Consider the following 55,065-nt stretch of genomic DNA (forward strand, 5'->3'; position numbering starts at 1 on the left):
GGCTGATCACCGAGGCCGCGAATGGCGAGAGAATTCCCGGTGTGGCCGAGTCGTGGGAGATATCCGAGGACGGCACGGTCTACATCTTCCGGCTGCGCGAAAACGCCCGCTGGTCCGACGGCGAGCCGGTCACCGCCGAGGACTTCGTCTTCGCCTTCCGGCGCATCCTCGACCCGGCCACGGCCGCAGACTACGCCTACCTGCTCTACCCAGTGAAGAACGCCGAGGTGGTCTACGGCGGCGACGCGGAGCCCGAGACCCTGGGCATCGAGGCGCTGGACAATCATACCTTGCGGATCACCCTGGAGCGCTCGACCCCCTATTTCCTCGACCAGCTATCCCACTACACCGCCTATCCGGTACCCCGGCACGTGGTGAAGGAGCACGGCGATCGCTGGTCGCGGCCGGCCAATTTGGTCTCCAACGGTCCGTTCAAGATCCAGCGCTGGCAGTCACAGACCCGCATCGAGGTAGTACGCAACGAGCACTTCCACGATGCCGACAACGTCGCGCTCGACCAGGTGATCTACTTCCCCATCGAGGAGCGCAATACCGCACTCAACCGCTTTCGTGCCGGCGAGATCGATGTCGCTCGCGACTTTCCCACCCAGCAGTATGGCTGGCTGCGCGACAACCTGCCCGAGGCTACCCACACGGCGCCTTTCCTGGGCATCTACTACTACACGCTGAATACCCGCGAAGGACACCCCACCGCCGACCCCCGTGTACGCGAGGCCCTCAGCCTGGCCGTGCGCCGCGAGGTGATCACCGACCGGATTCTGGGCACCGGAGAGGTGCCGGCCTACAGCTTCGTGCCTCCGGGTATCAGCCACTACGAACCTGCGATGCTGGAGTTTTCCGAGCTGTCACAGGATGAACGCATGGAGCGTGCCCGGGAGCTGATGAGCGAGGCTGGCTACGGCCCCGACAACCCGCTGCAACTGCGCCTGCGCTACAACACCAGCGAGGACCACCGCCAGGTGGCCATTGCCATCGGCGCCATGTGGGAGCCGCTGGGCGTTCAGGTAGACCTGTTCAACTCCGAGGTCGCCGTGCACTACACCGACCTGAGACAGGGCGACTTCGACGTCGGCCGCGCCGGCTGGATCGGCGACTACAACGATGCCCAGAACTTCCTCAGCCTGCTCGAGAGCGGCGTGGGCAACAACTACGGCGCCTACAGCAACGAGCAGTTCGATGCGCTGATGCGCGAGGCTGCCGAGACCCAGGACCTCGAACGCCGCGGCGAGATCATGGCCGAGGCCGAGCGCATCGCCCTGGCCGACAGCGCCACCCTGCCCATCTACTACTACGTGTCACGCAATCTGGTGAACCCCGCCCTGCAAGGCTGGGAGAACAACATCGAGGACATCCACCGCTCGCGCTGGGTCTCCTTCGAAGAGTGATCTCGCCATCCGCCTGACGAGGCCCCGGGCAACCGGGGCCGGGGAATGCCATGCTGATCTACGTTTCCAAGCGCCTGTTACAGGCGATTCCGACCCTGTTGATCGTCATCACGCTGTCGTTCTTCCTGATGCATCTGGCGCCGGGTGGCCCGTTCGACGGCGAGCGTCAGCTGCCGGCCGAGATCGAGGCCAACCTGCGTGCCGCCTATCATCTCGACCAGCCGGTGTGGCGACAGTATTTCATCTACCTGGGCAATCTACTGCAGGGCGACTTCGGCCCCTCTTTTCGCTACAAGGACTTCACCGTCACCGAGCTGATCGCCCAGGGCTTCCCGGTCAGCCTCGAGCTGGGCCTGTGGGCCATCGCCCTGGCCATCGCCGTGGGCCTGCCGCTGGGTATCCTGGCCGCACTGCATCGCAACTCGAGCATCGACTATCTGGTGATGGGCACCGCGCTGGCCGGGGTCGCCATTCCCAATTTCGTCATTGCACCGGTTCTGGCGCTGGTGTTCGGCGTGCTGCTGGCCTGGCTACCGGTGGGGGGCTGGAACGACGGGCATTGGCGCAACATGGTGCTGCCGGTGATAGCGCTGTCGATCCAGCAGGTGGCCTATATCGCCCGCATGAGCCGCGCCAGCATGATCGAGGTACTTGGTAGCCACTACATTCGTACGGCCCGCGCCAAGGGGCTCTCCGAACGCGAGGTGATCTGGCGCCACGCACTGCGCCCCTCCCTGCTGCCGGTGGTGTCCTACCTGGGGCCGGCCATTGCCGGCATCATCACCGGCTCGGTGGTGATCGAGCAGATCTTCGGCATTCCCGGCATCGGCCGCTATTTCGTCCAGGCCGCGCTGAATCGCGACTACACCCTGGTGATGGGCACGGTGGTGTTCTACGGCATCCTCATCGTGCTGCTCAACCTGATCGTCGACCTTCTCTATTCCGCCCTCGACCCGCAGATCCGCTATGACGACTGATACCACGACCCTTACCTCCGATACCGGCGACCTGTCGGCGGGCGACAGCCTGGGCCGCGATGCCTGGCGGCGCCTCAAGCGAAACCGTGCCGCCATGGTCAGCCTTGTGCTGCTGATCTTCATCGCCGCCGCCTGCGTAGCGGGCCCCTGGCTGACGCCCTGGGGCCTCAATGAAGTCAACTGGGACGCCTTCCGTTCACCCCCCAGCCTGGAGGACGGTCATCTGGCCGGCACCGATGCCAACGGTCGCGATCTGCTGACCCGTACGCTTTACGGCGGCCAGATTTCACTGTCGGTTGCCCTGGTAGCCACCTTCGTCTCGCTGGTGATCGGCGTGCTCTACGGCGCCGTGGCCGGCTACCTGGGCGGACGCGTGGACAACCTGATGATGCGCTTCGTCGACATCATGTATTCGCTGCCCTTCATGTTTCTGGTGATCCTGCTGATGGTGGTGTTCGGCCGCAACATCCTGCTGATCTATGCCGCCATCGGCGCGGTGGAGTGGCTGGACATGTCACGCATCGTGCGCGGCCAGACGCTGGCGCTGAAGCGCCGCGAGTTCGTCGAAGCCGCCCGCGCCCTGGGGGTCAGATCACGCACCATCGTCATGCGCCACCTGATTCCCAACACCCTGGGGCCGGTGATCGTCTACGTCACCCTCACCGTGCCCAAGGTGATCCTACTGGAGAGTTTCCTGTCGTTTCTCGGGCTAGGGGTGCAGGAGCCGATGACCAGCTGGGGCGTACTGATCAGCGAGGGCGTCGACACGATGCAGAGCGCCCCCTGGATGCTGCTGGTGCCGTCGACGTTCCTCGCCGCCACCCTGCTGTGCCTGAATTTCCTCGGTGACGGGCTGCGCGACGCCCTCGACCCCCGTACCCATTGATGGAGGCCCACATGCCCAAACCGCTGCTGGAAATCGAACGCCTTCAGGTCGACTTCGAACTGCACAATAGCCGGGTGAACGCGGTCAAGGACGTCAGTTTCACTCTCGGCGAGGGAGAGACGCTGGCTCTGGTAGGGGAGTCCGGCTCGGGCAAGTCGGTCTCCTCCACGGCCATCTTGCGCCTGCTGCCGGAGTTCGCCTCGACCCAGGGCGCCATTCACTGGCACGGCAGCCAGGGCCGGGAGGAGCTGCTAAGCGTCAGTTCCCGGCGCATGCGCCGCATTCGCGGCAACGAGATCTCGATGATCTTCCAGGAGCCGATGACCTCGCTAAACCCGCTGCAGCGCATCGGCCGTCAGGTACGCGAAGTGCTCGACAAGCACACCACGCTGCGTGGCCAGGCGGCCAGGCAGCGTGTGGTCGAGCTGTTCGAGCAGGTCGGCATCCCCGACCCGCACAGACGGGTGTCGAGCTACCCTTACGAGCTTTCCGGCGGCCAGCGCCAGCGGGTGATGATCGCCATGGCGCTGGCCTGCGAGCCGCGACTGCTGATCGCCGACGAGCCCACCACGGCGCTGGACGTGACCGTGCAGGCGCAGATCCTGAGCCTGCTCAAGAGGCTCCAGCGCCAGTACGGCATGGCCATCCTGTTTATCACACACGACCTGGGTATCGTGCGCCACTTCGCCGACCGGGTCTGCGTGATGCGTCACGGCGAGGTGGTCGAGAGTGCCACTACCCGGGAGCTGTTTGCCTCGCCCAGGCACGATTATACGCGCATGCTGATCGACGCCGAGCCCCATGGACGCAAGGCGCCGATAGCGGAAAGCGCGCCGGTGATCATGCAGGCGCGCGATCTCAAGGTTCGTTTTGCCATCAAGAAACGCCTGTTTCGCCCCACCGACTACTTCGATGCCGTGCGCGGTATCGACCTGACCATCCGCCAGGGCCAGACGGTAGGCATCGTCGGTGAATCGGGATCCGGCAAGTCGACCCTGGGTCGCGCGCTGCTCAGGCTTCTGGAGAGTTCGGGCGAGGTGCATTTCGAGGACACCGACCTGACCCACCTCGACAGCAGCACGCTGCGTCCGCTGCGCTCACGCATGCAGGTGGTGTTCCAGGACCCGTTCGGATCCCTGTCGCCACGCATGACCGTCGGTGAGATCGTCAGCGAGGGGCTGCGCGTGCATCATCCGGAGCTGACTCGCAAGCAGTGCATCGAGCGTGTTGCCGAAGCCCTTCAGGAGGTCTCGCTCGATCCCGCCATGCGCCAGCGCTACCCCCACGAGTTTTCCGGGGGCCAGCGTCAGCGCATCGCCATTGCCCGGGCGCTGGTACTCAAGCCCCGCTTCCTGCTGCTGGACGAGCCCACCTCGGCGCTGGATCGCTCCGTGCAGGCCACCGTGATCGAGCTGCTGCGCACGCTACAGCAGCGCCATGAACTGACCTATCTCTTCATCAGCCACGACCTTGCCGTGGTTCGCGCGCTGGCCGATACCGTCGTGGTCATGAAGGAGGGACGCGTCGTCGAACAGGGCGACACCGAGGCGCTCTTCCATTCGCCGCGAGAGGCCTACACCCGCGAGCTGATCCGGGCGGCCTTTCTCGACCAGGCGGCCTAGCCGTTTACTAACGAACTAGGCCCGACAGTCAATGAACTGCCGGGCCTTGAACGAACGCTTGGCCTTCACCAAGCGTTAGACCGACTCAGAAGCGGTAGGTCAGCTGAGCGCCGAAGCCGTGGGCTTCGTTCTTGTAGTCGGCGGTGTAGGTGGAAGTGATGGCGCCACCCTGATCTGTTCGTTCCTGGTCGACGTGAGTGCTACGCTCAGTCAGGTAGGAGTAGGCAAGATCCAGCGTCAGGTTATCCACCGGAGTCCAGCCGGCACCAACTGAGAAGATCCGACGATCATCAGAGGGGATCCGCGCGCTGCGGAACTCATCGCTGGTCGGCGTGAAATCCAGCGTCACACCCGCACGCAGCGCCAGCTGCGGGTTGAGCTGGTATTCGCCGCCCAGAGCATAGGCCCAGGCATTGGAGTAATCCTGCTGCTCAAGGGTAATCGGATCACCGCCCGGATCGTTCGGATCGATCACGCGAATTTCATCGAAACGGCTCCAGCGAACCCAAGAGGCGCCTGCCATGAGCTTCAGGCGATCGCTCATCTGCTGAGTGATGGAGAAATTGATCGTTTCTGGGGTCGTCAGATCAAGCTGGGCATCTCTAGCGCTGAGCTCAGTTCCAGCAGGAACCGGACCCGGCCCAAATACTCCAGGCGGCATGTCGTTGGTTGTTCTAGCCCGAAAGTCACCCGTCAGCGTGTAATCGACCTTGGAGCGATAGGTCAGGCCCAAGGTGGTTTCCGGGACAGGCTGGAAAATGACACCCAGGTTATAGCCCCAAGCATCGTCGTCGCCCTCAATTCGCGCATCCAGATCGGTTGCCGGATCCATGCTATTAGGTACTTGACGATGCAACTCCCCATCCACACGGTTATAGGTAACGCCCGCACCAACGGACCACTGATCATTGAAGCGATAGGAAACCGTCGGCTGAGCGCTCATGACTCTCAGCTCAGTGTAATTACCCAGGTTACGGCCAACGAAGCCGTCCTCGTACTCGGTCTTGGATCCGAACGGGACATAGACACCGAAGCCGAAGGCGAGCTGTTCGTTGACCGGATGGGCATAAAAGGCAAAGGGAATCAGCGTACCCGGAACAATATCTCCTTCCGCTGTTCCATCGGTGTGAACCGGCATTCCATTACGCGTAGCTGTGGCGTTGTCGATATCGGTATTAACGTTTAGATAGGTCCCACCGACGGTGATCTGGGCGCGGTCGAGGAATGACATGCCCGCCGGGTTGCCGAAGACGATGGTGGCGTCGTTGACGTTGGAGCTCCGCCCGGCATGGCCGTAGCCCTGGCCACTGACGCTCTGTTCGTTGATCTGGTAGCCGCCGGCATTGGCCTGGCTGGCAAAGGCGGCAGCGGCGATGGCAACGGCCCAGGTGATCCTGTTGAACTTGTTCTGCATGTCTCGACGTCCTCTTCCAGATGCGAGCTGGAGCTTGGTTATAGTTCCGCCCTCACAGCGGAGCGGTGCCTTACCTAACCAGTCTTCGACAAACATTCGTTCGGATCAAGGCCAAACGTTCGTTTTAATGCGATTATTTATAATACTTTAGTTGTGTTTTCGGCTAAGCCACTGAACTTTTCCATTGTGCGGCGCAACAGGCACCTCCACGAACACGCTTGACCTTTGTGTTACCCATAGGTTTTACACTGCTCTCCAGACTCTTTTCAGGAGGCGCTTCCCATGAAGGTGAGCGAATTGGCCCGGCGTGCCGACGTCACCGCCGAGACGGTGCGTCACTACACCCGCGAGGGGTTGCTGAGCCCGCGGCGCGACCCGGACAACGGTTACCAGCTCTTCGACCAGGCCGACCTGGAGCGACTGCGCTTCATCCAGCGCGCCCGCACGTTGGGCTTCAGCGTAGCGGAGATCGGCGACATCCTCTCCCATGCCGACCAGGGCGACTCGCCCTGCCCCATGGTGCGAGACCTGCTGGCCAGCCGGTTGCCGCAGATCCGTGCTCGGATTCGCGAGCTGGAAGCGCTGGCGGCGCGCATGGAGCAGGCACTCGATACCTGGGCCGAGATGCCCGACGGCACGCCAGATGGGCACAGCCTGTGCCGCCTGATCGAGAGCTTCCCCGAGGCGACACACTCCCACTGCTGCCGAGCCGGCGAGGAAAGGCAATGAACACTAACGAACTCGAGCGCAGCGTACCGGGCATGAACTGCCAAGGCTGCGTAAAACGCATGCGCGAGGCGATCCAGGCCATCGATCCCGAGGCCGAGGTCACCGGTTTTCCCGCCGAGAAGCGCTTGGTGGTGAACACCACCCTCGACGACGATCAGCTCGATGGTGCCCTGGAAGGGGCTGGCTATCCGCCCGGGGCCGTCTCCGACGATGAGCCCGACGCAGCAGCTGTCGAAGCGCCAGCCGGCGAGGCAGTGACCCGGGAAAGTGAAGCCGCTGTGACTTACCGCCTGTCGATCTCGGGCATGACCTGCGCCAGCTGCGTGAAGAGCGTGGAGCAGGCGCTGGCACGCACGCCGGGGGTGGCGACCGCTTCGGTGAACTTCGGCACCCGGGTCGCCCAAGTGCACGGTCGCGTCGATGCCGAGGCGCTGGTCGAGGCCGTTCAGGCGGCCGGCTACGATGCCGAGCCCATCGTCGACCTGCGTCAGGCCGAAGAGGCCCGGACCGCCAAGGATGCCGAAACCTATCGCCGCCGCCTGCGCGGCAGCTTCTGGTCGCTGGCGCTGGCGGTGCCGCTGATGGCCAGCATGTTCTTCTATCACCCCCACCCGGTCGGCACCGGCCGGCTCTTCTGGCTGGTGATCGGCCTGCTGACGCTGGCGGTCCTGGTCGTTCCGGGCCGGCACTTCTTCGTCAACGCCTGGAAAAACCTCAAGCATCACCAGGCCAACATGGACACCCTGATCGCCATGGGCACCGGCACCGCCTGGCTCTACTCCATGGCGGTGGTGGCCTTCGCTCCCTGGCTGCCCCATGTGGCCCACGGCATCTATTTCGAGGCCTCGGCCATGATCATCGGCCTGGTGCTGCTGGGCAATGCGCTCGAACTGCGTGCCCGCGGGCGCACCAGCGAAGCGCTCAAGCGCCTGCTCGACCTGCAGAGCCGCACGGCGCGGGTCATCCGCGACGGCGACGAGTGCGAACTGCCCATCGAGGAGGTGCGCGAGGGCGACCACATCCGCGTGCGCCCCGGCGAGCGCCTGCCGGTGGACGGCGTGGTCACCAGCGGCGCCAGCCACATCGACGAATCGATGCTCACCGGCGAGCCGCTGCCGGTGGCCAAGGGCGAAGGCAACGACGTCAGTGCTGGCACGGTGAACGGTCGCGGCGGCCTGGTCTACCGTGCCACCCGCGTGGGTGCCGACACGCGCCTGGGGCAGATCACCGAGCAGGTCGCCCTGGCCCAGAACTCGCGCCCGCCGATCGGCGAGCTGGCCGACAAGGTGTCGAGCATCTTCGTGCCCACGGTGATGATCATCGCCGTGCTCACGGCCCTTGCCTGGTTCAACTTCGGCGTCGAGCCGCGGCTGATCCACATGCTGGTCACCGCCACCACGGTGCTGATCATCGCCTGCCCCTGCGCCCTAGGGCTGGCCACGCCCATCTCCACCATGATCGGCGTGGGCAAGGCCGCCGAACACGGCGTGCTGGTAAGAAACGGCGAGGCACTGCAGACCGCCAGCCGCCTCACCACCCTGGTAGTGGACAAGACCGGTACCCTGACCGAAGGCAAGCCCCGGGTCACCGAGGCGCACGTTCTCTCGGGCGACGAGACGACGCTGCTGGGGCTGGTGGCAGCCCTGGAGCGTGGCTCGGAACATCCGCTGGCTGCCGCCCTGCTCGCCTACTCGGAGGAGCGCAGCGAGCAGGCCGGCGCCGGCAGCGTGCCGCAGATCAGCAACTTCGACAGCATCACCGGCGGCGGCGTGAAGGCCGTCGGGCCGCAGGGCGAAGCGCTGCTGCTGGGCAATGCACGATTGCTGCGCGAGGCGGGGCTCGACCTCTCCGCCGGTGACGAGCTGGCCGGCGGGCTGGAGCGCAAGGCACGCACCGTGGTCTACCTTGCCGTGGATGGCCGGCTGGCCGCGCTGTTCGGCATCAGCGACCCGCTGCGAGCCGACACCGTGGAAGCGGTCAAGCGGCTCCAGGCCGACGGTCTCAGGGTGGTGATGCTGACCGGCGACAACCAACACACCGCCGCGGCCATCGCCCGCGAGGTGGGCATCGACGACTTCCGCGCCGGGCTCTTGCCCGAGGACAAGCACGCCGAGATCGAGCGCCTGCAGCAGGCCGGGGAAGTCGTCGGCATGGTGGGCGACGGCATCAACGACGCCCCCGCCCTGGCCCGGGCCAACGTCGGCTTCGCCATCGGCCAGGGCACCGACGTGGCCATCGAGAGCGCCGGCATCACGCTGATGCGCAGCTCCTTGCACGGCATCGCCGATGCCATCGAGATCAGCCGCATCACCCTGCGCAATATCAAGCAGAACCTGGTGGGGGCCTTCGGCTACAACACCCTGTGCATCCCCATTGCCGCCGGGGTGCTCTACCCCTTCACCGGCATGCTGCTCTCGCCGATGATCGCCGGCGCGGCCATGTCGCTCTCCTCCATCACCGTGGTGAGCAACGCCAACCGCCTGCGCCTGCTCAAGACGAAGGGCGATATCCACGCCGGACGCGATGCGGCGCCGGCCGAATCGAAGGAGGTACTGTCATGAGCTGGATCGTCAACCTGACGGGGCTGGCGCTGATCGCCCTTATCGTGTGGTGGTTCTGGTGGCAACGCTGAGCCGGGCGGCAGAGCCATGACAGCAAGCTGCTACGCTTAAAGCAACTGAGAGCAAATGGCGGAAGGAGAGAATGCCATGCCCAGGCTCAATGGGGTTCTGGAGACTGCGCTCTACGTTGACGACATGGACCGGGCGCGGGTCTTCTTCGAAGGCATCATGGGGCTCGAGCCCTTCAACGCCGACCATCGCTTTACCGCCTACGACGCCGGCGCCGGCTCGGTGCTGCTGCTGTTCCTGCAGGGCGAGACGTTGGAAACCGTGGTGCTGCCCAACGACATGGGCACCATCCCGCCTCACGACGGCAAAGGGCGAGTACACCTCGCCTTTGCCATCGCCGCCGACGAGCTGTCCGCCTGGGAGCGCCAGCTCGACGACCACGGAGTCACCATCGAAGGGCGCACCCACTGGCCCCGCGGCGGCGAGAGCCTCTACTTCCGCGACCCCGACGGGCACCTGATCGAGCTGGCCACTCCCGGGGTCTGGCCCAACTATTAGGCTCTGCCCGAAAACTGGCTGCGCTCGACCATACGGCGTTAAAAATCGGCTCAAAGTACTCATTTACACCCCGTAAACTCCGTCTTTTCGCCGATTTTTGCCTTGTCTGGCCTTCGCTCGCCAACTTTTCGGGTAAAGCCTAAGAAACCCCCATATAGCGGCCTGGCTTGTGGTTGAGGGCAATGATCAGGTTGAGGGCGACGGCCCCCAGCACCGAGAGCCCGACCCGGTCGGCCGGTAGCACCAGGAAGGCGGCGAGCATGATCAGCCCGTCGATGCCGAGCTGCACGTAGCCGGCGCGCCAGCCGTATCGGGCCTGCAGAAACAGCGCCAGGATATTGATGCCGCCGAGGCTGGTGCGATGACGGAACAGCACCAGCATGCCGATACCGATCAGGCTGCCGCCCATCAGCGAGGCATACAGCGGGTTGAGACTGTCGATGGCGATCCATTTCCCGGTCAGTTCGGAGAACAGCGACACCAGGGCGATGGCGACGAAGGTGCGCAAGGTGAACGACCAGCCCATGCGCTTCACCGCCAGATAGTAGAACGGCAAGTTGATCAGGAAGAACCATATGCCGAAGCGCCAGCCGGTGGCGTACTGCAGCAAGAAGGCCATGCCGGCGGTGCTGCCGGTCAGCAGCAGCGCCTGGGTATAGAAGGTGACGCCGAGGGCGACGAACAGCGTGCCCACCAGCATCGCCATCACGTCCTCGTAGGGGCGATGGGGATCGGTAGGGAGATCTTGTGGATCCATTCACGTTTCCTTGGGAGACAGGCAGTGCGCCCGGAAGTGCCGGGATTCTAGCGGGTCGAGCCCGGGAAATCATTGATCTCGCTTAGGTCGCCTGACGACTCTCCGTCATCGGCTCGGCATGCTCGATCATCAGCTGCAGCGACTCCCTTCCCCGCCAGCGGTTGCGGTTGAGACGGAAGGCACAGCGCAGCCGATCCCCCAGGCCAAAGGCAGGCAGCTCCCCCGGGGTCAGGGCGCGAAACCAGATCGCCTTGAGGCTCGTCGGCCCCGTGGACAGCGTCATCGACAGGTGCGTGCCATCGGCGCCGACCGGGCGCAGCGCCTCGACCAGGAACGCACCCTCGAACAGCGGGGCATCGAACTCGCGTCCATAGGGGCCCAGCGCTTCCAGCTCGTCGAGGGTGGCAAGCTGGAACTGCTCGGGAGCTAGCGTCCCGTCGGTCAGCAGGTGGGGGAACAGCTCGATACCGCCAAGCTGCTCATCGACCGCCTGCAGGAAGGCAGCACGGAACACCTCGAGCTGCTCGACGGGCACACCAACCCCGGCGGCGCCACGGTGGCCACCGAAGCGCGGCAGCGCCTCGGGGGCCAGCTCATGGGCACGCTGCAGGGCATCGCGCATGTGCAACGCCTCGATGGAGCGCCCCGAGCCGGTGAGCATGCCGGGCGCCGCGGCCGGGGTGAGCACCAGCGCGGGCCGGCCGTAGGCCTGGACCAGCCGCGAGGCGACGATACCCTGCACTCCCGGATGGCCGCTCTCGAGGAACATCACCAGTGCCGGCTGTTCGCTGGCGAGCTGGGGCAGGGCCAGGGCACGGGCCTCCTCGACCATCTCCGCCTCGATCGCCTTGCGCGACTGGTTGTCGTCGTCCAGCGTCTGCAGGTGACGCAGCGCGGTGGCGTCGTCCGTCGCCAGCATGAAATGCAGCGCTGCGTAGGGATCGTCCAGGCGCGAGCGGGCATTGATGCGCGGTCCCATCTGGAAGCCCAGGGTCTCGGCGTTGAAGGGCACGCTGTCCTCCCCCAGGCGCGTGGCCATGGCGCGCCAGCAGGCCGCCTCCATGCGGTTGATCAAGGCCAGGCCATGGCTGACCACGGCGCGGTTGGCCGGGCTCGCCCCCAGGGAGACACAGTCGGCCACGGTGCCCAAGGCCACGTAGGAGAGCCAGGAGGCGAGCTTGGGCGTGGATGGGGGAATCACGCTCCATTCCACCAGCACGCTGCGTGTCAGCGACATGACCAGCCATGCCACCATGCAGCCGGCAATGGTGCGGTCGGGGTACCGGCAGTCGTCACGCGTGGGATTCACCACGGCATGGGCCGAGGGCGGCGGCCCTTCCACCGGAAGGGCGTGGTGGTCGCTCACCACCACGTCGATGCCTTCCGCCTTGAGCCGGGCGATGCGCGGCTCGTCGGAGCTGCCGCAGTCGGCGGTGATCACCAGCGTCGGCCGCGGCGAGAGCCCGAGCGTGCGCTCCACCAGCGGCAGGCTGATGCCGTAGCCGTCGTGGATACGATGGCCGATCAGGCTGTGCAGGCGCGCTTCGGGCACGCCGAAGAGCTCCACCAGGGTACGTCGGATGACCACGTGGGAGGTGATGCCGTCGACGTCGTAGTCGGTGAGGATGCCGATGTGCTCGCCTTCGGCCACGGCAGTGGCGATACGCTCGGCGGCGCGACGACCGTCGACCAGGCGCTCCGGGTGCTCGAGATAGCGCAGGCTGGGCCGGGTCAGCGGTGCCAGCTCGCCTTCGTAGTCGGTCAGGCGACCGGCCAGCACTCGGGCCTGGAGCTCGGTGAGCCCCTCGGCGCAGGCGCGGGCATAGAGCGCCTCGTTGCGTGGGCGCAGTAACAGCCGCGGCTTGAGTCGAGCGTGCAGGTCGGGCGGCGCGATCACGTCCAAGCGTGGCTCCTGTTGCAGAGGGGGTTACGGTCTGCCCCGATGCAAGGGGCGCAGGGCAGCGTTCACCGCTCGGGCTGCCTCGAAGCGAGGGGCGCAGGGCCTATCTTCGCCGACACTGACCATCGCTCGGGCTGCCTCGAAGCGAGGAGCGCAGGGGACAGGTCGTAGAGGAGGTTATTTGCCATGGATGGCAAATATAGCGCCCAGGGATGGGTTCACAGCGCCTCCTCGAAGACCTGTCGCCGGCATAGCTCCGAGCCAGCCAGCGACGGTCGATGAAGGTGTTTAACGCCGGTTCTCGGCCACGAACTCCTGCACCTTCGCCAGCTCCGCCGGCAGCACAGTGTAGCGCTCCTCGCGCTCCAGCAGGTCGTCCATGTGCGGCGGCAGCGGCACACCGGGGAAACCCGCCTTGACCACCGCCTCGGCGAACTTGGCCGGGTGGGCCGTGGCCAGGGTGATCATCGGCGTCTCGGCATCGGCCCGGGCGCGCTCGGCGGCACGGTAGCCGGTGGCGGTGTGCGGGTCGAGCACCTCCTTGGTACGGTGGTGCGCCTCGCGGATCACCTCGAGGATGGTAGTGTCGTCGACGCTGTGACTCGAGAAGAGCTCGCGCAGCCGAGCCAGCGGGGCGTCGGCCAGGGCGGTCGGCTCGGCCTGGAAGCGCTCGAGCAGCGCGGCCACGGCGGCACCGTCGCGCTCGTAGGCCTCGAACAGCAGCCGTTCGAAGTTGGACGACACCACGATGTCCATGGAGGGCGCCAGGGTCGCCTTGAGCTCCTGCTTGGAGAAGTCGTTGGCGGCGATGGTGCGGTGCAGGATATCGTTGGCATTGGTGGCGATGATGAACTGCTTGACCGGCAGCCCCATGCGGTAGGCCACGTAGCCGGCGAAGACGTTACCGAAGTTGGCCGAGGGCACGCAGAAGCTGACCTGACGGTGCGGCGCGCCCAGCGCCACGCCGGCAGCCACGTAGTAGACGATCTGGGCCATGATGCGCGCCCAGTTGATCGAGTTGACCGCCACCAGGCGGGTGCCGTCGAGGAACGACTGGTCGGCGAAGCTGGCCTTGACCATCGCCTGGGCGTCGTCGAAATTGCCCTCGATGGCGATGTTGAAGACGTTGTCGGCCAGCACCGAGGTCATCTGGCGACGCTGTACCTCGGAGACCCGGTTGTGCGGATGCAGGATGAAGATGTCGAGGTTGTCGCAGTGGCGGCAGCCTTCGATGGCCGCCGAGCCGGTGTCCCCGGAGGTGGCGCCCATGATCACCGCCCGCTCGCCGCGCTTGGCCAGGAAGTGATCGAGGATGCGCCCCAGCAGCTGCAGGGCCACATCCTTGAAGGCCAGGGTCGGTCCGTGGAACAGCTCCAGCAGGAAGTGATTGGCGTCGAGCTGGTTGAGCGGCACCACGGCGTCGTGACTGAAGGTGGCGTAGGCGTCGTGCACGATGCCGCGGAAGGTCTCGTCGTCGATCTCGCCGTTGACGAACGGCTTCATCACGCGGAAGGCGATTTCGGCATAGGAGAGCCCTGCCATGCCGGCAAGCGCTTCGCGGGAGAGCTGCGGGATGCTCTCCGGCACGTAGAGGCCGCCGTCGCTGGCCATGCCGGTCAGCACGACCTCCTCGAAGGAGAGCGCAGGCGCCTGCCCGCGGGTACTGATGTAGCGCATGCCCTTACTCCTGCTCGTCCAGGGACTCGACGCGAATCCGCGTGACCGGCCCGGCGATGTCGGCCATCGACTCGATCTGGCGGATCGCCTCGTTCATCTGCTTTTCGCGGCAGCTGTGCGTCAGCAGAATGATCGGCACCAGCTCGCCTTCGGTGGCCTCCTTTTGCACCAGCGCCTCGATGGAGATGCTCTGCTCGGAGAGGATCGTCGCCACCCGTGCCAGCACGCCGGGACGGTCTACCGCCAGCAGGCGCAGGTAGTAGGCGGTGACGATATCCTCCATGGGCAGGATCGGCAGGCCGCCGTCGTCCTCACCGATGCCGCTGAAGGCCAGGTAGGGCACGCGGTAATGGTGGTCGGTGGCGATGTCGCGGGCCACGTCGAGCAGGTCGGCCACCACCGCCGAGGCGGTGGGTTCGGAGCCGGCGCCGGCACCGTAATAGAGGGTCGGACCCACGGCGTCGCCCATGATGGCGATGGCGTTCTTGACGCCGTGCACATTGGCCAGCAGGCGCTCCTTGGGAATCAGCGTCGGGTGCACTCGCAGCTCCAGGCCCTGCTCGGTGCGCTTGGAGATACCCAGGTGCTTGATCACGTAGCCCAGGTTGTCGGCCTGCTCCACGTCGTCAAAGGTGACGCGCGAAATGCCCTCGGTGTAGGCCTTCTCGAACTGCAGCGGCACACCGTAGGCGATGGAAGCCAGGATGGTCAGCTTGTGGGCGGCGTCGATACCTTCGACGTCGAAGGTCGGGTCGGCTTCAGCGTAGCCCAGCGCCTGGGCCTCGGCGAGCACATCCTCGAAGGCGCGGCCCTCGCTGCGCATATGGGTGAGGATATAGTTGCCGGTGCCGTTGATGATGCCTGCCACCCACTCGATGCGGTTGGCCCCGAGGCCCTCGCGCAGCGACTTGATCACCGGGATGCCGCCGGCCACGGCCGCCTCGAAGGCGACGATCACGCCCTGCTCATGGGCGGCCTGGAAGATCTCGTTGCCATGCACCGCGATCAGCGCCTTGTTGGCCGTCACCACGTGCTTGCCGTTGGCAATGGCGGTCAGCACCAGTTCGCGGGGAACGTCGTAGCCGCCCAGCACCTCGACCAGTACGTCGATGTCCGGGTTGCGAGCCACCTCGAACACGTCGTGGGTGGTCTTGATGCCGGTGAGGTCGCACTCGGGATTGGGACTGCGCAGTGCCACCTGCTCGATAATGATCGGGCGACCGGCGCGCCGCGCAATCTCGTCGGCGTTGCGTGTCAGCACATTGAAGGTACCGCCACCGACGGTACCCAGACCACAGATTCCCACTCTCACCGGTTTCAATTTGCTGCTCCCCTGATGGTGTCAATGTCCAGCGTTCTGGTTGCGACGGCAGTCACTTGGCTGCCGCCGCTTGCTGCTCTTGAGTTACCTCTGCCAGTTACTCGGCTAGGCCAAGCATGTCGGCAAGGCGCTCTGCAGGTACATAGCCCGGCACCAGCCGGCCGTCCGGCAGTACGATGGCCGGCGTACCCTGGACGCCCACGCTCATGCCCAGATGATACTGTGCCTCGACCGGATTGTCGCAGTCCGTGCCCCCCGTCAGCGTTTCCTGCCGCTTGCCCGCATTCATCGCCTCGCTGGGGTTGTCGTCACACCAGATCTGCTCGAGAATCCCCGCGCCCTGTGAGTTCATGCCGGCACGCGGAAAGGCCAGGTAGTGGACTTCGATGCCCATGTCGTTGAGCGCGGGCACCTCCTCATGGAACTGGCGGCAGTACGGGCAAGTGGTATCGGTAAACACGACGATCTCCGCGCGAGTCTCTCCCGTCCCGCGGAATATGACCCGCTCACTCTCAGGCACCTCGGTCAGCTCCCTGGCGCGGTCGGCGTTGCGCGACTGCTCGGTGAGGTTGGTGAGACCGCCCTCTGCGTTCTCGTAGAGGTCTCCCACCAGGAAGTACTTGCCATCGGCGTCGCTGTAGAAGGCTTCGCCGGTCTCCAGCCGCACCTGATAGAAACCCTCCAGCGGTGTCTCGTGCACGCTGGCAACAGGCATCGGCTGGCCGTTGACCTCCAGCCGCTCGGCCAGGCGGGCGGCGGCATCCGCCCAGGCAGAGACAGGCGTGAGCAGGGCGACAGCAAGCAGTGAGCCGGCAATACGATGGGATAACGCAGTCATGTGTCAGCCTCGAGGATGATGATCGGCATGCAGGGCTTCGAGTCGCGCCTGCGCAATGTGTGTGTAGATCTGGGTGGTCGACAGGTCGCTGTGACCGAGCAGCAGCTGTACGACACGCAGATTGGCTCCATGATTCAACAGGTGCGTGGCAAATGCATGCCGCAGGGTGTGCGGCGACAGCGGGCGCGTGATGCCAGCCGTACGCGCGTGCGTCTTGATCCGGTGCCAGAAAGTCTGGCGGGTCATGCAGTTATCGCCACGCCCCGGAAACAGCGCCGGCCGGGTCACGTCCTTCATCAGCGCACCACGGGCACTGCGCAGATAGCGCGTCAGCCAGTGTACGGCTTCCTCCCCCAGCGGGACCAGCCGATCCTTGTCTCCCTTGCCCCGCACCCTGACCACGCCCTGGCGCAGGTTGACGGACTCCACGCTGAGCCCCACCAGCTCCGAGACGCGCAGGCCGCAGCCGTAGAGCACCTCGAGCATGGCGCGGTCGCGCAGGCCGAGGTCGGTGGCGAGGTCCGGCGCCGCCAGCAGGCGTTCCACTTCGGCCTCATCCAGGGTCCCGGGCAGGTTGGGTCTCACCCGCGGCAGGCGCACCTCCGCCAGCGGATCATGCGCAATGCGCCCCTCCGCCAGCGCCCAGCGGTAGAAGCCGCGCAGGCTGGAGAGCAGCCGGGCATTGCTGCGCAGCTGATAGCCGGCACCGCGCCGCTCGTCGAGCCAGGCGGGCAGCAAGCCAGCCTCCGGCGCAAGCAGCTCCCCGCCCGCCTCAGTGAGGTGGGCAGCCCAGGCCTCCAGATCGCGCCGGTAGGCCGCGAGCGTATGCTCGCTCGCGCCGCGCTCGAGCCACAGGGTATCAAGGAAGGCCTCGATCAGGGCAAGGGATTGGCTGTCGTGTGTCATTTCACCACCCCAAAACGAAGAAGCCCCGCCCCGCGTGAGCGGTGGCGGGGCTTCCAGCCTGCGCAACGAATCCAGCAGCGGGCCGGGCCACGGGGCTCAGCCCACGCAAGATCGTTACGACAGCTTTTCCTTGATGCGGGCAGACTTGCCGCTGCGCTCGCGGAGGTAGTACAGCTTGGCCTGGCGCACGTCACCGCGACGCTTGACGCTGATGGAGTCGACCAGCGGGCTGTAGGTCTGGAAGGTACGCTCGACACCGACACCGTGGGAGATCTTGCGCACGGTGAAGGCGGAGTTCAGGCCGCGGTTGCGCTTGCCGATCACCACGCCCTCGAAGGCCTGGAGACGCTCGCGGTTGCCTTCCTTGACCTTGACCTGCACGACGACGGTGTCGCCCGGAGCGAATTCCGGCACCTGCTTGCTCATCTGCTCGGCTTCGAGCGCCTGGATCACCTTGTTCTTGCTGCTCATGACAAAACTCCTCACTAATCGGCGCCGCCACTTCATCGGCGGCGCGTGATCCCGGCGCCCGAGCCTGGCTCGAGAGCGCGGGAGATGATGGGTGACGCAGGTCGACGATGCATGCCCCCAGGGCTCAGCGCCTCGCGTCCTGCACCTCCGCCCTGTCACCTGACAGGGCGTATTCTTCGATGAACTCTTCGAGCAGCTTCTGCTGCTCGGCGCTCAACGTCCTGCCCTCGAGCAGGTCGGGGCGCCTCAGCCAGGTCCGCCCCAGCGACTGTTTCAGCCGCCAGCGCCGGATCTCGCCGTGATGACCGCTGAGCAGCACATCCGGCACCCGCCGCCCGTCGATCTCCTCGGGGCGAGTATAGTGCGGGCAGTCCAACAGCCCCTCGTTGAAGGAGTCCTCGACCGCGGAGTCCTGATGTCCCAGTACGCCGGGAACCAGTCTTGCCGCGGCGTCGATCAGTACCATGGCCGGCAGCTCACCGCCACTCAGCACATAGTCGCCGATCGACCACTCTTCATCGATGTCGCTCTCCACGATGCGCTCATCAATGCCTTCGTAGCGCCCGGCCACCACCACCAGCGGAGAACCGCAAGCCAGCTCGCGGGCGCCCTGCTGGTCGAGCCTGCGCCCCTGGGGCGACAGGTAGATGACCCTGGGCCGCTGACCGGTGGCCTCGCTCGCCCGCTCGCGAGCGGCATGGATGGCCGCGCGCAGGGTGTCGACCTTCATCAGCATGCCGGGACCACCGCCATAGGGCCGGTCATCCACGCTGCGATGCCTGTCGGTGGCGTAGTCGCGCGGGTTCCAGAACTCCAGCGCTACACGCCCCTGGCTGACCGCTCTCCCGGTGACACCGTGCCGGGCAATGGCCTCGAACATCTCGGGAAACAGCGATACCACACCGACCCACATGTCCGGTGCTGCGCTCGCCCCGGCCTCTGACTCGAGGCTCAAAAGTCCGGGTCCCAGTCGACGGTCATGGTGCCGCCCGCCAGGTCCACCTCGACGATCACCTCGTCGGGCAGGAAAGGCAGCAGACGCTCACGATCGTCGATGGCCGGCGGCTCCCCCTGTGGGTCACCCTTGACCACCAGCACGTCGTTGGCGCCGGTTTCGAACAGGTAAGCGACACGTCCCAGCACCGCGCCGTCGCGAGTCACGACCGTGAGCCCTTCGAGCTGGTGCCAGTAGTAATCGTCGCCTTCGAGCTGGGGCAGCTCGGTCTTGGGCAGCAGGATCTCGGCACCGGCCACGCTTTCGGCGGCCTCGCGCGAATCGACGCCTTCCAGCAGGGCCACCAGGCCCTTGCCGTGACGCCGCCCCTGCAGCAGACGATGGCGACTCAGGGAGCTTCCCTGGCGCAGCACCCATTCGGAATACTCGAGGATGCCGTCCATCGGGCCGGTATGGGAGTAGACCTTGAGCCATCCCTTGACGCCGTAGGGGCTGGTCAGCTTGCCCAGCACCACATGGTCGTCGCGTTCACTGCGTTCGGCCTGCTCACTCATGACGTCACCGGAGTACGACAGGCTCAGGCCTGCTTGCGGGCTTCCTTGACCAGCTCGGCGACGCGATCGGACATCTGTGCGCCCTGCTCCTGCCAGTGGGTGACGCGATCCAGATCGACGCGCAGACGCTCTTCCTGACCGCGGGCGATCGGGTTGAAGAAGCCCAGGCGCTCGATGAAGCGGCCGTCGCGGGAGTTGCGTGAATCGGTCACGGTCAGGTGGTAGAAGGGACGCTTCTTGGCGCCACCACGTGCCAGACGAATGGTAACCATGGCGTTGACTATCCTTCGGTTGAGGTTACGTTTAATACCGATGCGCCGGACCCGGCGAACGGCCGGGGTTCTCGGCATCTGCCAGGAGAGCGGGCCCTTGGACCCGCTCTCGCGTCATTCGGTCACTATCTTTACTAGCGCTTCTTTACAAGCGTGCAGCCGGGCAGAGCCACGGTCCTGCCATGAAGACGCAGCATTCTACGGAAATCAGCCCCGCTTTGAAACCCTTTTCTCAAGCTCCGCCGACACCGCCCGCAGACCGCTTGCAAAGCCACTCCCGGCCTAGCGCCAGGGGAAGCCACCGGGACCGCCCATGCCGCCCCCCATGCCCCCGGGACCACCCGGGCCGCCCGGGCCACCGCCGCCCATCATGCCGGACATGCCGCGCATCATCTTCTGCATGCCGCCCTTCTTGCCCGCCTTCTTCATCATCTTCTGCATCTGCTTGTGCTGCTTGAGCAGGCGATTGAGGTCGGGAACCTGCAGGCCGGCGCCGGCGGCGATGCGCCGCTTGCGTGAGCCGTTGATGATCTCGGGCTTGCGCCGCTCCTGGGGGGTCATCGAGTTGATCAGCGCCTCGAGCTTGCCCAGCTCCTTCTCGGGGCCCGGCCCCTGGGCCATTTCTGCCATCTGCCCCATGCCCGGCAGCTTGCCGAGCAGGCCGCCCATGCCGCCCATCTTCTTGAGCTGCTGCAGCTGGTCGCGGAAGTCCTCGAGGTCGAAGCCCTCGCCCTTCTTGACCTTCTTGGCCAGCTTCTCCGCCTTCTTCTTGTCGACGGTGCGCTCGGCCTCCTCGATCAGCGACAGCACGTCGCCCATGCCAAGGATCCGCGAGGCCACCCGGTCCGGGTGGAAGGGCTCCAGGGCATCGACCTTCTCGCCGACACCCATGAACTTGATCGGCTTGCCGGTAATATGGCGTACCGACAGCGCGGCGCCGCCACGGGCGTCGCCGTCGGCCTTGGTCAGGATCACGCCGGTCAGCGGCAGGGCCTCGTGGAACGCCTTGGCCGTGTTGGCGGCATCCTGGCCGGTCATGGCGTCGACCACGAACAGGGTTTCCTGCGGCCGGCAGGCGCGGTGCAGCTCGGCGATCTCGGCCATCATCGCCTCATCGATCGCCAGGCGACCGGCGGTATCAACGATGACCACGTCATGGAACTGGATCTTGGCGTGCTTGATCGCCGCCTCGGCAATCGCCACCGGCTTCTGGTCGCTGCGCGAGGGAAAGAACTCGACGCCCACTTCACCGGCCAGCGTCTCGAGCTGGTCGATGGCCGCCGGGCGGTAGACGTCGGCGGAAACCACCAGCACCTTCTTCTTCTCGCGCTCACGCAGGTAGCGCGCCAGCTTGGCCACGGAGGTGGTCTTGCCCGCCCCCTGCAGGCCGGCCATCAGCACCACGGCGGGCGAGCCCTTGAGCGCAAGCCCCTCGTTGGCCTCGCCCATGATCGCCTCGAGCTCCTGCTGGACGATCTTGACGAACTGCTGGCCCGGCGAGAGGCTTTGCGATACCTCCTGCCCCACGGCACGCTCGCGCACCCGCTCGATGAAGGCCTTGATCACCGGCAGGGCAACATCGGCCTCGAGCAGCGCACGGCGAACCTCGCGCAGGGTATCCTTGATGTTGTCCTCGGTCAGGCGTGCCTGACCCTTGATGGACTTGAGCGTCTGGGACAGCCGCTCGCTGAGATTCTGGAACATGGGCCACTCCGGCTGTCAGGCTGTCGGCTCGATGCCTCGCGGGTTTCGGAGGCAGCTGCGACAAGGCGTCACACTCGTCATGACACGGTGGCGCACTTGGCGAGGAAACAGCCCTGATAAAGCAGTTTGAAGAGTCTGGGCGACATTATACGCCCTGTGGCGGCCAGTCTCCATGATGCCGCCATGCGCTCGGCTGTGCGCCGCAGCGAGGATTGGGTATAGTGGCCTCGGCAGATTCCATCCACACGAGATGCACTGACGCCGTCGACGGCGCACGGACGACACTGATGCAGGCGCTTCCTCTGGCCATCATGGCCCTCATCCTTTACCTGGGCGCTGCCTCCTGGCAAGGGCTCACGCTGCTGCGGCGCGTACCCCAGCGCCCGGCCCTGGTCCGCGTGCTGGGCCTGCTGGGGCTGCTGTTCCACCTGCCGGTAGCCTTCAAGCTGATCGATCAGAGCCCCGGCCTGATGCCCGGCCTGTCGACCGCCGCGGTGGTGCTGACCGCCATCATGGTCATCCTGCTGCTGGCCGTGAGCCTGGCCAAGCCCGTGCTCAGCGTGGCCGTCGGTCTGTTTCCCGTGTCGGGGGTGGCACTGTTGCTGGCCGTGGGCCTGCCAAGCCCGGAGCGTACCGGCGGCATGACCCCGGGCATCGCCCTGCACGCCATGAGCTCGGCGCTGGCCTTCGGGGTGCTGTTCATCGCCGCCTGCCAGGCCATGCTGCTGTGGCTGCAAAATCGCGCCCTGCGCCATCACCACACACGCGGCGTGGTGCAGGTCCTCCCCCCGCTGACCACCATGGAGCGGGTGCTGTTCGAGCTGATCTGGGCCGGCATGGCGCTGCTGACACTGTCGATCGTCAGCGGCTTCCTGTTCGTCGACAGCATGTTCGCCCAGCACCTGGCCCACAAGACCATCCTGTCGCTGGCCGCCTGGGTGATCTTTGCCATCCTGCTGATCAGCCACCATGTCCTGGGCTGGCGCGGCAAGCGTGCCGTGCACTGGACCCTGGGCGGCTACAGCGTGCTGCTGCTGGCCTATTTTGGCAGCAAGTTCGTGCTCGAGATCATCCTGAGTCGCACCTAGGAGGGAAGTCGCCTTGACAGTGCCAGGCCGAATCCCTACAAACGGGGCTGACACGCCAGCGAGGATCCAACCACCTTGAGCGACGACTTCCCATTGGGATTGCTGTTCGGCCTGCTTTTCCTGCTCGTCTGTCTTTCCGCTTTTTTCTCGAGCTCCGAGACCGGCATGATGTCGATCAACCGCTACCGCCTCAATCACGAGGCCAATAGCGGTGACAGCCGCGCTCGCCGGGTGCTGCGGCTGCTGGCGCGCCCCGACCGCCTGATCGGCGTGATCCTGATCGGCAACAACCTGGTCAACAACCTGGCGGCCGCGATCGCCACCGTGCTCGCCATCCATTTCTTCGGCGAAGTGACCGGCCCGGCAATCGCCCCCCTGCTGCTGACCATCGTGATCCTGATCTTCGCCGAGGTCACGCCCAAGACCTATGCCGCCATCAAGCCCGAGCGTATCGCCTACCCCTCGTCGCTGGCGCTGGAGCCGCTGCTCAAGCTGCTCTACCCGCTGGTATGGCTGGTCAACATGATTTCCAACGGCCTGCTCCGCCTGCTGGGCATCAGGAGTCTCGAAGGTGGCGCCGACAGCCTGACCCGGGACGAGCTGCGCACCGTGGTGCACGAGGCCGGCACGCTGATCCCCCATCGCCACCAGGCCATGCTGCTGTCGATCCTCGATCTCGAGAACGTCACGGTCAACGACATCATGGTGCCGCGCCACGAGGTCGTGGGGATCGATCTCGATGACGACCTGGAAGCCATCCTGACCCAGGTCCGCACCAGCCAGCACACCCGCCTCCCGGTCTTCAAGGGCGACATCAACAACATCATCGGCATGCTTCACCTGCGCAATGCGGCGCGCTTCCTGTCGCGAGAGGAAGTGACCAAGGCGTCGATCGTGCAGGAGGCCCGCGAGCCCTACTTCATTCCCGAGTCGACGCCGCTACACACCCAACTGCTCAACTTCCAGAAGCAGAAGCGCCGCATCGGCATCGTGGTCGACGAGTACGGCGACGTGGAGGGGCTGGTCACGCTGGAGGACATTCTCGAGGAGATCGTCGGTGAGTTCACCACCGATGTGGCTGGCCAGGACCAGGAGATCCACCGCCAGGAAGATGGCAGCCAGGTGATCGACGGCACCGCCAACATCCGCGATATCAATCGTGCCCTGGGCTGGAAGCTGCCGACCGACGGGCCCAAGACGCTGAATGGCCTGATCCTCGAGCACCTGGAGGCGTTTCCCGACGGCCCAACCTGCCTGCAGATTGGCAGCATCCGCATGGAGATCCTCGAGGTACGTGACAACCTGATCACCTCGGCACGCTGCTGGCAGACGCTACGTGGTGGTCGCCAGCGGCAGTAGCGGTCAGCGGCGTGACGCGGCGACCCTTGACTGACAGACCCAGCCGTCGGCCTCTGCCTTGAGTGCACGAACATTCGCCTCCAGCCGGTCGCGACGGGCTAGCCTGGAAGGAATCGGCCTGCCGAAATAGAGCGCCACCCGGGCACGGAAGCGGCGCGGGCGCTTGGACAGCGCCGGGCCATCGCGATGCGAGGTCCACGATCCCCATAGCCCGGCCAGCCCGGCAGGTATCACCGGCACCGGATCCCGCGCCAGGATCGTCTCCAGCCCCCGGCGAAAGGCGTGCACTTCACCATCCGGTGTCAGGCGACCCTCGGGGAAGAGCATCACCACCTCGCCACTGCGCAGCGCCCGGCTGACCTCGTCCAGCGCCCGACGCACGCTCCCCGGGTCGCGGCGATCGGACTCCACCGGTATTGCCCCCACCAGGCGAAACAGCCAGTTGAGCCACGGCGACTCATAGATCGGCCGGTCCATCAGGAAGCGCAGCGGCCGCGGACTCGCCCCGCCGACCACCAGCGCGTCCATGAAGCTGACGTGATTGCAGACCACCACGGCCGGTCCCGAGGCAGGGATATTCGCCAGCCCACGCAGGCGCAGCCGATAGCAGCAGTGAACCAGCAGGAAGATGAGAAAGCGGATGTATGGCCGCGGCGAGCGAGCCACGCGCCAGCCTCCCAGGATCAACAGGAAGCCAAGCAGCCCGTACAGGACAAGCTTCACGCGATATGGGACCTATGCTTCAGGCCGGCGAGAATGGTGGTGAGCAGTTGGTCGAGCAGTTCCGGCACCTCCAACTGCTGACCCTGCCAGTAACCCAGGCGTTCATTGAGGCCCAACTGCACGAGGCCGTGTACGCTGCCCCACAGGGTGCGCCCGAGGCGTCTCGCCTCGAGGTCGCCCAGTGCAGGCTGGTACTCCTTGAGGCCATTCTCGACCCGCAGGAAGAGCGCCTCGATCATGTCCGACTGACGCTGGTCGAGCTCGCCCTCCTGGGCCAGCGGGTAGTCGAACAGCAGCTGCCAGCGAAACGGCTCGCGCTGGGCAAACTGCCAGTAGGCCAGCGCCAGGGCGCGCATCTGCGCTTCCGGCGCCACACCCTCGGTCAGCGGCTCGATGACCATGCGCAGCCGCGCCAGGGTCTCGATGTTCACATGCTGCAGCAGGTTGCCGAAGCTACCGTAGAGCTTGAGCAACGTACTCGGGGCACAGCCTACCTCGCGTGCGAGTGCGCGCAGCGACAGCGCATGGACGGGGTTTCCCCGCAACCACTCATCGCAGGCAGCCATGACCTGGGCATGTAGCGCTTCGGGCGCATGCTGTCGGGGACGAGCCATCGAGTTCCTCGCAAGACGTTACCAATCTCGGGGCGGATTGCTTCGCAAGATAGCCTAGGATAGCGCAGATCGAACACTGTTTTCGACCTTTAACAGCCAAGCCTTTTCAGTCTTCTTCGACTTGGCTACTCTGACGCCACCCCACACTCGGAGACTTCATGGCCGGTCGCCTCTACATTCCCCAGCTCGACATGGCTCGTCTGCTGCCCGGGCTGTGCCAGGAGACTCCCCTGCTGACCGCCAACAACATGGCGCCGAGGCACCCGGTATCACATATACGTTGGGAAGCGGGCAGGCCTTGCCTGCAGCAAGTATTCTGGGGGCTCACCCCTGCCTGGCTCACCGTGCTCGATCACGCTCCCCACTGCGCCAGGGCCGAGTCACTGGACGAACGCCCCATGTTCCGCGAGGCCTTCGCCTCGCGCCGCTGCCTGGTACCGGCAGGTGGAGTCTACCTGTGGAAACTGCAGCCACGCTTCAAGCAGCCGTTCCTGGTGACGCGGGTCGACCGTGGCCCGATGCTGCTGGCCGGGATCTGGTGTCGCTACCATACCAACCTGACCGAACATAGGGATTCAATGGCGCTGGTGACGGTCCCGACCAACGACTTCCTGGCCCCCCTGGGCGACCGCCTGCCGGCGCTGATCGACGCTCACGACACTGCGACCTGGCTCGACCCGAACACCCCGCCGGAGGCCGCCCGGACCCTGCTGCGATCCGCTCCATTGGAACTGTTGGGCGCCTTTCCGGTATCAAGAAGGGTAAACAACCCTGCGAATCAGGATGCCGCCTGCGCACACCCCACGGGGCCCATGCTGCGCTGGAACGAAGAGGAGACATGATGCCAACGTCCCACCCAAACCTGCTGGGCCGCCGCCGGCACTCGCTGCCCGGGCTGGCGAGCCTGATGCTGGCAGGACTGCTGGTACCCGGCCTGGCCCAGGCACAGCAAACCGACGAGGCGTACACCGGCGATGCTGCCATCGATGAAGTCGTGCAGCCTCATGTCAGCCCGCATGATGCTCGCGACTATCGAGTGCTGACCCTCGAGAACGGCCTGACCGCGCTGCTGGTCAGCGATGTCGAGGCCGACCGTGCCGCAGCCTCGATGAACGTGGGCGTGGGCAGTGCCCAGGATCCGGACGACCTGGCCGGTTTGGCGCACTTCCTCGAGCACATGCTGTTCCTGGGCACCGAGCCTTTCCCCGAGGCCGATGCCTACCAGGGCTACCTGCGCCGCCATGGCGGCAGTCACAACGCCTTCACGGCACCGCAGGACACCAACTACTTCTTCGAGATCGAGCCGACGGCATTACCCGGCGCACTGGACCGCTTCAGCCAGTTTTTCCTGACCCCGCTGTTCAATCCCGACCAGCTGGAGAGCGAGCGCAACATCGTGCACTCCGAATACATGGCGCGGATACGCGACGACGGCCGGCGCGAGAATGATGTACTCAACCAGATTCTCAACCCCGACAACCCCACCACCGGTTTCTCGGTAGGCAGCCGCGAGACGCTGGCAGACCGCCCGGAGGGCGAGCCTTCGCTGCGTGACCGTGTCATCGACTTCTACGAACGCTACTACGATGCCAACGTCATGCACTTGACGCTGGTCGCCCCACAGCCGCTGGATGAACTGGAAGCCATGGTGGCCGAGCGTTTCGCCGATATCGCCGACCGCGGCCTGGAGCGCCCGGTGATCGAGGAGCCGCTGATCGACGAAGCGAACCTGCCACGGCATGTGGAGCTGCAGTCGGTGCGCGACAGCCGCCATGTACGCTTCATGTTCCCGGTACCGGACTCGCTCCAGTACTACCGCCACAAGCCCGCCGACTACCTCGCTCACCTGCTGGGGCACGAAGGCGACGGCAGCCTTCTCGCGGTATTGCGCGAAGCCGGGCTGGCCGACGGGCTTTCTGCCGGTGTCGGGCGCGGCGACGAGCGCCACGCGCTGTTCACCGTCAGCATCAGCCTGACTCCTGCCGGGGCCGAGCACATCGACGAGATCGAGGCCACACTGTTCGCCGCCATCGAGCAGGTCCGCGAAGATGGGCTGGAAGCATGGCGCTACGACGAGCAGGCCCAGCTCGCCGAGCAGCAATTCCGTTTCCAGCAGCATGGCTCGCCGCTGCAGAGCGCCATGCGCCTGGCCATGAACCTGGCCCGCTTCCCGATGGAGGACGTGCAGTACGCCCCCTACCGCATGGATGGCTTCGAACCCGAGCTTGTCGCCACCTATCTCGACGCCCTGCGTCCTGAACTGCTGCTCCGCGTCTACAGCGGTCCTGAAGTGGAGGGCGATCAGACATCACCCTGGTTCAACTCCCCCTGGCGCGAAGTCGAGCCCGAGCCGAGCACGTCTCAACCCTTGGCGGGGCTGGCCCTGCCCGAGCGCAACCCCTTCATCGCCGAGGACCTGGCGCTGCTCGACGAGCAGGATGAACGCCCCACCCAGCTGCTGGACGAGCCAGGCTTCAACCTGTGGCACATGGCGGACGCCAGCTTCAGCACGCCCAAGGTGGAGTGGCGCTTCAGCCTGCAGAACCCTCTGGCGAGCAGCGACCCTCAGCATGCCGCCCTGGCCAACCTGCTGGCAGGCTGGCTGGACGACAGCCTCAACGAGGAGTTCTACGCGGCACGACTGGCCGGGCATAATATCGATGCCTACCCGCATGCCCGCGGCATCACACTGGCCTTCTCGGGCTGGCGCGACCGGCAGGACCGGGTCATGCAACGCACCCTGGAGCAACTCCAGGAGGGTGAGATCAGCGAAGCAAGCTTCGAGCGGGTCCGCTATCGACTCCAGCGCGAATGGCGCAATGCGCCCCAGGCGGCGCTGTTCCGCCAGGGCCATCGCACCCTGGCGGAGGCCCTGATGCGCCCGAGCTGGCCGTCGCAGAGCCTGCTCGAGGCCAGCCGCGAGCTGACGGTGGAAGACCTGCGGGAGTTCCGCCAGACCTTCCTTGGCGAGCTGCGCCTGCAGGCACTCGCCATCGGCAATATCGATGCCGAATCGGCCCAGCGCGAGGGCCGCCGCGTCGCCGAAGTGCTTGCCCCGACGCTGCCACAGAACGCAATTCCCGACCTGACGCCCCTGCGCATCGACGATGTACTGCCCACCTTGCACCCGCATACGACGCGCGAGGAGTCCCTGGTGCTGCGTTACCTGCAGGGCAGCGATCGCTCACTGGACGCCCAGGCACGCCTGTCTCTGCTGGGCCAGGTGATCGATACTCCCTTCTATCAGCGCCTGCGAACCGAGGAGCAGCTGGGCTATGTGGTCAATGCGGGCTATTCACCGCTGCTGGACGCACCGGGACTCAGCCTGCTGGTGCAGTCGCCGGATACCACCAGCGAGGAGATCCAGGACCACATCGATGCTTTCCTCGAGCAGTTCGGCGAATACCTGGCGGAGGTCGACGATGCCGATCTGGCCCCCTATCGCCAGGCCGTGCACGACAGCCTGCTACAGCGAGATACCAGCCTTTCGGGGATGACCAACCGGCTGTGGCGAGCGCTGTCGTTCGGCGACACCGAGTTCGACCGCCGCGAGCGACTGGCCCAGCGCGTGCTGGCGGTGACGGCAGACGACCTGCGCGAGACCTGGCCGACCCTGCTTGAGTCGGCCATCGCCACCATCGCCTACGACCCGGGTGACGAACCCAGCGACGTGGCGGCCCTGACGCAACACCTCGAGCCGCTCCCGGAAGCCGACGATTAATTCGACAGCGGCACCCAAATGACGATGCCCGGCCATTGGCCGGGCATCGTCATTTCTTGGTCGGAAGTCAGGCAAATGCCTGGGCCGGCATCATCGCCTCAACGTGCATGACCAGCTCCTCGAGTATCAGGCGGTCACGGTCGCTCAGGGATACCTGGTTGAGACGTTCGATTTCTCGCGCGAAATCTTTCAGCGTGAAACCAGCCACCGCGGCATCGTTCATGCGTTCCCAGCGATAGGCCTCCCAGCGCGCCTGCTCCTCGCTGCTGAGGGTGTCGGGGTAGTTGCGTGCCCGGAAGCGGAACAGCATTTCCTCCAGCCGAGGATCCTGGAAAGCAAATCGTGCGTCGACGAGATCCCAGGGAGTGGCATCGCGTACCCGCTGCATCTCCCGGCGGTCCGCCGGCGAGAAGAAGCCACCGCTATAGAGCATCAGGTCCGGATCATGAGGCCCCTCGGGGGGCGACTGAGAAAATACTTCGGCGACCTTGCGCCCCACCTCGGGGCTTGCCATCAAGCGTTTCCAGTGGGCGCGGCAGGCTGCCAGGTCTAGCCCCAACCGCTCGACGATCTCGCCATACTCGCCCTGCCGCGGCCCCTCGACGTCCTTGAGCGCCGCCGTAGGCAGGATCACCGGACTGCGATTGACATGGATGACCTTGAGCGGAATCCGTGCCTCGCCCTCGGCGAGGTCGTCGCTGCTGACGAATACGCGCTGGCGAACCTGCTCGGCGTCCATCTCGATCAGCGCCTGGGGGTCCACGGAGAGGTCGTAGACGATCACCCCATTGGGATTGGAGGGGTGCTCCGCCAGCGGAATGACCAACGCACTGCAGCCCCGGCTGGCCGGATAGCGTCGCGATACGTGCAGTACCGGCTTGCGCCCCGGTATGTCCAGACGCTTGGCCACCTCGCGCTTGTTACGCAGTTGCAGCAGATGGTCGAAGAGGCGGGCATTGCGCTGCCTGAGCAGCCTGGCAAGCGCGATGGTGGCACGCACGTCGGCCACGGCATCGTGCGCCCCCTCATGGGCGATACCGTTGGCAGCGGTCAGCTCTTCGAGCCGGAAGCTTGGCGAGCCATCTTCACGCTGCGGCCACTCGATGCCCGCCGGACGCAGGGCGTGGAAGGCACGCACCGCATCGATGAGATCCCAGCGCGAGTTGCCGTTCTGCCACTCTCGCGAATAGGGATCGAGCAGGTTGCGGTAGAACAGGCAGCGGCTGACTTCATCGTCGAATCGCAGCGAGTTGTAGCCCAGCGCGCAGGTGCCCGGTTCGCTCATCAGCGCGTGGATGCGCCCGGCGAAGTCGGTTTCGGGAACGCCGCGTCGGCGCGCCTGCTGCGGCGTGATCCCGGTGATCAGGCACGCCTGGGGGTGCGGCAGGTAATCGTCCGCCGGCTTGCAGAAGAGCTCGACCGGCTCGCCGAGCTCGTTGAATTCCGCGTCGGTGCGTATCGCGGCGAACTGCGAGGGCCGGTCACGACGCGGGTCGGCGCCGAAGGTCTCGTAGTCATGCCACAGGAAGGTCATCGGGGCGGCATCTGGCTTTGCCATGGGCGCGGTGTCTCCTGACTGCGACCTGAGCGGCACAGCCTAGCATAGCCCTGCGCTTGGCTCAGCCTCGCGGCAGGGTTACATTGAGCTCCAGCACCGAGCAGTTGTCTTCGCTGTCCAGGCTGATGTTGATGGCGTCGTCATCCACCTGCACGTAACGCCTGATCACCTCCAGCAGCTCCTTCTCGAGCATCGGCATGTAGTCGGGCTGGCCTCGCTGGCTGCGCTGATGCGCCACGATGATCTGCAACCGCTCCTTCGCGACCGAGGCGGTCTTCTTGCGTTCACGCTTCAGGAATTCCAGTAACTTCACCGGCGACCTCCTCCAAACATTCGGCTCAGCAGGCTCTTCTTCTGAAGTTCGTGGAAGCGCAGAGGCACCTCCTCTCCGAGAAGGCGCGAAACCGTATCCATGTACGCCTGACCTGCGTCAGTGTTGTCATCATGCGTGACGGGAACCCCCTGGTTGGAGGCCCGCAGCACCGCTTCGGATTCGGGAATGAGGCCGATCAGGTCGATGGCGAGAATCTCGCGAATGTCCTCGAGGTTGAGCATATCGCCATGATCGACGCGCGCCGCATTGTAGCGAGTGATCAGCAGGTGCTCCTTGACCGGGTCCTCGCCACGCTCGGCGCGGCGCGTCTTGGAGGCGAGCAGACCCAGAATGCGGTCCGAGTCGCGCACCGAGGAGACTTCGGGGTTGGTGACCACGATCGCCTCGTCGGCGAAGTACATGGCAAGTTGCGCACCACGCTCGATGCCGGCGGGAGAGTCGCACAGGATATAGTCGAAGTCCTTGCCCAGGGTCTCGAGCACCTTCTCGACGCCTTCTGCCGTCAGGGCATCCTTGTCGCGGGTCTGGGAGGCCGGCAGGATATGCAGATTATCGACCCGCTTGTCACGAATGAGCGCCTGGTTGAGACCGGCCTCGCCCTGGATCACGTTGACCAGGTCATACACCACGCGGCGCTCGCAGCCCATGATCAGGTCGAGATTGCGCAAGCCCACATCGAAGTCGATGACGACTGTCTTGTTGCCCCGCAACGCCAGCCCGGTGGCGATGGCCGCTGCGCTGGTCGTCTTGCCGACCCCACCCTTGCCTGAGGTCACTACGATAATCTTGGCCAAGTTACACATTCCTTTGAAAGACGGTGAATGACAAAAGGCAGGTGGCCACCGCTAGTCCAGGGAGGTAATCCCCAGTTGGTCATCGCGCAGGCTGACCTGAACCGAGCCCCCCAGCAAGTGCGGGTCGATATCCTCGAGACGCTTGTAGTTACCCGCCACCGAAAGCAGCTCGGCACGCAGCTCACGGCAGAAGATACCGGCGGCGTTATCGCCGTGTATGCCGGCCAGCGCTCGACCGCGCAGGGGGCCGTAGACATGAATGCTACCGGCAGCCAGGACTTCGGCTCCGGCATTGACGGCGCCAATCACCACCAGGTCGCCTTCGGGGGCGCTCACCTGCTGCCCCGAGCGCACCGTGCCGCGGTAAATGCGCCCGCCAGTGGTGACAGCAGCCGCTACCTCGGGCTCACCCACGCCCGACTCGGGAGCCACCATGGGGGGCACCTCCTCGAGCGAACGCGCTCGTGTACCGTCCGAGGGAGGAAACCAGCCCAGGCCCAGCGCCCATGCCGACTGCTTGACCGGATCGGCACCGCCACGCACCGCCACCGGAAGCAGCTTGTGGGTGCGGCACACGGCACAAATGCGCTCCAGGGCGAGGTGGGGCTCGTCGAGTTTCTCGACGCTGAGGACCACGGGAGTGTGCTGAAAGAAAGCCGGGGCTTGGCTGAGCTTGCCCGAGAGCTGTTCCCGGATCTGCTCCGGATCCGCGCTCGCCAACTCCATGACCGTCATGGGCAGCATGCCCCCCTTGAAGGTGAATGCCATGCTTGCCCTGTCCATTTTGAGGCTCATTGCCGGACTCCACTCGAGTGTTGTCGGGTCGTGAGGACTAAGCTAAGCGACTCGCATCCCCCCTGCAACTGGTGATACGGCCAGCCAAGACTTGACGCCCCGGGCCCTGAGTTACCTGCACGCGGCTGTTGCAACAGGCTTTTCCCCAGCCTCAGTGCGTGCTTAGATAACATACATTAGCCGAAAGACGCCGAATCGACAGTAATAATAAGGCTCGCGCAGTCCACGGGCTGCGCACCCCATTTTCAGGATGTCTCATGCACGCATTCCTTCGCCGCTTTCTCGCTCCGCGCTGGCAGCACCCCGATGCCGAGGTTCGATGCCAGGCTGTCAGCCGGCTCGACCCGGCACGCCCAGAGCAACGCCAGGCCCTGGAAACACTTTGCCTCGACTCGGCCTCCTCGGTACGCCAGGCGGCACTGGAACGAATCGTTTCCCCCGATACGCTCATCAGGCTGCTGGAGCAAGCACCGGACTCTCCCGAGATCCAGCATCGCCTGGCCACCCTGCTAGCCGGCACTGAGGGCGGCATCGATCTGGCCCAGCGCCTGCACGTCGTAGAGCGACTGGACGACAGAAAGCTGCTGGCCCGCATCGCCTTGGAGGGAGACAACCAGCAGCTGCGCCTGGCCGCCGTGGCGCGCCTGAAGGAGGAAGACGACCTGATAGCGCAGGCCTGTGACAATGGCATTGCCGCAGTGCGCCACGCCGCGGCGACGCGGGTGACCAGCGAGGCGGGCCTGCAGCGCCTTGCCCAGCAGGCCCGTCGCGACCGCCAGGTCGTGCGCCATGCCCGGGAGCGCCTCAATCGGTTGCGCCACGATGCCGCTACCCTGGCAGCAGCTCACCAGCAGCGCGAAACGCTGCTGTCAAAGCTTGAAGCCCACGCCAGGGCGCTGTGGGAACCGCTGTATGGCGGCCGCTATCGCCACCTGGCACGTGAATGGGAAGCCTTGGGCGACTTGCCCGATGCCGAGCAAGAGCGGCGCTTTCAGGAGGCCAGCCTGGGTTGTCGCAAGGTCATCTCCGACCACGAGGCGCAGGAGCATGCCATCGCCGAGTCGGACCGGCGACGAGAGCAGGCCGCCGAGGCGCGCGAGTCACTGCTCGAGGCCCTCGAGGATAGCCTGGCCAGCCTGCCTCGCGGCGACCGCCTGACCGGGCAGGATATTGCCAGCCTGCGTTCACAGAAGGTGCTGTTGGCCAACCGCTGGCAGGCCCTCTCCGACCTGCATGTCACCGATGAAGCGTTGCGCGAGCGCTATGACGCGGTGCTGGCGGACTACGACAGCATCCTGCATACCTGGGAGCGTTACGAGCGTCACGCCGGCGAGATCGAGCAGGCACTTAAGGCCGAGGATACCGAGCGACTGGCGGCAGCCGTCAAAGCCTGCCAATGGCCTCGCGAGCTCCCATCCACGCCCCTGCTGAGCCGCGCCCAATCCCTGCTGGCCGGGCAGCAGCAGCCAGTGGAAGGGGACCCGGAGGCTCGCATAGAGCGCTTCGGCCAGGACCTGGAACAGTTGGAAAAGCTGCTTGATCGTGGCGCCTTCAAGGGGGCCAGCCGCCTGCACCAAAGCCTGCGCCATCGGGCCGACACACTGCCCTCGGTGAGTCTTCGCCCCCACCAGGCCAGGCTCAAGCGGCTTGGCGCACGGCTAGCCGAGCTGCGCGACTGGCGCGGCTTCGTGGCCGGCCCCAAGCGCGAGCAGCTGTGCAAGGCCATCGCCCAGCTCGCTGATACTCGCGAGATTACCGAGGCCGAGCTCGACCGTCGCCATCGCCAACTGGTACGTGACTGGAAGGGTCTGGGCGATGCTGCCGCGAGCCGCGAGCTCTCCGATCACTTCCGCAGCAACTCCGACCGCATTCACGAGCGCCTGGCTCCATGGCGTGAACGCCAAGCCGCAGAGCGTGCACGCAACCTTGAGGCGCGCACCGCCCTGTGCGACCAGCTCGAGGCCTTGCTCGACTCTCCTGCCACCAACGCCGACCCGGACGCCCTGAGGCGCATCCGCGACCAGGCGCGGGAAGAGTGGCGGCGTCACTCCCCCGTACCCCGCGAGCAGGCCCAGATCATTGCACGCCGCTTTGGCCGTATTCGCTTCGCTCTGCAGGGGCTGATCGACCAGCGGGCCAAGGAGGTGGCCGATGCCAAGCAAGGCCTGATCGATGAAGCACGCAAGCTGCTGGAGGAGCAGTCTCTCTCCCCCGCGATGCGTGCAGAGAAGGCCAAGACGCTGCAACAGCGCTGGAGGGAGCTGGGCCGCGCCCCCCGAGGCGAAGAACAGACGCTGTGGCGTGAGTTCCGAGCGCTCTGCGACCAGATTTTCGCCCTTCGCGAAGCCCAGCGCGACGATCGCGCCCAACAGGCACGCGAGCGCCTCGACGCGATGCAGGCCCTTATCGACCGCCTCGATGCCTGGCAGCCGGCCCGCAGCGGGGATAGTCCAGTGCTGGAAAGTGCCATCGAACAGGCTTCGGCCCTGGAGCCCCTCCCGCCAGGCCGCCGGGCGGAAGGCATGCGCCGCCGCTGGAGCGGCATCGTGCGGACTCGCCGTGAGCGCCTCTCCCGCCTGGCGATGCTGGAGGAAGTCCAGCGCTGGCAGGCCTGCCGGCCGCTGCTCGATGCCCATCTGGCCGCAGACGCAGCTTGTCTTGAACAAGGCCGCTGCGAGGATGTCCCCCTGGACAGCGCCCTGGACCTGTCTCCAGCAATACGCAAGGCCCATGAGCAACGCAATCACGCTCGACGACACCCGGCGCCTCGGGAGACGGTGAGTGAACGGCTGGCACGCCTTCGCGTTCACCTGTCACTGCTGGCAATGGGACGCATCAGCCAGCACGACGAACCACTGCGCCTTGCCATTCAGGTCGAACGCCTCAATGAGGGCCTCGGTCGTGAACTCAGCCGTGCCGAAGAGATTCGCATCGTGCTGTGCAACCTGCTGGCGACCGGCCCCGTCTCCTCCGAGCAGTGGGAGCGTGAAGCGAGCGAGCTCGATGCGCTGCTGACACGCCTGACTCGCCTGCCGCCGCCCTGAACGAAAAAAAGGAGGCTCGAAAGGCCTCCCGTACAAGACTCAGATCAGCAGGTAGCGATCAGCCCATGAACTGGCCGCCATTGATGTCGATATTGGCACCGGTGATGAAGCCGGACTCCTTGTCGGCCAAGAACACCACCAGACGAGCGATTTCTTCCGGTGTGCCATAACGCTTGACCGGAATGGTTTCGCGAATGGCCTCCCTCACGTTCTCTGGGATCTTCATGATCATGTCGGTGGCGATATAGCCAGGCGACACGGTATTGACGGTAATGCCCTTGGTGGCGGTCTCCTGGGCCAGTGCCATGGTCAGGCCATGCATGCCGGCCTTGGCCGCCGAATAGTTGACCTGGCCGAACTGGCCCTTGCGGCCGTTGATCGAGGAGATGTTGATGATGCGACCATGCTTCTGCTCGAGCATGCCCTCGATGACGCTGCGACAGGTGTTGAATACGGTGTTGAGGTTGGTGTCGATGACTTCGTGCCACTGCTCGGGCGTCATCTTTTTCATCGTACCGTCTCGGGTAATCCCGGCACAGTTGACCAACACGCTGACCGGACCGTGGGCCGACTCGATCTCCTTGATGCCGGCTTCACACGCCTGGTAGTCGGTGAGATCGACCCCCGACAGCGAAATGTTGTCGAATCCATCGGCCTTCTGGGTCTCGAGCCAGGTCTTGGCCTTCTCCGGGTTGTGGTATCCCGCCACCACATGATAGCCCGCTGATGCAAGCGCGCGACAAATCGCCGAACCGATTCCGCCGGTTCCACCGGTGACCCACGCGACGGGTGCTGTTTGAGCCATATTCCACCTCCCTGATCATGACGCTTGTATTCGCATTGCTTGACCTAACGCAACAGGCCAGCCGTAACAGGATGCTGACAGAAGGCAGCGCCTTCAAGCTCCCCTTTATGATTATGGACATAAGTGCAAAGCCTGCACGAACAACGTTGCCCCTCTTGACACAGCGCAGGAAAAATGTAGAATACGCCCCACGTTGATGCGGGGTGGAGCAGTCTGGTAGCTCGTCGGGCTCATAACCCGAAGGTCGTCGGTTCAAATCCGGCCCCCGCTACCAAGTTCGAAAAAGCCGAGGCCACAAGCCTCGGTTTTTTTATTGCCCGCATGGGCGCCAAACCGACGACCGTCGGTTCGCTCCTGGTTTAAAGGTCAGGTTTCAAGGTCAGCGGCCCCGCTACCAAGTTCGAAAAAGCCGAGGCCACAAGCCTCGGTTTTTTATTGCCCGCATGGGCGCTAAACCGACGACCGTCGGTTCGCTCCTGGTTTAAAGGTCAGGGTTTCAAGGTCAGCGGCCCCCGCTACCAAGTTCGAAAAAGCCGAGGCCACAAGCCTCAAAGCAGATCACGCGCTGCCAACGCTATGCTGCGGTCGTCGCCGCTGGTGCCGCGACAGAAGCTCTCGCTGTAGAAGCGGCGCACCAGGTCGCGCTGGCGCAGCCGCCCCTGACGCAGGTCATCGAGCCAGTGGCTGAGCTGGCCTGCGACCCGCCGGCCATCGTGGGCCACCAGCTTCTCGGCGGCGCCATCGCTCATCAGGGCAATGCCTGTCAATGCCGTCATCGGCTCGCTGCCGTACTGTACCTGCTCGAACGTCAGCCGTTCGTCGACGAACTGCGTCTGGTTGGCGAATTCGCCCTTGCCACGCTCGCCCAGGGTGGCGAGTTCAGGCATCAGCGCTGGCTCGTCACCCTCCGGGGGCTCGACGGGCACCGCCTGCTCCAGCACGATTTCGCCATCCCCCACCTTGAGCCATAGCAGTCTTTCACGTCCCCCCAGCGCCAGCAGTAGTGTACAGCGCAGGTCGCGCACCGGGCGGTGCACTTCGGCGGCGCGATCCTGCAGGGTACCCTTGGCGTGGCGCACCAGCAGCTCGGCGAATTGGCCCATGGCCTCGGGCGCCGGCTCGACAGCGCCATCGAGCAGCCAGGAGAGCTGGGGTTCCAGGCTATCGGCCAGGCGCAACATGGCGGCAACCAGCGTGCGTGCCCCCATGTCCGAGGCCGGCGAGCTGCCGGCGCCGTCGGCCAAGGCCAGCACCGGGCGCGAAGCGACCGTAGCCCCTGCCGCATCCTGGCAGGGTAGCGGCGGCAGGCTCTCGAGATGCGCCAGCCCGGCGGTGGCAACCGCCAGGGCCGACCAGGTCGGCATCGTTTCGCCTTCGATCCGGGTCGGTTCAGCGGGCATGCATCACCTTCGAGCGCTGCGGCCGCCCCGGCGTGGCCAGGCGCACGGCATGCTGGCCAGCCGCCAAGGCATCGCGATATTCGCTGAGCGCGGCGTGCCATTGCGACAGGGTGGCGCGTTGAACCGGTGCCTCGGCCCCCACCGTGAAGGTGGTGACGAACATGTCGCGGATGGTGTCGGGCAGCTCCTGCCACAGCTCGTACCATACGCCTTGAGGCACTTCGCGCTGACCGCGCCCATAGGCGAAGTTGCCGCGCCGTAGGTTGCGCACCGGGTCGTCGCCTCCCACGATGTCGTAGGGATGGCGCCCCAGCATCAGGCACTTGAAGAGCACGATGGCCAGCGAGAAGACCTCGCTGCGCGGTGAGCGAACGGTATGGCGGAAGGAGACGCCCTGATGCTCCTTGGGGGTCATGTCCGGGCTGCCTACCGGGCAAGGGTAGAAGGTGCCGTCGACCCTAAGCTGATAGCTGTCGCAGTCGATCAAGGTCACCTGGTCGGAAGAGGGAACACAGAAGACGTTGTTCAGGTTGTAGTCGCCGATACAGACCCCGGCTTCGTGCAGCTGCTGGACGATCTCGACGAAGCGTAGCAGGTAACCGACGATGCGGCGGCGATCGAGGCCGGGAAAGTAGCGCTGGTAGAGCAGGGCATGAGCCAGGAAGCTCATCTTCACGCCGCGCGCCCGATACATGGCAAAACCGATCCAGCGATGCTGCTCGTCGAAGACCCGGATCAGCGGCCAGCAGACATCGCGAGTCATGTGGGCATCGCGTAGGCCGAGCATGGCTTCGACCTTGCGATGCAGTTCCTCGCCACGCTTGTCGAGCACCTCGGGATAGTACCATTTGACGATCACGTCGGGGCGCTCACGCAGGGCGTAGATCTCTCCCTCCCCCCCGCGTTCGAGGCGCTTGCCGAGCCGGCGCTCCTTGCCCTGCGAGTCCCTGACGACCAGTGCGCGTGTGATCACCCCACCTCCTCGATTGGCGCCGCTTCTCCCATTATCGAACCAGAACCGGCCTTGTGGTAGTCAAGGAGCATGCTGTCGGGAGGGACAGGCAGGCGGGCGTCACGTCTCGCATCGGGCTCGACCACGCTTAGATACTGTCCCAGCTGTCGGTAGGCGGCAGCTTGACCTGATCGGTGGTGAACGATGACGCCGAGACTCGACTCATGCTGGCCGACAGCCAGAGGAAGAACTCGCGGAACTTCAGGCCATCGAGGCGCTTGGCCGGCCGGGTGGAGAAGGCGCCGAGTGCCTCGAGGTCCGCCTCCTCGACGCCGACCGGCATCACCACCAGCTTGCGCTGCTGGGCCAGGGTACGCGCCCGCGCCGAGGCTGCCTGCCATTGGTCGGTCGGCACACCGTCACTGATCACCACCAGCCAGGGCTGATAGTAGGCGACGCCCGCCTTGCGGTAGGCCTCGGTCCGCTCCTCCAGGCGGTCGAGCGCCAGCTCCATGGCCTCCCCCAGCGGTGTCAGGCCGGAGGCGGTGAACTGGCGGCACTGGGATATGTTCATCGCCGTGGTGAAAGGCAACTGCTCGGTGACCTTGCCGCCGGCGGTGATCACGCCGAGCTCGACGGAGCAGGCGGCCATGTCGTCCTCCTGAATGGCCGAAATGAAGGCCTGGACACCGGCGTTGAGCTCACGAATCGGCGGGCCGAACATCGACGCGGAGGTATCCAGCACCAGCATGCAGGCGCAGCGAGGTGAAGGGTTGTCGATCAGGTCACGATCGCTGTTGAGTCGGTACGTTGCCATCCCACGGGTCCTCATGTCTGGGTGCCCGGCCTTTGACATGGCCGAACGATCATGAGCCTATCACAGCCCCGGAACGGATGCCGCGCTCAGCGCCGCCGGAACGCCAACGGCTGGCGAGGCACAATGCCCAGCCACTTGAATCCCGCCGCCTTTACCCGCATCTTTCGAAACATACCCACCCTTTCAAGGCCACAGCCATGTCCATCGTCGACCCTCGCAGCGGCGCGCCACTGACGCCGCCCCAGGATACTCCTTCTCCCTCGCAGGAAGCGGCACCCGGCGACGAACAGCTGATCATCGATGTCGATCGCAACAACATCCAGCAGTTGCTGGAGTTCTCCATGCAGGTGCCGGTACTGCTCGACTGCTGGGCCCCCTGGTGCCAGCCCTGCAAGGCCCTGATGCCGATCCTCGAGAAGCTGACTCGGGAGTATCGCGGCACCTTCATTCTGGCCAAGCTCAATATCGAGGAGAACCAGGAGATCGCCGCCCAGCTTGGCGTGCGCTCGGTACCTGACGTGAAGCTGATCAGCCAGGGTGGCCTGGTGGATCATTTCCAGGGGGCCCTGCCCGAGAAGGAGATCCGCGAGTGGCTGGCCCGGTATTTTCCGGCCCCGGAAGACGCCCCGGCCAGCCCCGAGGAACAGGCTGCCGAAGCCCTGGCCCAGGGCGATGCCACCACGGCTCGAGAGATCTACGAGCAGCTGGTCCAGCAATCCCCCGAAAACTATCCCTTCCAGGTGGAACTGGCCCGCGCGCTAGTCGCGGAAGGGCGCAGCGAGGAAGCGATCGCCCTGCTCGACAACCTCCCCCCCGAAGAGCGCGATGCCGCCTCGGCGCGCGGCGTACGCGCCAGCATCGAGTTCCGCGAGGAGGCGCCGTCGGATGATGGGCTCGCGGCCTTGGCCGGGCGCGACGACAGCGAAGCCAATTACCAGCGCGCCCTGCGCCAGGTCGCGGATGGCGATTACGCAGCGGGCCTCGAGGGGCTGCTCGAGGTGATGCGCAAGGACCGCAGCTACGGCGACGACGCCGCGCGCAAGACCCTGCTACGGGTCTTCGATGCCCTGGGGGCCGACCACCCCCTGACCGTCACCTATCGCCGCAGGCTGTTCACGCTGCTCTACTAGTAAGTCGTGATCGAGGGCGGCCCCACTGGGCCGCCGCTTGGTTCCCTTTCAGCGCCTCAGCACCCCATCGAGGCGCGTCAATGCCTCCTCGAGTTGACGGGCCGTCGTGCCGAAATTCAACCGGGCGAACCCCGGCCAGCCAAAGTCCGCTCCGTCGGAGAGTGCCACCCCCGCCTCCTTCAACAGCACCTGCTGCAGCGATCCTCCCCGGTGCGCGAGCCCTTCGGCCCGGCGCAGGTCGAGCCAGGCCAGGTAGGTCGACTCCGGCGCACCCATCGCAACCCCCGGCCATTGGGCCACTCGCTCGATGAGTGTCTGGCGATGCCCACGCAACACTTCGAGGAGCGCATGGCGCCAAGGGTTGCATTGCCCGTAGGCAACCTCCGCGGCCACCAGTCCCAGCACATTGACGTCCGGCAGCAGGCCGCGCGCCGCCGCGGCAAAGCGCTGGCGCAAGGAAGCATCCGGAATCACCGCACAGGCGGCGGTGAGGCCGGCGAGATTGAAGGTCTTGGAAGGCGCCCACAGCGTGATGGTGCGTGACGCCAGCGAGGGAAAGGCTGCCGCCAGCGGCCGGTGTCGCGCCCCTTCGTCGATCAGCAGGTCGCAGTGCAGCTCATCGGAGACCACCAGCAGGTCGTGCCTTTCCACCAGCGCCGCCAGCCCGGCCAGTTCTTCGCGGCGCCACACCCGCCCGGTGGGGTTGTGTGGGTGACACCAGAGCAGCAGCCGCGTCTCGGGCGTGATCGCTGCCTCCAGCGCTGCCAGGTCGAGCCGCCACGGCTCGCCGGGCCCTTCCGGCTCAGCCAGCGAGGCCTGCTGCGCCAGGCGCCCGGTGCGCTCGGCCACCTTGAGAAAAGGCGGATAGATGGGCGTGACGGTCAGCACCCCCTCTCCCGGCTCGGTCAACGCCAAGCTGGCCAGATGCAGGGCCGGCACCACACCGGGCAGCCATAGCTGCCATCCCGGTTCGATCTCCCAACCGTACTCCTCCACACTCCAGCGACACAGGGTTTGCTTGAGGCTGTCGGGTACGAGGCCATAGCCGAACACACCGTGATCGACCCGCGTGCGCAGCGCCTCCACCACCTCCGGAGGGGAGAGAAAATCCATGTCGGCCACCCAAAGCGGCAGGATACTGGCATCATAGCGGTGCCACTTCTGCGACGGCCAATCGCCTCCCGCAGGGTGGCGACGCTCAACGGGCGTGACGAAATCGAACTCCATGTTCTCTCCTCGGGGAAGCAGCGATATGAGCGAAACCATGCCGCAAAGCGGCTTCTATGCCAAGGTGCGCCAGGGCATGCCGGCACTGATCGACCAGTGGCGACAGCTGGGCCAGGGCGACCCTGACCGCCTCGCCCTGATACTCGCCGAGACGGCGCAAGTGGCACACTTGGGCGAGCCCGAGGTCACGCCCGATGGCGAAGCCTTGGCCGCATGGAGCCAATCCGAGCAGGGCGACGATATCCCGCTTTGGGCGGCACGCACGGCGACCTTCCTGCTGATACAGATGCCGGCGCGGCCGGAACCGAAGAGCGACGAGGAAGCCTGTGCCTGGGCCTACTGCTGGCTACGCAATCGCGATTTCGAAAACGTCGACGCAGCACGGGCCGCCCTGCCCATGCACCTGCAGGAAAAGCTGACCCATGCGGTGGGAGCCGCCTGGGCCGATCGCCAAGGCCTGCGCCTCGTATAGCCTGACGATAAGGAAACTCCATGGACGTCCCCATGAGCTGGCAACTGGCCAAGCTCGCGGTATCGATCGGCATCGTGCTCGGGCTTGCGATGGTCGCCGAACGCGTCAGCACCCGTGTGGCGGGACTTCTCGCCGGCTACCCCTTGGGCACGGCGATCGCGCTGTTCTTCATCGGCCTGGAGATCTCACCGGGATTCGCTGCCGAGAGCGCGGTGTTCAGCCTGGCAGGGTTCACGGCCACCATGGCGCTCGGTGGCGGCTACCTGATATGCGGGCGTCGCGACGGCCTGCACGGTGTGCTCAGCGGTACGGCAGGCGGCCTTGCCGCCTGGTGGCTGACGAGCCTCGCCCTGACCCGCTTCGACTTCGACCGAACGAGCGGCACGCTGATGACCCTGGCGGCCATCTTCGTCTTTACCTGGCTCTATCGACACCTGCCGGAAACGCGGACCACGGTTCGCCCGGGCGGCTCGCGTTGGCAGCCGCTGGCCCTGCGGGCCGGACTCGCCACCGTTATCGTTTTCCTCGTCACCGGCCTGGCTCACGTGCTACCGGCTTCCTGGGCCGGCATGCTGGCTGCCTTCCCGATCTCGATGTATCCATTGCTGGTAATACTCCACCTGACCCACGGTGCCGCACCGGCCGCCACGGTAATCAAGCACTATCCGGCCGGGCTGGGCGCGCTGCTCTGCTATACGCTCTGCGTGTCGCTCACCTACGCCGCGCTGGGTCTGCTTTGGGGCACCCTGGCGGGCTTTGGCGTGGCCACCCTGTGGCTGCTGGGATGGATGCGGCTGCAGGCCTGGTACGCTGCGAGACGGGCCGACGCCACTTGACCTAGCGTTTGCTCGGGGCAATGCTGTCAACCTGCCAGCATCCGCCAGACAAAAAGGAAACTCCCATGTTCGTGCGTACCATCGAACCCGCCTTCTACGACACCGACGCCCTCGGACACGTCAACAATACCCGCCTGCCGGCCTGGTTCGAACTGGCGCGCAACGACCTGTTCCGACTGTTCACGCCGGACCTCGACCCGCGCAAGTGGCGACTGATCATGGCCCGCATGGAGATCGATTATCGTGCCGAGCTGCACTATGGCAGCGACATCGAGCTTCGCACCTATCTATCACGGCTGGGCAACAGCTCCTTTACCGTCACCCAGGAGGCCTGGCAGAAAGACGAGCTGACCAATGTAGGCCACACCGTGCTGGTACATTTCGATCACTCCACCAAGCGCGCCGTGCCCATCGAAGGAGCGCTGCGCGAGGCGCTGGAGGCTCATCTGCAGCCAGCCGAGGAGACCAGCGACGCATGACCCCCGCGGTGAAGGCGCTCGAGCGTGACGGCGCTGCATTCGAGCTGCTCAGCTACGCGCACGATCCCCGCGCCCCGGCCTACGGCGAAGAGGCTGCCAACGCCCTGGGGCTCGACCCGCAAAGCGTGTTCAAGACCCTGATCGCGCGCCTCGACGATGGGCGCCTGGCGGTGGGCATCGTGCCGGTGACCGGCCAGCTCGATCTCAAGGCGCTGGCCAAGGCGGCCGGTGCCCGGCGAGCGGGCATGGCCGAGGCGGCCGAGGCCGAGCGCGCCACCGGCTACGTGCTGGGTGGCATCAGCCCGCTGGGTCAGAAGAAGCGCCTGCCAACCTTTCTCGATGCGAGCGTCGCGGACCTCGAGCGCGTGCACGTCAGCGGCGGGCGCCGTGGCCTGGAGATCGCCCTGGCACCTGCCGACCTGCTCCGCTTGTGCCAGGCGCGCCTGGCCCCACTGGCCCGGATGTGATTCCATCGTGAGCCGAAGTCAGTCTCCTGGGGTCAAAATTGCATGACCCGTCAGACGGGCCACTCATCGCCAGCAGGAGTCTGTCATGGCCATTCGCTACAACCTCTGGCTCGACCCTGACAATGTCGCCCAGCATCGTGCCGTGGAAGCCGACCTGGAGCGCTACTTCATGGAGCGTTTCGCCGACTACCCGCACATCCGCTTGTTCGGCGCCGACCCCTACGATTATGATGCGCCGTTCAATCGCCTCTACGACGTGCTGATGGCGCGGGCCAACGAGTACTGCGAACGCCAATGGCGCGGCTACGTGCCCTCGCCCGAGCAGCTCAACCGGACCTTCTTTCGCGCCGTGGGCCGCTCCAACAAGTTCATCCAGGACCGCAACGATGGTGATCCAGACAGACCAGATGCCTGACGACCGCCAGCTCGCGATCATCTCCGAGCAGCTGGGGCGCGCTCCACGAGGCATCGAAGCCGTCGCCGCCGTGGACGGCGAAGGCACCCCGCTGGTACTGCGCATGGCTCCCGTCGTCGACGGCAAGCCCTTCCCCACCCTGTACTGGCTGAGCTGCGCCCGTCTCAAGGTCGCAATCTCGCGCATCGAAGCCGGCGGCGCCATCAAGCAACTCGAGGCAAGGCTCCAGCACGAGCCCGGTTTTCTCGCCGTCTATCACGCCAGTCATCGCGACTACGTGGACCGGCGCTGGCGCTACATGAGCGATGCCCAGCGCGCCGAAGTCGAGCGGCTCGGCTATGCGGACGTCATGCGCGAACGCGGCATCGGCGGCATCGCCAACTGGGATCAGGTCCGCTGCCTGCACACCCAGTACGCCCACCACCTTTGCGGCAACAACGTCGTCGGTCAGTGGCTCGACGCCGAGTTCGGCGTGGCCGACTGCCTGCCCTGACCCCTGTCTCGACGCCTCCGACGCCTCTCCCTGACGCCTGGCAGCTGCTACGATAAGCGCTTGCCAAGGAGAAGCGCATGTCGAATTTCTGTGTCTACCTGGGCTCCCGCGACGGTCGGGATCCCGCCTTTCTGCGAGCCACCCGCGCCTTGGGCCATGAGCTGGCCGCTCGCGGCCACGGCCTGGTCTATGGTGGTGCCCGCATCGGCCTGATGGGTGCACTGGCCGACGCCGTGCTGGAAAAGGGCGGCAGCGTGATTGGTGTCATGCCCGATCATCTGGTCGAGCGCGAGCAGGCCCATGAAGGGCTGCCGACGCTGATACGCGTCAACAACATGCACGAGCGCAAGGCCAGCATGGCCGCCCATGCCGACGCCTTCATCGCCTTGCCTGGAGGAATCGGTACGCTGGAAGAGCTGTTCGAGGCCTGGACATGGCAATACCTGGGGCTTCACGACAAGCCCATCGGCGTGCTCGATACCGCCGGGTTCTACGCCCCACTGCTGACCTTCCTCGACAGTACCGTGGAGCAAGGCTTTCTCAACGCAGCGACCCGCGACTGCCTGCTCGATGCCGAGGAGCCCGCCGCCCTGCTGGACAGGCTGGAGGCACGGCTGACCAGGGCCGCAATTTAGGAGGATGCCCATGCACGCCATCGCCATCGAACACGGTTGCTTGCGCTGGACAGAGCATCCCCGCCCACCAGGCCCCGCTGCCGGTGAAGTGCGCCTTCAGGTGGCCTGGGCCGGGGTCAATCGCGCCGACCTGATGCAGCGCGCTGGCCACTATCCCCCTCCCCCCGGCGTCTGCGAGATCCTCGGCCTCGAAGTCAGCGGCACCGTGACCGAGGTCGGCCCCGGCGTCGACAGTCTGAACCCCGGGGACAAGGTGTGTGCCCTGCTGGCAGGGGGCGGCTATGCCGAGGAGGTCGTGGTCGACGCCCGCCAGGTTCTGCCGGTGCCTGAGGGCATTGGCCTGCGCGAAGCGGCCGCGCTGCCGGAGGTGTTTGCCACGGCCTGGCTCAATCTGTTCATGGAAGGCCAACTGGCCCCCGGCGAGCGGGTGCTGCTGCACGCCGGCGCCAGCGGTGTCGGTACCGCCGCGACCCAGCTCTGCCGGACTTTCGGCCATCCGTGCTTCGTCACGGTGGGCAGCGAGGCCAAGCTTGCTACCTGTCTGGAACTGGGCGCTGAAGACGGCTTCAACCGCCACGAAGGCAGCTTCGTGGCGGCCGTGAAGGCCTGGGGCGGTGCCGACCTGATCCTCGACCCGGTAGGCGGCGCCTATCTCGCCGACAACCAGCGCGTACTCAATGCCGACGGCCGCCTGGTACTGATCGGCCTGATGGGTGGACGGCTCGCCGAGCTCGACCTGGGCCGCATGCTGATGAAGCGTCAGCGGCTGATCGGCTCGACCCTGCGAGCCAAGCCGGCCGCCGCCAAGGGCGCCATCCTCGACGCCCTGCTGGCACATGTCTGGCCACGCCTGGCCAGCGGCGAAATTCGGCCGCTCATAGACCGTACCTGGCCGATCGGCGAGGCCGAAGCCGCCCACGCCTACATGAGCAAAGACGCCAACATAGGCAAGGTGCTGCTGTCGGTGAGCGGCGAAGGTTGACGCCAGGTAGGTTGCGGGCCCGCACCTGGCGACATGGGGCGAAGGGAAAGCCTAGTCGCAGCCGGCCAGTTCACGGGTCCGTTGATAGGTCAGCTGCAGCAGGCGGGCATCCTCACCGGCGCGGTGCCGGTGGATGCCCAACTCCTTGACCAGGGCCTCACGAGTCCGGTGCCACAGGGAGAGCTGGCTCTCGCTGAGCAGGATGCGCAGCGCCTCGAGGCGGAAAGCCGGTAGCATGCCGGCATGATGGAATAGCAGCGAGAGCCAGGTATTGTCGTAGCCCCAACTGTCGCTGTAGGCCACGCCGATGTCAGCCAGCTCATCATTCAGCCAACGCGCCACCTGATCGACAGGCAGCCCCTCGCGCTGCAGCCGGGCGCGGGAAATACCGTGCAGCAGCTCCGCCTTGGGATCCCAGTGCTGCCACTCTGCCAAAGGCTGGACGAGGAACGCGCAGCAGCTGCCGTCGGCCCGTGCCAGGCCAACCTCGATGGGGTAGCTACCGCGCCCGAATCCGGACGCCTCGATATCCAGCAGTGTCGGCAGCGTCACGAATGGGGGTGTCCTCGAAAGCGGGGCTGCGTGGCGTGAAGGGTCAGTGTCGGGCCTGGGAGGAGTCCATGTCCAGCGCCTCCCTCTCCCACCCGGCGTGGCGGTCGGCCAGCGCCTGCCAGCGCTCGGCCTGCAGTGCATCCACCGGCAGCCCCAGCTCGCCCAGGCGATAGGCCTTGGCCAGCCGCTGCGCGGCAAGAGGGTGCCCCGCCTCGCCTGCACGAGCATACCAGGTCACCGCCCGCTGCTCATGCCGGGGATACTGAGCACAGCCGCACTCCAGGATCTTGCCTGCTTGATATTGCGCCTTGAGGTTGCCGGCCTGTGCCGCCTCGAGAACATAGCGCGCACCGCGCGCCTTGTCCTGGGGGCTGGTGCCGCGCTGGAAGAGCATATGTCCATAAAGCGAGAGTGCCGCGGGATGGCCGGCATCGGCGCAGCGCTGGAACAGATGCATGGTCAAGCGCTGGGTCCGCGGTGAATGCGGCAACCAGCGGTTATGGAACAGCTGTTCCGCAAGACGGTACTCGAGCCGGGTGAACAGCGATGACGCCTGCGTCATGAGCCTACAACCTTACGTTCATCTGGAGCCTCATGACGTCGCGCGCTGTCCCGAGGCGGCGTCATGGCTTGTCTAGGTTTGCCACGGGACTCCGCCGGGGCTACCGAGGGTGGCCAGCATACGCCCGCCCTCGCCACGACTCAACCCCTACAATTTGCCGCCTTGTAAGGCCTCGGCTAGCATGGCTTTGAACGAGCGATAACGACGTGACGAAACTCTACCTCAACAGGAGCGATGATGCAGACGCGACCGCTTGGTGACACGGGCATCGAGGTCAGTCGCCTGTGCCTGGGCACCATGACCTTCGGTGAACAGAACAGCGAGCAGCAGGCCCACGAGCAGCTCGACCGCGCCGTGGCCTTTGGCATCAACTTCATCGATACCGCCGAGATGTACCCGGTGCCGCCTCGCGCCGAGACCCAGGGCTTGACCGAAGCCCATGTCGGCAACTGGCTCAAGCGACGCGACAGTCGCGACGACGTGATCATAGCCACCAAGGTCACCGGCCCGGGACTCGAGCATATCCGTGACGGCACCCGCCTGAGCCGGGAACAGATCCACCGGGCCATCGACGAAAGCCTCAGGCGGCTGCAGACGGACTATATCGATCTCTACCAGCTACACTGGCCCGAGCGCACCACCAACTACTTCGGCCGCCTGGGCTACGAGCATGACGACGAAGAGCAGCCCACCCCTCTGGAAGTATCCCTGGGCGCACTCAAGGAACTGGTGGATGCTGGCAAGGTGCGCGCCATCGGCCTTTCCAACGACACCCCTTGGGGCGTGATGAAGGCGTTGGAGTTGGCCGAACGCATGGACTTGCCCCGGGTTGCCTCCGTTCAGAACCCCTACAACCTGCTCAACAGGACCTTCGAGGTGGGACTTGCCGAGGTCGCTCACCGCGAAAACGTGGGGCTGCTGGCCTACTCCCCGCTGGCGTTTGGGGTATTGTCGGGCAAGTACCTTGACGGTAAGCGCCCGGAGAAAGCCCGCCTGACGCTGTTCGAGCGTTTCAAGCGCTACCTCTCACCGCTGGCCGAAGAAGCCACCCGCGCCTACGTCGACATCGCTCTCGAACATGACCTCGACCCGGCACAGATGGCACTGGCCTTCGTCAATTCGCGCAGCTTTCTGACCAGCAACATCATTGGCGCCACCACCATGGAGCAGCTCGAGGACAACCTGGAGAGCGAATCGCTCAAGCTCGAGCAGAGCGTGCTGGACGCGATCGACGAAGTGCACCGTCGCCTTCCCAACCCCAGCCCCTGACTCCTGTTGCTCTCGCGAGGCCGGGGCTATCGAGACGATAGCCCCGGCCTCGCGAGAGCCCTGATATAATCGGGCCATTGCCGACTTGCCCACTCAGGTACAGGAGCGACCCAATGCTGAGCGTGATCTCGCCCGCCAAGACGCTGGATTTCGAGACCCCTGCCACCACGACCATTCACTCGCAGCCGGACCATCTCGAACGCAGCCAGCAGTTGATCGAGATCCTGCGCGACTATTCGCCCCAGCAGCTCAGCGAACTGATGGGCATCAGCGACAAACTGGCCGGATTGAATGCCGCCCGCTTCGCCGAATGGCAGCCTCCTTTCACTGCTGACAACGCCAAGCCCGCGGCACAAGCCTTTCAGGGCGACGTCTACGTGGGACTCGAGGCGACTTCCTTCAGCGACGCCGACAACGCCTTTGCCCAGCAGCACCTGCGCATTCTCTCCGGCCTCTACGGCCTGCTGCGCCCCCTCGACCTGATCCAGCCCTATCGCCTGGAGATGGGAACCCGACTGAGCAACCCGGCCGGCAAGGATCTCTACGCCTTCTGGCAGGACACCCTCACCCAGGCGCTCGACGATGCCATCGCCGACAGCGGCTCGAAGGTACTGGTCAATCTCGCTTCCAACGAATACTTCAAGGCGATAAATGCCAGACAGCTCGGCGCCCGGGTGATCACGCCGGTATTCAAGGATGAAAAGAACGGCAAGTTCAAGATCATCAGTTTCTATGCCAAGAAGGCACGCGGCCTCATGGCAGCCTGGATGATCCGCCAGCGACTGGACGATCCAGAGCAGCTGAAGGCTTTCGATGTCGCCGGCTACGCCTTCAACCCGGCCATGTCGGAGGGTGATACCCTGGTGTTCACCCGCCCCGAGACACAGGACTGAGGCTCAGAAGAAGCGCAGCGGATGCGCAGCGCGCGGCTTGAGAAAACGCTTGTGAACCTGGCGAAAGCGTTCGTCGTCGCAACGGTCGAGCCACTCATAGGCCACCATGTCGGCGCTTACCGGTATGGCCCCGGCACGCATCATGCGCTCGCGGGCAAGGCTCGCCTCCGTTGCGCGCCGGCTGACCGCGGCCTCGCTGAGCCAGTAGACCTCATAGCCCGCCTCCAGCAGGCCCAGCCCAGTCTGCAGCACGCAGATATGCGCCTCGCTGCCGCATAGCACAACCTGGCGCCGGCCGCTTGCGGCCAGTGCACCGGAGAAATCGGCCTCGGCATGGGCGTTGAAATGCACCTTCTGCCACAGCCGGTGCTCCGGAAGCGCCTCGAGCAGCCCGGGGTCGCTGCCGCCGAGACCTTGAGGGTACTGCTCGGTCAACCAGACCGGAACGCCTACTTCACCGGCAATGCCACCCAGCCATGCCGCCGCCGCCACCGCCTGCGCGCCCCCGTCTATGACCGGGAGCAGCCCGGCCTGGAGGTCGACGACCAGCAGCAGGCTCGACTCACTTCTCAAGCGCATGCTTTTCTCCCCATTGTTGTCATCACTTCCGTCAGCATAGACGGTAGAATGTTCCGACCCAATTCGACCTTCCCCACACATTCAAAGAGGGCACACGATGCGCCACTTTCTTGTCATGCTCATGGTTGCCGTCATGGGCGTCGGCCTGGCCGTGGAACATGCCGAAGCCCGCCGCATGGGCGGCGGCGGCAACGTCGGCAACTTTTCACGCTCGGCCGACCGTCCGGCTGCGGCACCCAACCAGGCCGCGCCTGCCCGCCAGGCCCAGTCAGGCCAGGCTGCTGGCTCGCGCATGCCGGGCATGCTGGGCGGAATGCTCGCCGGGGGCCTGCTCGCCGCGCTGTTCTTCGGCGGCGCCTTCGATGAGCTGCGCCTGATGGACATCCTGTTGATCGCCGGCCTCGGCTTCCTGCTGTTCCGCCTGCTCGCCCGCCGTCGCACAGCCGTTGCCGGCACGACGCAGCAGCCTGCCCAGCCCCATGCCGAGCCACAGGCCTTCCAGCCGGCTCCTGGCGCATCCATGGGCGGTGCTGCTGCCTTCGACAGCCTGCCGACCTGGTTCGACCGCGAACGCTTCCTCTCCGGGGCCAAGGAGCACTTCATGACGCTGCAGCGCGCCTGGGACAACAACGACTTCGCCGGTATCCAGGAGTACGTCACGCCGGAGCTCTATAATCTACTGCGGGAAGAGCGCAGCAAGCACCCGGCCAACAACCGTACGGAAATCGTTCGTCTGTTTGCGGAACTCGGCAACGTACGCGAAATTGGCAGCCAGGCCGAAGCCACGGTCATCTTCCACGGTGTCCTCGAGGAAAACGCCGAGCAGACCGAGTTCAACGAAACCTGGCACCTCGTCCGCGACTTGCGCGACGGCGCTCCGTGGTACCTGCAAGGCATCGAACAGAACGCAACCGGCTGATATCCAGCACTTTGGGCCACTTACGGCGTATCATGCCGGAGGTGGCCCAATGACGAAGTGGCACCGCTCAGGCCAACAGGCGTGCCACCAGAGCTTACTCCTCCTCGGCATCTTCCTCGATTTCCTCGCTGACTTCCCCCAGGCGCTCATCCAGCTCCTCCATGGCCTCGTCGATGTTCCGCTCAGTCGTTTCGCCGGGGCCGGCACCGTCACAGCCCGCCATTCCCAGGCTTGCGAGCACCAGCCAGACGCTCAACAGCCACTTTCCCGATAGCATTCTCTCAGCCTTGCTCCACCACCATGTGAGTTGCCACCCTAGCTGCGAACATTCCGGCCTGCCACTGGTCCCGGTGTACGCCTGTTTGTAACGAGTTGCCAGCGTGACTGGGCAGGGTTGTGCGCTGCGCCTGGCAAGCTCAGGGATCGACATGCAGGAAAAAGAAAACCGGCCCCCATGGGAGCCGGTTTGTTACTTCTACTGCTACAGCACTACCAGGCCAAGCCAAGCCTGCAGCCGGGAATCAATCCTCGGCGGCTTCCTCGGCCTCATCTGCCACCTCGACGACCGGACGGTCGACGAGTTCGACGAAGGCCATGGGGGCGTTGTCGCCGGTGCGGAAACCGCACTTGAGGATACGGACGTAACCGCCCGGACGCTCGGCGTAACGCGGACCCAGCTCATTGAAGAGCTTGCCGACCGCTTCCTTCGAGCGGGTGCGGCTGAAGGCCAGACGACGATTGGCGACGCTGTCCTGCTTGGCCAGGGTGATGAGCGGCTCGATGACGCGACGCAGCTCCTTGGCCTTGGGCAGGGTTGTCTTGATCACTTCGTGCTCGATCAACGACACGCTCATGTTCTTGAACATGGCCTGGCGATGCGAGCTGGTACGATTCAGGTGACGACCACTCTTACGATGACGCATGGTTGTGATTCCTTACCAAACTTGGACTCGAGTCGACGCTCACGCGGAGGCCTTGTCGTCCTTCAGGCTCGCCGGCGGCCAGTTTTCCAGCCGCATGCCAAGGGAAAGACCACGAGCAGCCAACACGTCCTTGATTTCATTCAGGGACTTCTTGCCGAGGTTCGGCGTCTTCAGCAGCTCAACTTCGGTGCGCTGGATCAGATCGCCGATGTAGTAGATATTCTCGGCCTTCAGGCAGTTGGCACTGCGGACGGTCAACTCGAGATCGTCTACGGGACGCAGCAGGATCGGATCGACGTGATCCTCTTCCTCCTCGACCTCCTGTTCCTTGTCGGCTTCCAGGTCGACGAACGCAGCCAGCTGCTCCTGCAGGATGGTCGCGCTGCGACGGATCGCCTCTTCCGGATCCAGGGTGCCGTCGGTTTCCAGGTCGATGATCAGCTTGTCGAGGTCGGTACGCTGCTCGACACGCGCGGCATCGACGGCATACGAGACGCGACGCACGGGGCTGAAGGTGGCATCCAGCTGCAAGCGGCCGATGCCACGAGATTCGTCTTCGGCACTCATGCGCGCATCCGCCGGCTCATAGCCGCGGCCACGAGCGATCTTGAGCTGCATCTTGAGCTCGGCACCCTCGTTGACGTGGGCGATGACGTGATCCGGATTGACGATCTCGACGTCGTGATCGAGGACGATGTCGCCCGCGGTCACCACGGCCGGGCCCTGCTTGTTCAGCGAGAGCACCGCCTCGTCGCGACTGTGCATGCGGATGGCCACGTCCTTGAGGTTCAGAAGAATCTCGATGACGTCTTCCTGAACACCCTCGATCGCGCTGTACTCATGCTCGACACCCGAGATCTCGACTTCCACCACGGCACAGCCGGGCATGGACGAGAGCAGAATGCGACGCAGCGCATTGCCCAGGGTATGGCCAAAGCCACGCTCGAACGGCTCGAGCACGATCTTCGCGTGATGCGCGCTGATCTCTTCGACCTTGATATCGCGCGGACGGAGAAACTCTGTCACTGAACGCTGCATAACTACACCTTTGAGGCTGCCTAACGGTTACTCGGTACTCGTTGCCGACCCCGAAGGGTCGGCACGACGCGATCAGCGACGCTTACTTCGAGTACAGCTCGACGATCAGGTTTTCGTTGATGTCGGCCGACAGGTCGCCGCGCTCCGGGATAGCCTTGAAGGTGCCTTCCATCTTCTTCGCGTCCACCTCGATCCAGGCGACGTCGCCCCGATTGGCAGCGATGGAGAGTGCACTCTGGATGCGCGCCTGGTTCTTCGCCTTCTCACGAACGGAAACCACGTCACCGGGCTTGACCTGGTAGGAGGCCACATTGACGGTACGGCCGTTGACCGAAATCGCCTTGTGGCTCACCAGCTGGCGCGCCTCGGAGCGAGTGGAGCCAAAGCCCATGCGGTAGACGACGTTGTCCAGTCGGGTTTCAAGCAGCTGCAGCAGGACTTCGCCGGTGGCGCCGGAGCGACGGGCGGCTTCCTTGTAGTAGCTGCGGAACTGCTTTTCGAGTACGCCGTACATACGACGTACTTTCTGCTTCTCGCGAAGCTGCAAGCCGTAGTCGGAAAGACGCTGACGGCGCTGGCCGTGCACACCCGGGATCTGCTCGGATTTGCACTTCTTCTCGAAGGGAGTCACACCACTCTTGAGGAAGAGGTCGGTGCCTTCACGACGAGACAGTTTGCACTTCGGTCCAATATAACGAGCCATGAATCTGTCTCCTTAAACGCGGCGTTTCTTCGGCGGACGGCAGCCATTGTGGGGAATGGGCGTCGCGTCAGTGATGCTCTGCACGCGGAAGCCGGCGGCACTCAGAGCGCGCACGGCGGATTCACGGCCAGGACCGGGGCCCTTGACCAGCACGTCGACGTTTTTCACACCATACTCGGCTGCAGCGGTCGCTGCACGTTCGCTTGCCACTTGAGCAGCGAACGGGGTGCTCTTGCGAGAACCACGAAAACCCGAACCACCGGCAGTTGCCCAGGAAAGGGCGTTGCCCTGGCGGTCTGTGATCGTCACGATCGTGTTGTTAAAAGAGGCGTGGATATGCGCAACGGCATCCACTACCTGCTTTTTAACCTTTTTACGGTTGCTACGCGGGTTAGCCATGTTGATGTCTATTCCTGTCTTTACGCCAGAACGTGCGTGTTACTTGCGGATCGGCTTACGCGGGCCCTTACGGGTACGCGCGTTAGTCTTGGTCCGCTGACCACGCAGCGGAAGACTACGACGATGACGCAGACCACGATAGCAACCCAGGTCCATGAGACGCTTGATGTTCAGCGTCACATCACGACGAAGGTCACCTTCCACGGTGTACTTGCCAACCTCGGCACGCAGGGCATCGACCTCTTCTGAGGAGAGCTCCTGAATCTTGGTGGTCGGCGCGATGCCGGTAGCGGCACAGATTTCCTGTGCACGCGTGCGGCCAATCCCGAAGATATAGGTCAGCGAGATCGCCGCATGCTTGTTGTCCGGGATATTGACGCCTGCAATACGGGCCATCAGCTTTCTCCGAAATTTGAGCGGCTTGCTCGATTAGTTGCTACAAAAGGCGCAACAGCATACCCCTTTACCCACCTTGGGGCAAGGGGTATGCATGCACCACTTTTCCCAGACGCCAGAATCAACCCTGGCGCTGCTTGTGCCGCGGCTCAGTGCAGATGACGCGTACCGCGCC

Annotated in this window: 57 protein-coding genes and 1 tRNA gene (2 of these 58 running past the window's edge); 25 read left to right on the plus strand and 33 right to left on the minus strand. The window is 65.1% G+C overall.

Annotated elements, in window-relative coordinates:
• The 4 genes in view from H1D44_RS04635 to H1D44_RS04650 are tightly spaced (at most 50 nt apart) and all read left to right on the plus strand, a layout consistent with a single transcriptional unit that may run on beyond the window.
• On the plus strand, positions 1–1,406 hold the 3' portion of the coding sequence (locus tag H1D44_RS04635) for a peptide ABC transporter substrate-binding protein (protein WP_181513685.1). The gene continues 181 nt to the left of window position 1, outside the view; the window shows 1,406 of its 1,587 coding nt (coding positions 182–1,587); its start codon lies off the left edge, out of view; the stop codon is at positions 1,404–1,406.
• 50 nt (positions 1,407–1,456) lie between these two features.
• Positions 1,457–2,383, plus strand: coding sequence for an oligopeptide ABC transporter permease OppB (oppB, locus tag H1D44_RS04640; protein WP_181513686.1), 927 nt, complete (start codon positions 1,457–1,459; stop codon positions 2,381–2,383).
• Positions 2,373–3,269, plus strand: coding sequence for an ABC transporter permease (locus H1D44_RS04645; RefSeq protein ID WP_181513687.1), 897 nt, complete (start codon positions 2,373–2,375; stop codon positions 3,267–3,269). Before oppB ends, H1D44_RS04645 begins: the two co-directional genes overlap by 11 nt.
• Before the next feature lie 11 nt (positions 3,270–3,280).
• Positions 3,281–4,891: an ABC transporter ATP-binding protein gene (locus tag H1D44_RS04650; protein WP_181513688.1), complete on the plus strand. Its 1,611-nt coding sequence runs from the start codon at positions 3,281–3,283 to the stop codon at positions 4,889–4,891.
• Positions 4,892–4,976: 85 nt separating this feature from the next.
• On the opposite strand, the gene H1D44_RS04655 is transcribed toward H1D44_RS04650, so the two are convergent.
• Positions 4,977–6,305, minus strand: a complete 1,329-nt coding sequence (locus tag H1D44_RS04655; protein ID WP_181513689.1) for an OmpP1/FadL family transporter — start codon at positions 6,303–6,305, stop codon at positions 4,977–4,979.
• A gap of 282 nt (positions 6,306–6,587) precedes the next feature.
• Here H1D44_RS04655 and H1D44_RS04660 point away from each other — a divergent pair, with 282 nt between their 5' ends.
• The 3 genes from H1D44_RS04660 to H1D44_RS04670 all read left to right on the plus strand — a co-directional run bounded on the left by H1D44_RS04660 (position 6,588) and on the right by H1D44_RS04670 (position 10,162).
• Positions 6,588–7,034, plus strand: a complete 447-nt coding sequence (locus H1D44_RS04660; RefSeq protein WP_181513690.1) for a MerR family transcriptional regulator — start codon at positions 6,588–6,590, stop codon at positions 7,032–7,034.
• A complete protein-coding gene (locus tag H1D44_RS04665; protein WP_181513691.1) occupies positions 7,031–9,595 on the plus strand; it encodes a heavy metal translocating P-type ATPase in 2,565 nt (854 codons plus the stop codon). Before H1D44_RS04660 ends, H1D44_RS04665 begins: the two co-directional genes overlap by 4 nt.
• A 147-nt stretch (positions 9,596–9,742) precedes the next feature.
• A complete protein-coding gene (locus H1D44_RS04670) occupies positions 9,743–10,162 on the plus strand; it encodes a VOC family protein (RefSeq protein WP_181513692.1) in 420 nt (139 codons plus the stop codon).
• A gap of 139 nt (positions 10,163–10,301) precedes the next feature.
• On the opposite strand, the gene H1D44_RS04675 is transcribed toward H1D44_RS04670, so the two are convergent.
• From H1D44_RS04675 to ffh, 11 genes are all read right to left on the minus strand, one after another.
• Entirely contained in the window at positions 10,302–10,919 is a 618-nt protein-coding gene (locus tag H1D44_RS04675; RefSeq protein WP_181513693.1) for a YitT family protein, read from the minus strand.
• 82 nt (positions 10,920–11,001) lie between these two features.
• Positions 11,002–12,822, minus strand: coding sequence for a single-stranded-DNA-specific exonuclease RecJ (locus tag H1D44_RS04680; RefSeq protein ID WP_181513694.1), 1,821 nt, complete (start codon positions 12,820–12,822; stop codon positions 11,002–11,004).
• Positions 12,823–13,107: 285 nt separating this feature from the next.
• Positions 13,108–14,496: a threonine synthase gene (gene thrC / locus H1D44_RS04685; RefSeq protein WP_181513695.1), complete on the minus strand. Its 1,389-nt coding sequence runs from the start codon at positions 14,494–14,496 to the stop codon at positions 13,108–13,110.
• Between the two features lie 4 nt (positions 14,497–14,500).
• Positions 14,501–15,817 (minus strand): homoserine dehydrogenase, encoded by a 1,317-nt coding sequence (locus H1D44_RS04690; RefSeq protein ID WP_181513696.1) that lies wholly within the window; start codon positions 15,815–15,817, stop codon positions 14,501–14,503.
• 97 nt (positions 15,818–15,914) lie between these two features.
• The gene (locus H1D44_RS04695; protein WP_181513697.1) at positions 15,915–16,655 is read right to left on the minus strand and encodes a DsbC family protein; all 741 of its coding nucleotides are present in this window, start codon (positions 16,653–16,655) and stop codon (positions 15,915–15,917) included.
• Between the two features lie 3 nt (positions 16,656–16,658).
• Positions 16,659–17,561: a site-specific tyrosine recombinase XerD gene (xerD, locus tag H1D44_RS04700; RefSeq protein WP_181513698.1), complete on the minus strand. Its 903-nt coding sequence runs from the start codon at positions 17,559–17,561 to the stop codon at positions 16,659–16,661.
• A gap of 114 nt (positions 17,562–17,675) precedes the next feature.
• On the minus strand, positions 17,676–18,032 hold the full coding sequence (rplS, locus tag H1D44_RS04705) for a 50S ribosomal protein L19 (RefSeq protein WP_181513699.1): 357 nt from the start codon (positions 18,030–18,032) through the stop codon (positions 17,676–17,678).
• 124 nt (positions 18,033–18,156) lie between these two features.
• Positions 18,157–18,945, minus strand: a complete 789-nt coding sequence (gene trmD / locus H1D44_RS04710; RefSeq protein WP_181513763.1) for a tRNA (guanosine(37)-N1)-methyltransferase TrmD — start codon at positions 18,943–18,945, stop codon at positions 18,157–18,159.
• 38 nt (positions 18,946–18,983) lie between these two features.
• Entirely contained in the window at positions 18,984–19,541 is a 558-nt protein-coding gene (gene rimM, locus H1D44_RS04715) for a ribosome maturation factor RimM (RefSeq protein WP_181513700.1), read from the minus strand.
• A gap of 23 nt (positions 19,542–19,564) precedes the next feature.
• Positions 19,565–19,813: a 30S ribosomal protein S16 gene (gene rpsP, locus H1D44_RS04720; protein ID WP_181513701.1), complete on the minus strand. Its 249-nt coding sequence runs from the start codon at positions 19,811–19,813 to the stop codon at positions 19,565–19,567.
• A gap of 282 nt (positions 19,814–20,095) precedes the next feature.
• Complete coding sequence (ffh, locus tag H1D44_RS04725; RefSeq protein WP_181513702.1) at positions 20,096–21,517, minus strand: signal recognition particle protein; 1,422 nt, start codon at positions 21,515–21,517, stop codon at positions 20,096–20,098.
• Between the two features lie 287 nt (positions 21,518–21,804).
• Here ffh and H1D44_RS04730 point away from each other — a divergent pair, with 287 nt between their 5' ends.
• Both H1D44_RS04730 and H1D44_RS04735 read left to right on the plus strand, forming a co-directional pair.
• Positions 21,805–22,605, plus strand: coding sequence for a cytochrome C assembly family protein (locus H1D44_RS04730; protein WP_181513703.1), 801 nt, complete (start codon positions 21,805–21,807; stop codon positions 22,603–22,605).
• Between the two features lie 75 nt (positions 22,606–22,680).
• Positions 22,681–23,964 (plus strand): HlyC/CorC family transporter, encoded by a 1,284-nt coding sequence (locus H1D44_RS04735; protein WP_181513704.1) that lies wholly within the window; start codon positions 22,681–22,683, stop codon positions 23,962–23,964.
• A 3-nt stretch (positions 23,965–23,967) separates the two neighbouring features.
• On the opposite strand, the gene H1D44_RS04740 is transcribed toward H1D44_RS04735, so the two are convergent.
• Both H1D44_RS04740 and H1D44_RS04745 read right to left on the minus strand, forming a co-directional pair.
• On the minus strand, positions 23,968–24,687 hold the full coding sequence (locus H1D44_RS04740; protein ID WP_181513705.1) for a 1-acyl-sn-glycerol-3-phosphate acyltransferase: 720 nt from the start codon (positions 24,685–24,687) through the stop codon (positions 23,968–23,970).
• A complete protein-coding gene (locus H1D44_RS04745; protein WP_181513706.1) occupies positions 24,684–25,301 on the minus strand; it encodes a TetR/AcrR family transcriptional regulator in 618 nt (205 codons plus the stop codon). Before H1D44_RS04745 ends, H1D44_RS04740 begins: the two co-directional genes overlap by 4 nt.
• Before the next feature lie 158 nt (positions 25,302–25,459).
• Here H1D44_RS04745 and H1D44_RS04750 point away from each other — a divergent pair, with 158 nt between their 5' ends.
• Both H1D44_RS04750 and H1D44_RS04755 read left to right on the plus strand, forming a co-directional pair.
• The gene (locus tag H1D44_RS04750; RefSeq protein ID WP_181513707.1) at positions 25,460–26,143 is read left to right on the plus strand and encodes an SOS response-associated peptidase; all 684 of its coding nucleotides are present in this window, start codon (positions 25,460–25,462) and stop codon (positions 26,141–26,143) included.
• Positions 26,140–29,022, plus strand: coding sequence for an insulinase family protein (locus H1D44_RS04755; RefSeq protein WP_181513708.1), 2,883 nt, complete (start codon positions 26,140–26,142; stop codon positions 29,020–29,022). Before H1D44_RS04750 ends, H1D44_RS04755 begins: the two co-directional genes overlap by 4 nt.
• A 67-nt stretch (positions 29,023–29,089) precedes the next feature.
• On the opposite strand, the gene sbcB is transcribed toward H1D44_RS04755, so the two are convergent.
• From sbcB to minC, 4 genes are all read right to left on the minus strand, one after another.
• Positions 29,090–30,580: an exodeoxyribonuclease I gene (gene sbcB / locus H1D44_RS04760; protein ID WP_181513709.1), complete on the minus strand. Its 1,491-nt coding sequence runs from the start codon at positions 30,578–30,580 to the stop codon at positions 29,090–29,092.
• Between the two features lie 61 nt (positions 30,581–30,641).
• The gene (gene minE / locus H1D44_RS04765; protein WP_181513710.1) at positions 30,642–30,893 is read right to left on the minus strand and encodes a cell division topological specificity factor MinE; all 252 of its coding nucleotides are present in this window, start codon (positions 30,891–30,893) and stop codon (positions 30,642–30,644) included.
• Positions 30,890–31,708 (minus strand): septum site-determining protein MinD, encoded by an 819-nt coding sequence (gene minD / locus H1D44_RS04770; protein WP_181513711.1) that lies wholly within the window; start codon positions 31,706–31,708, stop codon positions 30,890–30,892. Before minD ends, minE begins: the two co-directional genes overlap by 4 nt.
• Before the next feature lie 51 nt (positions 31,709–31,759).
• Positions 31,760–32,503, minus strand: a complete 744-nt coding sequence (minC, locus tag H1D44_RS04775) for a septum site-determining protein MinC (protein WP_181513712.1) — start codon at positions 32,501–32,503, stop codon at positions 31,760–31,762.
• Positions 32,504–32,760: 257 nt separating this feature from the next.
• On the opposite strand from minC, the gene H1D44_RS04780 reads away from it, so the two are divergent.
• Positions 32,761–35,547: a DUF349 domain-containing protein gene (locus tag H1D44_RS04780; protein ID WP_181513713.1), complete on the plus strand. Its 2,787-nt coding sequence runs from the start codon at positions 32,761–32,763 to the stop codon at positions 35,545–35,547.
• A 58-nt stretch (positions 35,548–35,605) separates the two neighbouring features.
• On the opposite strand, the gene phbB is transcribed toward H1D44_RS04780, so the two are convergent.
• Positions 35,606–36,352: an acetoacetyl-CoA reductase gene (gene phbB, locus H1D44_RS04785; protein WP_181513714.1), complete on the minus strand. Its 747-nt coding sequence runs from the start codon at positions 36,350–36,352 to the stop codon at positions 35,606–35,608.
• 197 nt (positions 36,353–36,549) lie between these two features.
• Here phbB and H1D44_RS04790 point away from each other — a divergent pair.
• A tRNA-Met gene (locus H1D44_RS04790) sits at positions 36,550–36,626 on the plus strand.
• 274 nt (positions 36,627–36,900) lie between these two features.
• Here the strand turns inward: H1D44_RS04790 and H1D44_RS04795 are convergent.
• The 3 genes from H1D44_RS04795 to H1D44_RS04805 form a co-directional block, all read right to left on the minus strand.
• Positions 36,901–37,752: a protein phosphatase 2C domain-containing protein gene (locus tag H1D44_RS04795; protein ID WP_181513715.1), complete on the minus strand. Its 852-nt coding sequence runs from the start codon at positions 37,750–37,752 to the stop codon at positions 36,901–36,903.
• Positions 37,742–38,725, minus strand: coding sequence for a kinase (locus H1D44_RS04800; protein WP_238984381.1), 984 nt, complete (start codon positions 38,723–38,725; stop codon positions 37,742–37,744). Before H1D44_RS04800 ends, H1D44_RS04795 begins: the two co-directional genes overlap by 11 nt.
• A gap of 127 nt (positions 38,726–38,852) precedes the next feature.
• Positions 38,853–39,521: a vWA domain-containing protein gene (locus H1D44_RS04805; RefSeq protein WP_181513716.1), complete on the minus strand. Its 669-nt coding sequence runs from the start codon at positions 39,519–39,521 to the stop codon at positions 38,853–38,855.
• A 197-nt stretch (positions 39,522–39,718) separates the two neighbouring features.
• Here H1D44_RS04805 and H1D44_RS04810 point away from each other — a divergent pair, with 197 nt between their 5' ends.
• Positions 39,719–40,651: a tetratricopeptide repeat protein gene (locus tag H1D44_RS04810; RefSeq protein WP_181513717.1), complete on the plus strand. Its 933-nt coding sequence runs from the start codon at positions 39,719–39,721 to the stop codon at positions 40,649–40,651.
• 48 nt (positions 40,652–40,699) lie between these two features.
• On the opposite strand, the gene H1D44_RS04815 is transcribed toward H1D44_RS04810, so the two are convergent.
• Positions 40,700–41,878, minus strand: a complete 1,179-nt coding sequence (locus H1D44_RS04815) for a MalY/PatB family protein (protein ID WP_181513718.1) — start codon at positions 41,876–41,878, stop codon at positions 40,700–40,702.
• A 37-nt stretch (positions 41,879–41,915) separates the two neighbouring features.
• Here H1D44_RS04815 and H1D44_RS04820 point away from each other — a divergent pair, with 37 nt between their 5' ends.
• From H1D44_RS04820 to H1D44_RS04855, 8 genes are all read left to right on the plus strand, one after another.
• Positions 41,916–42,350, plus strand: a complete 435-nt coding sequence (locus H1D44_RS04820; protein WP_181513765.1) for a hypothetical protein — start codon at positions 41,916–41,918, stop codon at positions 42,348–42,350.
• Positions 42,351–42,370: 20 nt separating this feature from the next.
• Positions 42,371–43,186 carry a hypothetical protein gene (locus H1D44_RS04825; protein ID WP_181513719.1) on the plus strand — a complete coding sequence of 272 codons (816 nt, stop codon included), beginning with the start codon at positions 42,371–42,373 and terminating at the stop codon, positions 43,184–43,186.
• A gap of 65 nt (positions 43,187–43,251) precedes the next feature.
• Complete coding sequence (locus H1D44_RS04830; RefSeq protein ID WP_181513720.1) at positions 43,252–43,665, plus strand: acyl-CoA thioesterase; 414 nt, start codon at positions 43,252–43,254, stop codon at positions 43,663–43,665.
• Complete coding sequence (ybaK, locus tag H1D44_RS04835; RefSeq protein ID WP_181513721.1) at positions 43,662–44,132, plus strand: Cys-tRNA(Pro) deacylase; 471 nt, start codon at positions 43,662–43,664, stop codon at positions 44,130–44,132. Before H1D44_RS04830 ends, ybaK begins: the two co-directional genes overlap by 4 nt.
• 85 nt (positions 44,133–44,217) lie before the next feature.
• The gene (locus tag H1D44_RS04840) at positions 44,218–44,547 is read left to right on the plus strand and encodes a hypothetical protein (protein WP_181513722.1); all 330 of its coding nucleotides are present in this window, start codon (positions 44,218–44,220) and stop codon (positions 44,545–44,547) included.
• Entirely contained in the window at positions 44,519–45,040 is a 522-nt protein-coding gene (locus tag H1D44_RS04845) for a DUF501 domain-containing protein (protein ID WP_181513723.1), read from the plus strand. Before H1D44_RS04840 ends, H1D44_RS04845 begins: the two co-directional genes overlap by 29 nt.
• 77 nt (positions 45,041–45,117) lie before the next feature.
• A complete protein-coding gene (locus H1D44_RS04850; RefSeq protein ID WP_181513724.1) occupies positions 45,118–45,675 on the plus strand; it encodes an LOG family protein in 558 nt (185 codons plus the stop codon).
• A gap of 10 nt (positions 45,676–45,685) precedes the next feature.
• Positions 45,686–46,657, plus strand: a complete 972-nt coding sequence (locus H1D44_RS04855) for an NAD(P)H-quinone oxidoreductase (protein ID WP_181513725.1) — start codon at positions 45,686–45,688, stop codon at positions 46,655–46,657.
• A 51-nt stretch (positions 46,658–46,708) separates the two neighbouring features.
• Here the strand turns inward: H1D44_RS04855 and H1D44_RS04860 are convergent, their stop codons facing one another.
• The gene (locus H1D44_RS04860) at positions 46,709–47,209 is read right to left on the minus strand and encodes a hypothetical protein (protein WP_181513726.1); all 501 of its coding nucleotides are present in this window, start codon (positions 47,207–47,209) and stop codon (positions 46,709–46,711) included.
• Between the two features lie 43 nt (positions 47,210–47,252).
• The gene (locus H1D44_RS04865; RefSeq protein ID WP_181513727.1) at positions 47,253–47,771 is read right to left on the minus strand and encodes a tetratricopeptide repeat protein; all 519 of its coding nucleotides are present in this window, start codon (positions 47,769–47,771) and stop codon (positions 47,253–47,255) included.
• Between the two features lie 237 nt (positions 47,772–48,008).
• Here H1D44_RS04865 and H1D44_RS04870 point away from each other — a divergent pair, with 237 nt between their 5' ends.
• The gene (locus tag H1D44_RS04870) at positions 48,009–49,040 is read left to right on the plus strand and encodes an NADP(H)-dependent aldo-keto reductase (RefSeq protein WP_181513728.1); all 1,032 of its coding nucleotides are present in this window, start codon (positions 48,009–48,011) and stop codon (positions 49,038–49,040) included.
• Positions 49,041–49,153: 113 nt separating this feature from the next.
• Positions 49,154–49,933: a peroxide stress protein YaaA gene (gene yaaA / locus H1D44_RS04875; protein WP_181513729.1), complete on the plus strand. Its 780-nt coding sequence runs from the start codon at positions 49,154–49,156 to the stop codon at positions 49,931–49,933.
• Positions 49,934–49,936: 3 nt separating this feature from the next.
• Here the strand turns inward: yaaA and H1D44_RS04880 are convergent, their stop codons facing one another.
• Entirely contained in the window at positions 49,937–50,512 is a 576-nt protein-coding gene (locus H1D44_RS04880) for an isochorismatase family protein (protein ID WP_181513730.1), read from the minus strand.
• A 97-nt stretch (positions 50,513–50,609) separates the two neighbouring features.
• Here H1D44_RS04880 and H1D44_RS04885 point away from each other — a divergent pair, with 97 nt between their 5' ends.
• Positions 50,610–51,431, plus strand: a complete 822-nt coding sequence (locus tag H1D44_RS04885) for a Tim44 domain-containing protein (RefSeq protein ID WP_181513731.1) — start codon at positions 50,610–50,612, stop codon at positions 51,429–51,431.
• Positions 51,432–51,525: 94 nt separating this feature from the next.
• Here H1D44_RS04885 and H1D44_RS04890 read toward each other — a convergent pair whose 3' ends face one another.
• The 7 genes from H1D44_RS04890 to rpmJ all read right to left on the minus strand — a co-directional run.
• Positions 51,526–51,687 carry a hypothetical protein gene (locus H1D44_RS04890; protein WP_181513732.1) on the minus strand — a complete coding sequence of 54 codons (162 nt, stop codon included), beginning with the start codon at positions 51,685–51,687 and terminating at the stop codon, positions 51,526–51,528.
• Between the two features lie 265 nt (positions 51,688–51,952).
• Positions 51,953–52,354, minus strand: a complete 402-nt coding sequence (gene rplQ, locus H1D44_RS04895; RefSeq protein ID WP_181513733.1) for a 50S ribosomal protein L17 — start codon at positions 52,352–52,354, stop codon at positions 51,953–51,955.
• 39 nt (positions 52,355–52,393) lie between these two features.
• Positions 52,394–53,392 (minus strand): DNA-directed RNA polymerase subunit alpha, encoded by a 999-nt coding sequence (locus H1D44_RS04900; RefSeq protein ID WP_181513734.1) that lies wholly within the window; start codon positions 53,390–53,392, stop codon positions 52,394–52,396.
• 82 nt (positions 53,393–53,474) lie between these two features.
• The gene (gene rpsD / locus H1D44_RS04905; RefSeq protein WP_181513735.1) at positions 53,475–54,095 is read right to left on the minus strand and encodes a 30S ribosomal protein S4; all 621 of its coding nucleotides are present in this window, start codon (positions 54,093–54,095) and stop codon (positions 53,475–53,477) included.
• 12 nt (positions 54,096–54,107) lie between these two features.
• Positions 54,108–54,494, minus strand: coding sequence for a 30S ribosomal protein S11 (gene rpsK, locus H1D44_RS04910; protein WP_010626488.1), 387 nt, complete (start codon positions 54,492–54,494; stop codon positions 54,108–54,110).
• Positions 54,495–54,533: 39 nt separating this feature from the next.
• Positions 54,534–54,890: a 30S ribosomal protein S13 gene (gene rpsM / locus H1D44_RS04915; RefSeq protein ID WP_010626487.1), complete on the minus strand. Its 357-nt coding sequence runs from the start codon at positions 54,888–54,890 to the stop codon at positions 54,534–54,536.
• Between the two features lie 121 nt (positions 54,891–55,011).
• On the minus strand, positions 55,012–55,065 hold the final stretch of the coding sequence (gene rpmJ / locus H1D44_RS04920) for a 50S ribosomal protein L36 (RefSeq protein WP_031384759.1). Its footprint extends 60 nt past the window's final position; 54 of the gene's 114 nt are visible here — the last part of the coding sequence; its start codon lies off the right edge, out of view — the gene reads right to left on this strand; its stop codon occupies positions 55,012–55,014.

It is taken from the genome of Billgrantia kenyensis, from assembly GCF_013697085.1.
Taxonomy (GTDB): Bacteria; Pseudomonadota; Gammaproteobacteria; order Pseudomonadales; family Halomonadaceae; genus Halomonas; species Halomonas kenyensis.

What these genes read in the sequence shown, in the direction of transcription:
- H1D44_RS04655 (WP_181513689.1), bottom strand. Translation starts at nt 6,305, where the DNA reads ATGCAGAACAAGTTCAACAGGATCACCTGGGCCGTTGCCATCGCCGCT.
- H1D44_RS04695 (WP_181513697.1), bottom strand. Translation starts at nt 16,655, where the DNA reads ATGACTGCGTTATCCCATCGTATTGCCGGCTCACTGCTTGCTGTCGCC.
- H1D44_RS04675 (WP_181513693.1), bottom strand. Translation starts at nt 10,919, where the DNA reads ATGGATCCACAAGATCTCCCTACCGATCCCCATCGCCCCTACGAGGAC.
- H1D44_RS04880 (WP_181513730.1), bottom strand. Translation starts at nt 50,512, where the DNA reads ATGCGCTTGAGAAGTGAGTCGAGCCTGCTGCTGGTCGTCGACCTCCAG.
- rplS (WP_181513699.1), bottom strand. Translation starts at nt 18,032, where the DNA reads ATGAGCAGCAAGAACAAGGTGATCCAGGCGCTCGAAGCCGAGCAGATG.
- H1D44_RS04645 (WP_181513687.1), top strand. Translation starts at nt 2,373, where the DNA reads ATGACGACTGATACCACGACCCTTACCTCCGATACCGGCGACCTGTCG.
- rplQ (WP_181513733.1), bottom strand. Translation starts at nt 52,354, where the DNA reads ATGCGTCATCGTAAGAGTGGTCGTCACCTGAATCGTACCAGCTCGCAT.
- H1D44_RS04825 (WP_181513719.1), top strand. Translation starts at nt 42,371, where the DNA reads ATGGACGTCCCCATGAGCTGGCAACTGGCCAAGCTCGCGGTATCGATC.
- H1D44_RS04865 (WP_181513727.1), bottom strand. Translation starts at nt 47,771, where the DNA reads ATGACGCAGGCGTCATCGCTGTTCACCCGGCTCGAGTACCGTCTTGCG.
- sbcB (WP_181513709.1), bottom strand. Translation starts at nt 30,580, where the DNA reads ATGGCAAAGCCAGATGCCGCCCCGATGACCTTCCTGTGGCATGACTAC.
- yaaA (WP_181513729.1), top strand. Translation starts at nt 49,154, where the DNA reads ATGCTGAGCGTGATCTCGCCCGCCAAGACGCTGGATTTCGAGACCCCT.
- H1D44_RS04840 (WP_181513722.1), top strand. Translation starts at nt 44,218, where the DNA reads ATGGCCATTCGCTACAACCTCTGGCTCGACCCTGACAATGTCGCCCAG.
- rpsK (WP_010626488.1), bottom strand. Translation starts at nt 54,494, where the DNA reads ATGGCTAACCCGCGTAGCAACCGTAAAAAGGTTAAAAAGCAGGTAGTG.
- H1D44_RS04885 (WP_181513731.1), top strand. Translation starts at nt 50,610, where the DNA reads ATGCGCCACTTTCTTGTCATGCTCATGGTTGCCGTCATGGGCGTCGGC.
- rpsM (WP_010626487.1), bottom strand. Translation starts at nt 54,890, where the DNA reads ATGGCCCGTATTGCAGGCGTCAATATCCCGGACAACAAGCATGCGGCG.
- H1D44_RS04660 (WP_181513690.1), top strand. Translation starts at nt 6,588, where the DNA reads ATGAAGGTGAGCGAATTGGCCCGGCGTGCCGACGTCACCGCCGAGACG.
- H1D44_RS04650 (WP_181513688.1), top strand. Translation starts at nt 3,281, where the DNA reads ATGCCCAAACCGCTGCTGGAAATCGAACGCCTTCAGGTCGACTTCGAA.
- H1D44_RS04845 (WP_181513723.1), top strand. Translation starts at nt 44,519, where the DNA reads ATGGTGATCCAGACAGACCAGATGCCTGACGACCGCCAGCTCGCGATC.
- ybaK (WP_181513721.1), top strand. Translation starts at nt 43,662, where the DNA reads ATGACCCCCGCGGTGAAGGCGCTCGAGCGTGACGGCGCTGCATTCGAG.
- H1D44_RS04815 (WP_181513718.1), bottom strand. Translation starts at nt 41,878, where the DNA reads ATGGAGTTCGATTTCGTCACGCCCGTTGAGCGTCGCCACCCTGCGGGA.
- rpsP (WP_181513701.1), bottom strand. Translation starts at nt 19,813, where the DNA reads ATGGTTACCATTCGTCTGGCACGTGGTGGCGCCAAGAAGCGTCCCTTC.
- H1D44_RS04870 (WP_181513728.1), top strand. Translation starts at nt 48,009, where the DNA reads ATGCAGACGCGACCGCTTGGTGACACGGGCATCGAGGTCAGTCGCCTG.
- H1D44_RS04855 (WP_181513725.1), top strand. Translation starts at nt 45,686, where the DNA reads ATGCACGCCATCGCCATCGAACACGGTTGCTTGCGCTGGACAGAGCAT.
- H1D44_RS04830 (WP_181513720.1), top strand. Translation starts at nt 43,252, where the DNA reads ATGTTCGTGCGTACCATCGAACCCGCCTTCTACGACACCGACGCCCTC.
- trmD (WP_181513763.1), bottom strand. Translation starts at nt 18,945, where the DNA reads ATGTGGGTCGGTGTGGTATCGCTGTTTCCCGAGATGTTCGAGGCCATT.
- H1D44_RS04665 (WP_181513691.1), top strand. Translation starts at nt 7,031, where the DNA reads ATGAACACTAACGAACTCGAGCGCAGCGTACCGGGCATGAACTGCCAA.
- ffh (WP_181513702.1), bottom strand. Translation starts at nt 21,517, where the DNA reads ATGTTCCAGAATCTCAGCGAGCGGCTGTCCCAGACGCTCAAGTCCATC.
- H1D44_RS04745 (WP_181513706.1), bottom strand. Translation starts at nt 25,301, where the DNA reads ATGGCTCGTCCCCGACAGCATGCGCCCGAAGCGCTACATGCCCAGGTC.
- H1D44_RS04810 (WP_181513717.1), top strand. Translation starts at nt 39,719, where the DNA reads ATGTCCATCGTCGACCCTCGCAGCGGCGCGCCACTGACGCCGCCCCAG.
- xerD (WP_181513698.1), bottom strand. Translation starts at nt 17,561, where the DNA reads ATGACACACGACAGCCAATCCCTTGCCCTGATCGAGGCCTTCCTTGAT.
- H1D44_RS04750 (WP_181513707.1), top strand. Translation starts at nt 25,460, where the DNA reads ATGGCCGGTCGCCTCTACATTCCCCAGCTCGACATGGCTCGTCTGCTG.
- phbB (WP_181513714.1), bottom strand. Translation starts at nt 36,352, where the DNA reads ATGGCTCAAACAGCACCCGTCGCGTGGGTCACCGGTGGAACCGGCGGA.
- H1D44_RS04730 (WP_181513703.1), top strand. Translation starts at nt 21,805, where the DNA reads ATGCAGGCGCTTCCTCTGGCCATCATGGCCCTCATCCTTTACCTGGGC.
- H1D44_RS04850 (WP_181513724.1), top strand. Translation starts at nt 45,118, where the DNA reads ATGTCGAATTTCTGTGTCTACCTGGGCTCCCGCGACGGTCGGGATCCC.
- oppB (WP_181513686.1), top strand. Translation starts at nt 1,457, where the DNA reads ATGCTGATCTACGTTTCCAAGCGCCTGTTACAGGCGATTCCGACCCTG.
- rimM (WP_181513700.1), bottom strand. Translation starts at nt 19,541, where the DNA reads ATGAGTGAGCAGGCCGAACGCAGTGAACGCGACGACCATGTGGTGCTG.
- H1D44_RS04755 (WP_181513708.1), top strand. Translation starts at nt 26,140, where the DNA reads ATGATGCCAACGTCCCACCCAAACCTGCTGGGCCGCCGCCGGCACTCG.
- H1D44_RS04900 (WP_181513734.1), bottom strand. Translation starts at nt 53,392, where the DNA reads ATGCAGCGTTCAGTGACAGAGTTTCTCCGTCCGCGCGATATCAAGGTC.
- H1D44_RS04670 (WP_181513692.1), top strand. Translation starts at nt 9,743, where the DNA reads ATGCCCAGGCTCAATGGGGTTCTGGAGACTGCGCTCTACGTTGACGAC.
- thrC (WP_181513695.1), bottom strand. Translation starts at nt 14,496, where the DNA reads ATGCGCTACATCAGTACCCGCGGGCAGGCGCCTGCGCTCTCCTTCGAG.
- H1D44_RS04795 (WP_181513715.1), bottom strand. Translation starts at nt 37,752, where the DNA reads ATGCCCGCTGAACCGACCCGGATCGAAGGCGAAACGATGCCGACCTGG.
- minC (WP_181513712.1), bottom strand. Translation starts at nt 32,503, where the DNA reads ATGAGCCTCAAAATGGACAGGGCAAGCATGGCATTCACCTTCAAGGGG.
- H1D44_RS04805 (WP_181513716.1), bottom strand. Translation starts at nt 39,521, where the DNA reads ATGGCAACGTACCGACTCAACAGCGATCGTGACCTGATCGACAACCCT.
- H1D44_RS04780 (WP_181513713.1), top strand. Translation starts at nt 32,761, where the DNA reads ATGCACGCATTCCTTCGCCGCTTTCTCGCTCCGCGCTGGCAGCACCCC.
- rpsD (WP_181513735.1), bottom strand. Translation starts at nt 54,095, where the DNA reads ATGGCTCGTTATATTGGACCGAAGTGCAAACTGTCTCGTCGTGAAGGC.
- H1D44_RS04820 (WP_181513765.1), top strand. Translation starts at nt 41,916, where the DNA reads ATGCCGCAAAGCGGCTTCTATGCCAAGGTGCGCCAGGGCATGCCGGCA.